We start from the raw sequence: 56,531 nt of genomic DNA on the forward strand, positions 1-56,531 counted from the left end.
CGCATGGGCATGGTGTCGGTCGAGAAGCTGCGGGACTTCCGCAGCTACTTCATCGTCATCGCCTTCGTGATCGCTGCGGTGGTCACGCCGCCCGACGTCGTGTCGCAACTGGCGCTGGCGATCCCGATGTGCCTGCTCTACGAGGTGGGCATCGTGGCCGCGGGCTTGTTCGTCAAGCACACGCAGGCACCAGACAGCGACGCCTCAAACGAAGGGCCGGCCACCTGAACGGGCCCGGCACCTGCCCTGCCCCTGCTGAGGCGCCCCGAAGTGCCCCAGGGCTGGCGGACAGCCGAAGGCTGAGCACTCGCAACAGCGCCGCGCCAACAACAAGGGCCCCGTGGGGCCCTTTGTCATTCCTCGTCGGCGGAGTCCGCCGGGTCTTCTTCCGGCTGCTCACGGCTGGCCACTTGCGGCCTGCGCGCCGTGACGATGGAGATGGTCAACGCCTGATCGCCGCGCTGCACCTTCACCTGCGCCGGCGCACCCGGTTTGAGCGCCGCAACGGCGTTGAGCAACTGCGCCGTGTTGCCCACCTTGGCGCCGCCCACCTCGGTGACGACATCGCCTGGCTTGAGCCCACCTTGCGCCGCCGGGCCGTCGCGCAGCACGCCGGTGATGAGCACACCCTCGCGGGTCTGGAGGTTGAAGGTCTCGGCGATCTCGGGCGTGAGGTCACGCGGCTCGACACCGATCCAGCCCCGCGTGACACGGCCTTCGCGGATCAGGCTGTCCATCACCTGCCTGGCGGTGGAAACGGGGATGGCAAAACCGATGCCCATGTTGCCGCCCGAGCGGGAGTAGATGGCCGTGTTGATGCCGATCAGGTGGCCATTGGCGTCGACCAGCGCTCCGCCCGAGTTGCCCGGGTTGATGGCCGCGTCGGTCTGGATGAAGTTCTCGAAGGTGTTGATGCCCAACTGGTTGCGCCCCAGAGCGCTGACGATGCCGCTGGTCACGGTCTGGCCGACACCAAAGGGGTTGCCGATGGCCAGCACCGCGTCGCCCACCTGCAGGGCCTCGGAATTGCCCAGGGTGATGGCGGGCAAGCGCTCCAGGTCGATTTTGAGCACGGCCAGGTCGGTTTCGGGGTCGGTGCCAATGACCTTGGCGCGCGCACGGCGGCCATCGGAGAGCATCACCTCGATCTCGTTCATGCGATCGACCACATGGTTGTTGGTCAGCACGTACCCTTCAGGCGAGACGATGACGCCCGAGCCGATGCCCGACTGCGGCTGCTCGTTGGGCTCGCCAAAGAAGTAGCGGAACCAGGGGTCACGTCCCCGAGCGTTGCGCTGCTGCGTGTTGGCCGTGATCACGCTGACCACCGTGGGGGCGGCCTGACGCGCGGCATCACTGAAGCCCAGCACAGGCTGGCTGGCCCGGCCAGCAGGCAATGGCGCCGTGCTGAGGGTGGCATCGGGTAGGGTTTGCCGCCAAGGCATCTCCTGGATCCATTGCGGCTTGAACGTGGCCACGACGAACAGAATGGCCACCGCGACCGTCACGGCCTGAGAAAATAAGAGCCAAGTTTTGCGCATGAACATCCACAAGCCAGAAAGGCCTGCCGTGATCGAAAGGGATACGCTGTTGTCACACCTCCACCAAATGCTGGAGGCAGACCGGTTCAAGGATTATGGGCCGAACGGCCTGCAGGTGGAGGGCAAGGCGCGCATTCACAAGGTGGTCACGGGCGTGACGACCAGCCTGGCGATGATCGAAGCCGCTGTGGCCGAAGGCGCCGACGCCCTGCTGGTGCACCACGGCCTGTTCTGGCGCGGCCAGGATGGCCGCGTCACCGGCTGGATGCGCCAGCGCCTGGCCACGCTGCTGAAGCACGACATCAACCTCATCGCTTACCACCTGCCACTCGACGCCCACGCCTCGCTGGGCAACAACGCGCAGTGGGGGCAGCGCCTGGGCTGGGTGGCCGACGCCCGCTTTGGCGACCAGAACCTGGGCTTCATGGGCTCGGCCCCTGCAGACCTGGGCTTCGATGCATTGGTGCAACAACTGCGACAGGTCATGGGGCGAGAGGTGACCGGGGTGCCGGGAGATGGGCGCCCCATCCAGCGCGTCGCCTGGTGCAGCGGTGGCGCGCAGGGGTACTTCGAGCAGGCGATCGCCGCCGGCGCAGACGTGTTCCTGACCGGTGAAATCTCGGAGCCCCAGGCCCACTACGCCAAAGAAACCGGTGTGGCCTTCATCGCCTGCGGCCACCACGCCAGCGAGCGCTGGGGCGTGCAGGCCGTGGGAGAGCACCTCGCCCAACGCATGGGCGTGGCGCACACCTTCATCGACCTGCCGAACCCGGCCTGAGCGGCCAACTCTCACCAGGCGCCTGCAACGCCCGCGGCCTCAGTGCGCCAGCACCATCTCCAGCTCGGCGAAGTTGCGCGAGTGCAGATCGGGCTCGATGGTGGTGTTGAGCGCCTGCTCCAACCTGTTGGCAGAGAACAGGCCACGCAGCACGGTCGCGCCATCCTTCTTCTGTGTGACCAGCAGGTAGCGCAGGTTGTGTTCACGCAGGGTCGCCACGATGTCGCCCACATGGGCCACGCGCACATGGGCGATGTCCACGGTGTCCCATTGGGTGATGGGCACCATGATGTCGGCCACCGTCAGCTCGTGATGAGGCACGTGGTGGGCCGAAGCTCGCTGAACAGGGCGCTCGCCTTGCAGCACCTCGGCCGTGACCATGCCGACGAGCTCGCCGTCGGCGCCAGCCACGAAGACCATGCGAACACCGGCACGACGCATCACGTGCAGGGTTTGATCCAAGCCATCGCGGTGGCTCGCGATGACGCAGGGGCTGTGGTGCAGGTCGGTGAAGAGGCTGAGCGCCGGGTCGTGCGGCTGAGCCGAGCGCTGCACCTTGGGCAGGCTGGGAGCCAATGCGAGGGCCTGGACGGACAAAGGCTTGTAGCCGTGACGTTGGGGCATGACACGCTCCTTTCGATGTCGGTCCCCGCCCTGGCGGCCCGACCGGCTTGCGCGTCGGCACGGGCACAGAGGCGGGACACGTCCCAACGTCAGGTTACGCCTGTCGCAAGGCCTTGCATCGAGGGAAAAGCATGCCCCTGCCGGCAAGGGTGTGATCAAAGGCGCACCAAGCGCCTGCACTTCACCCTTGGCTGGGGGTTGTTGCAGCTGGCAAGTCTGCGCCGCATCAGGTGCGCACGGGGATGCCGCGCGCGGCCATCACGGCCTTGGCTTCGGCGACGGTGTATTCGCCGTAGTGGAAGATGCTCGCGGCCAACACCGCATCGGCACCACCCTGCTGCACGCCGTCGGCCAGGTGGTCGAGGTTGCCCACGCCGCCCGAGGCAATGACAGGCACGCCCACGGCGTCGCTCACCGCGCGCGTGAGTTCGAGGTCAAAACCCGATTTGGTGCCATCGCGGTCCATGCTGGTCAGCAGGATTTCGCCGGCACCGAACTCGGCCATCTGCCTGGCCCACGCCACCGCGTCGAGGCCGACGTTCTTGCGGCCACCGTGGCTGTAGACATCCCAGCCTGGCCCCTTGGCGGCCAGGTCATCGCCCTGGCGCTTCTTGGCGTCGATGGCCACCACGATGCACTGCGAGCCGTATTTGTCGGAGGCGTCGCGGATGACCTGCGGGTTGGCGATCGCGGCCGAGTTGAAGCTGACCTTGTCGGCGCCCGCGTTGAGCAAGCGGCGAACGTCGTCGACCGTGCGCACGCCCCCACCCACCGTCAGCGGGATGAAGACCTGCGAGGCCACGGCCTCGATGATGTGCAGGATCACATCTCGCCCATCGCTGGTGGCGGTGATGTCGAGGAAGGTGAGCTCGTCGGCGCCTTGTTCGTTGTAGCGCGCGGCGATCTCAACCGGGTCACCGGCGTCGCGCAGTTCAACGAAATTGACACCCTTGACGACCCGCCCGCCCGTGACGTCCAGGCAGGGGATGATGCGTTTGGCCAGCATCAGGCGCCGCCGTTGAGTTCGTCGGCGCGCTTTTGCGCAGCGGCAAAGTCCAGGTCACCGCTGTAGATGGCGCGACCGCAGATCACGCCTTCGACGCCCTCGCCTTCGACGGCGCAGAGCTCTTCGATGTTCTGGATGTTGGACAGGCCGCCCGAAGCGATGACCGGGATGGTCAGGGCCTGGGCCAGCTTCACCGTGGCGTCGATGTTGATGCCGGTGAGCATGCCGTCGCGGCCGATGTCGGTGTAGATCACGCCTTCAACGCCGTAGTCCTCGAACTTCTTGGCCAGGTCGATGACTTCATGGCCGGAGAGCTTGCTCCAGCCGTCGGTGGCGACCTTGCCGTCCTTGGCGTCCAGACCGACGATGATGTGGCCACCGAAGGCGGTGCAGGCGTCACGCAGGAAGCCGGGGTTCTTGACCGCAGCGGTGCCGATGATGACGTAGCTCAGGCCATCGTCGAGGTAGCGCTCGATGGTGTCGAGGTCGCGGATGCCGCCACCCAGCTGAACGGGGATCTCGGAGCCGACTTCCTTGATGATCGCCTTGATGGCGGCCTCGTTGATGGGCTTGCCGGCGAACGCACCGTTGAGGTCGACCAGGTGCAGGCGGCGCGCGCCGGCATCGAGCCAGCGGCGGGCCATGGCCGCCGGGTCCTCACCGAAGGTGGTGGAGTCGTTCATGTCGCCTTGCTTGAGGCGAACACACTTGCCGTCTTTCAGGTCGATCGCAGGAATCAGCAGCATGGCTGGGACGCGTGTGGGTCAGTCGTCGAAGAAGCCTGGCGGGGCCAGGCGGGAAGGATGCGTGCGGCGCCGGACGCCCTCGCAGGCACCCGGCCCTGCTCAGGGCCGCCAGAGCAGGAAATTGCGGTACAGGGCCAGGCCGTGCTCGGCGCTCTTTTCCGGGTGGAACTGTGTGGCGAAAATGTTATCCCGTGCCACGACACTGGTAAAGCGGACACCGTACTCGGTTTCGCCCGCACTGTGTTGGGCATCGTCCACACGCGCATGGTAGCTGTGAACGAAGTAGAACCAGCTTTCGTCGGGGATGCCCGCCCAGCACGGATGGGGCTCACCGCCCCAGGCGCCCGCGTGGCGGGCCTGGCTGACGCGGTTCCAGCCCATCTGGGGCACCTTGTAGCGGCTGCCGTCGGGCTGGATCTGGCCTTCGAGGCGGAATTTCACAACTCGGCCCGGGATCAGGCCCAGGCCAGGGGTGTCCTGCTCTTCGGAGTGGTTCAGGAGCATCTGCATGCCCACGCACACGCCCATCAAGGGCTTGTTGGCGGCGGCGTCCAGCACCGCGCCGAACAGGTCGCCACCATGGGCTTCGCGCAGCTCGCGCATGCAGTCGCGCATGGCGCCTTGGCCGGGCAGCACGACTCGCTCGGCGGCATTGACCACCTTGGGGTCGTTGGTGACGACCACCTGCAGGTTCAGGTCCTTGGCAGCGTGCTCCACCGCCTGCGACACGGAACGCAGGTTGCCCATGCCGTAGTCAATCACGGCAACGGTCGCGGCAACGGTCGACACAGCGCTCACAGCGAACCCTTGGTCGATGGGATGACGCCAGCCATGCGGGGGTCGAGCTCCAGCGCGGCACGCAGGGCACGCGCGAAGGCCTTGAACACCGTCTCGCACTGGTGGTGGGCGTTGACGCCGCGCAAGTTGTCGATGTGCAGGGTGACGCCAGCGTGGTTGACGAAGCCCTGGAAGAACTCGAAGGTCAGCTGGGTGTCGAAGCCGCCAATGCTGCCGGACGTGAAAGGCACGTGCATGGTCAGGCCCGGACGGCCGGAGAAATCGACCACCACGCGCGAGAGGGCCTCGTCCAGCGGCACGTAGGCGTGGCCGTAGCGGCGCAGGCCTTTTTTGTCGCCCACGGCCTTGGCCACGGCCTGGCCCAGGGTGATGCCCACGTCTTCGACCGTATGGTGGCCGTCGATGTGCAGGTCGCCCACGGCGTGGATGTCGAGGTCGATCAGCCCGTGGCGGGCGATCTGGTCGAGCATGTGGTCGAAGAAGCCGATGCCGGTGTGCAGCTTGGCCGTGCCGTTGCCGTCGAGGTTGACGCGCACGGTGATCTGGGTTTCGGCGGTGTTGCGGGTGACTTCGGCCGTGCGCGGAGCACAGGCATTGCCGGCGGTGGGGGCGTTCATGCTTGGGGGTTTCGCAGGGGTTCGCGCAGGACCTCGGTGAGGGCTGCGATCAGCACGTCGTTCTCCGCTGGCGAGCCAACGGTCAGACGGACGCAGTTTGCCAGCAATTGGTGCAGGCCGGAAACGTTCTTGATCAGGATGCCCTGCGCCTTGAGGGCGGCAAAGGCGCCAGCGGCATCGTTGACGCGCACCAGGATCATGTTGGCTTCGCTTGGGAAGGCCTTGGCACCCGGCATGGCGGCCAGGGCGTCCATCAAGCGCTCGCGCTCGGATTTGATGAGCCCTGCCTGGCGGGAAAACTCGTCGGCATGCTCCAGGGCGAACAGGGCCGCCTCGGTGTTGAGCACGCTGATGTTGTAGGGCGGACGCACCTTCTCGACCTGCTCGATGAGGTCGGCGCGGCCCATCATGTAGCCCAGGCGCACGCCGGCCAGGCCGAACTTGGAAAGCGTGCGCATCAGCAGCACGTTGGGGTGAGCCTTCAAGCGAGCGATGAAACTCTGGCTGGCGAAGGGCTGGTAGGCCTCGTCGATGATCACCAGACCAGGGCGACCGCCCTCGGCGTTGGCCGACACGGCCTGGACGATCTGCTCGATGACGGCGCTGTCCCAGAGGTTAGCGGTCGGGTTGTTCGGGTAGGCGATGTAGGTCAGCGCCGGCTTGTGCTCGCGGATGGCGGCCAGCATGGCGGGGCCATCGAGCTCAAAATCGGCGGTCAGCGGAACGCCAACGAACTTCATGCCCGTCTGCTTGGCGAAAGCCTCGTACATGACGAAGCCGGGCACCGGCGCCAGGGCCACGGCGCCAGGCCTGGCGCAGGCCACGGACAGCAGCGAGATCAGCTCATCGGAGCCGTTGCCCAGCACCAGGCCCATGTCGGCAGGCACATCGGCGTGGGAACGCAAGGCCGCATGCAAATCGTTGATGCGGGTGCCCGGGTAGCGGTTGAGCGCCACCTTGCCCAGCCGCTCGCCCAGCTTGGCCTGCAGCTCGGGCGGGAGGGTGAAGGGGTTCTCCATCGCATCGAGCTTGATGAAGCCGGCCGCATCCTGCACGTGGTAGGCGTGCATGGCCAGCACATCGGGGCGGAAGACGTCGAGCAGGCTCATGGCTGTGCGTGTGGGGGAGATCACTTTTTCAGTCGGAACTCAGCGGCCATGGCGTGGGCCTGCAGGCCTTCGCCGTGAGCCAGCACGGAGGCGATTTTGCCCAGCACCTGAGCTCCCGCTTCGCTGACCTCGATCAGGCTGGAGCGCTTCTGGAAGTCGTAGACGCCCAGCGGCGACGAGAAGCGCGCCGTGCCCGAGGTGGGCAGCACGTGGTTGGGACCGGCGCAGTAGTCGCCCAGGCTTTCGCTGGTGTAGGCGCCCAGGAAGATGGCACCGGCGTGCTTGAGCAGCGGCTCCCACTTGTGGGGCTCGTTGCTCGACACCTCCAGGTGCTCGGGCGCGATGCGGTTGCTGATCTCGCAGGCCTCTTCCATGCTCCGCGTCAGGATCAACGCGCCCCGCCCTTGCAGTGAGGTGCGGATGATGTCGGCGCGCGGCATGGTCGGCAACAGGCGGTCGATCTCGGCCTGCACTTTGGCGATGTAGCCCGCGTCGGGGCAGAGCAGGATGCTTTGCGCCAGCTCGTCGTGCTCGGCCTGGCTGAACAGGTCCATCGCGACCCAGTCGGGCGGCGTGGAGCCATCGGCCAGCACAAGGATCTCGCTGGGGCCGGCGATCATGTCGATGCCGACGGTGCCGAAGACGTGCTTTTTGGCGCTGGCCACGTAGGCGTTGCCCGGGCCGGTGACCTTGTCCACCTTGGGCACGGTGGCGGTGCCATGGGCCAGTGCGGCCACGGCCTGGGCGCCACCGATGGTGAAGGCACGGGTGACGCCAGCAACGTAGGCGGCGGCCAGCACGAGCGGGTTCTTCTCGCCCTTGGGCGTGGGCACCACCATGATGATCTCGCCCACCCCGGCCACGTGGGCAGGGATGGCGTTCATCAGCACGGACGACGGGTAGGCCGCCTTGCCGCCAGGCACGTAGATGCCGACGCGGTCCAGAGGGGTGACTTTCTGGCCCAGCAAGGTGCCGTCTTCGTCGCGGTACTGCCAGCTCAGGCCGCAGGCCTCTTTCTGGCGCTCGTGGTAGCTGCGCACGCGCCGGGCGGCGTTCTCCAGGGCCTCGCGCTGCACGGCCGGCAGGCTGTCGAAGGCGGCCTTGAGCTCGACCTGGGTGAGCTCCAGTTCGGCCATGCCTTGTGCCGGCAGGTGATCGAAGCGAGCGGTGTACTCGAGCACGGCGGCATCGCCCCGGGTGCGCACATCGGCCAGGATGTCGGCCACGCGCTGCTCGATGGCCGTGTCGGTTTCAGCCGACCAGTGCAGCACCTTCTGGAAGGCGGCATCGAAGTCGGGCTGGCTGGTGGCGAGGTGGCGGATCTGAACTATCATGGCCTGAGGATCTCAGAAATCGCTTTGAGCGGGTCGTCCGGGTGATGGCTTGTCTCGATGGTGTCGATAGCGCGCCGCTGTGGCCAGCACGCCCGACCTGATTGCTCAGGCGGGGATGGCCGAGTCGAAGGCGTCGATCAGGCTGCGCAGCGCCTCGCGCTTGAGCTTGAGCGAGGCCTGGTTGACCACCAGGCGCGAGCTGATCTGCATGATCTCTTCGACCTCGACCAGCTTGTTGGCCTTGAGCGTGTTGCCGGTGGAGACCAGGTCGACGATGGCGTCGGCCAGGCCGGTCAGCGGCGCCAGCTCCATCGAGCCGTACAGCTTGATGAGGTCGACGTGCACGCCCTTGTTGGCGAAGTGCTCGCGCGCGATGCTGGTGTACTTGGTGGCCACGCGGATGCGGGCGCCTTGCTTGACGGCGGCTTCGTAGTCGAAGTCGGCTCGCACGGCCACGCTCATGCGGCACTTGGCGATGTTGAGGTCCAGCGGCTGGTACAGGCCGTCGCTGCCGTCCAGGCTGCCGGCGTGCTCGATGAGGATGTCCTTGCCAGCCACGCCGATGTCGGCGCCGCCATGCTGCACGTAGGTGGGCACGTCGGTGGCGCGCACCAGCACCACGCGCACGTCGTCGCGGTTGGTCGGCAGGATCAGCTTGCGGGACTTTTCAGGGTCTTCGAGCACCTGGATGCCGGCGGCAGCCAGCAGCGGCAGGGTCTCTTCGAAGATGCGGCCTTTGGACAGAGCGAGGGTGATCATGCTCAAGCGCTTTCCTTGACGCGTTCGATGTCGGCTCCGATGCCTCGGAGCTTTTCTTCCATGCGGTCGTAGCCACGGTCGAGGTGGTAGATGCGATCGACCAGGGTCTCGCCCTCGGCCACGAGGCCGGCGATGACCAGGCTGGCCGAGGCGCGCAGGTCGGTGGCCATGACGATGGCGCCCGACAGGCGCGGCACGCCCGTGACGATGGCGCTGTGACCGTCGACCTCGACCTTCGCGCCCAGGCGGATCAGCTCGTTGACGTGCATGAATCGGTTCTCGAAGATGGTCTCGTGGATGGCCGCGGTGCCTTCGGCGATGCAGTCAAGCGCCATGAACTGGGCCTGCATGTCGGTCGGGAAGCCAGGGTGCTCCTTGGTGCGGAAGCCCACGGCTTTGGGGCGGCCGTTGCCGACCACGCGCATCCAGCCTTCGCCGATGTCGATCTGCACACCGGCCTCACGCAGCTTCTCGATGACGGCTTCGAGCTGGTCGGCGTCGGTGCGGCGCAGCGTGACGTCGCCACCGGCGGCGCCCACGGCGCACAGGAAGGTGCCGGTCTCGATTCGGTCGGGGATGATGTGGTGGGCGTTGTCAGCCGTGAGGCCGTGCAGGCGCTCGACACCCTGGATGCGCACGCGGTGGGTGCCGGCGCCTTCGATTTTGGCGCCCATGGCGGTCAGCAGGTTGGCCAGGTCGACGATCTCGGGCTCTTGCGCGGCGTTCTCCAGCACCGTCTCGCCTTCGGCCAGGGTGGCGGCCATCATCAGGTTCTCGGTGCCGGTCACGGTGACCATGTCGGTGGTGATGCGCGCGCCCTTGAGGCGACCAGGCTGACCGTTGGCGCCCAGCGGCGTGCGGGCCTCGATGTAGCCGTGCTCGACGGTGATCTCGGCGCCCATGGCCTGCAGGCCCTTGATGTGCTGGTCGACCGGGCGCGAACCGATGGCGCAACCGCCGGGCAGCGACACGCGCGCGCGGCCGAATCGCGCCAGCAGCGGGCCCAGCACCAGGATGGAGGCGCGCATGGTCTTGACCAGTTCGTACGGCGCCTCGGGGGTGTGCACGTCGGCGGCGTTCAGCGTGATGCGGGTGGCATCGAGCTCGTCGACCACGTGGCTGACGCCCATGTTGCCCAGCAGCTTGAGCGTGGTGCCGACGTCTTTGAGGCGCGGCACGTTGTGCAGGGTCACGGGCTCGGCGGCCAGCAGGGTGGCGCAGAGGTCAGGCAGGGCTGCGTTCTTGGCACCAGAGATGGTGACCTCGCCTTGCAGGCGGCGACCGCCGCGGATCAGGAGTTTGTCCATGAAACACAATGGGCGCACGGCCACCCGACCGCGGGTGACGATGCGCCATGCAAAAAATTCGTCGAGGAAAGGATCAGGCCTGCTGACCTTGTTGCGACCACTCGGCCGGCGTCAAGGTCTTCATCGACAGGGCGTGGATCTCAGCGCGCATTCTATCGCCCAGGGCTTGGTAAACCCGCTGGTGCCGGGCGACCCGATTCTTGCCCTCGAACTCGGCCGAGACGATGGTGGCGAAGAAGTGCTGGCCATCGCCCTCGACGCTGAGGTGGGCGCAGGGCAGGCCGGCGGCGATGTACTGCTGAACTTGGTCAGGCGTGGGATTGGCCATGGCGGACTCGGTAAAAGGTGCGGGAATCGGGTTGCAGTGGGTGCGCCGAGAGGCTGATCGGGGCGCTCAATGTCGGATCTTGTAGCCGGTCTTCAGCAGGTGCAAGGCCAGCGCCGCGACCAAAGCCGTGGCCGCACCGACCACGCCCAGGCTGAGCCAGGGACTGACGTCGCTCTGGCCGAAAAAGCCGTGGCGAAAGCCGTCGATCAGGTAGAAAAAGGGGTTCAGGCGCGAAACGCCGTGCCAGAACGGCGGCAGCGAGTGCACGGAATAGAACACGCCCGACAGGAAGGTCATGGGCAAGATGATGAAGTTCTGGAAAGCCGCCATCTGGTCGAACTTGTCGGCCCACAGCCCGGCGATCAGGCCCAGCGAGCCCAGCAGGCAGCCACCCAGCAGGCCAAAAACCAGCGCCCACAGCGGCTGGGCGAACTGCGCAGGCGTGAACCACAGCGTGGCCAGCCACACCCCAGCGCCCACCAGCAGGCCCCGCACCAGCGAGGCCCCCACGTAGGCCGAAAACCACGCGCGATGCGACAGCGGACTCAGGAGCACGAACACCAGGTTGCCGGTGATCTTGCTTTGGATCAGAGACGAGGAGCTGTTGGCGAACGCGTTTTGCAACACCGACATCATCACCAGGCCAGGCACCAGGAAGGACGTGTAGCCCACGCCCTTGTAGACCTGAACATGGTCCTCGAGCACGTGCCCGAAGATCAGCAGGTAGAGCACGGCCGTGAGCACGGGGGCACCCACGGTCTGAAAGCTCACCTTCCAGAAACGCAGCACTTCCTTGGTGAACAGCGGGCGGGCGCCCTGGAACGAGGCGAGCCAGCTCATGCCACGCTCCCCGTTTGCGAGCCGGCCACCGCCGGTGGCGGTGGCGTCAGGCGGCCCTGCATGGTGGCCAGGAAAATGTCTTCCAGGTCGGCGCGGCCGATTTCTAGGTCTTCGATGGCGCAACCACTTTGACGAAGCAGCGCCAGGCTCTGCTCGATCTCGGCGGCGTCGTGCGCTGTCAGCTGAACGATGCGGCCAGTGACACGGGCGCGAGCGGCCAGCTCAGCCGGCAAGGCCGTATCGGTCTTGAACCGCAGCATGGTCGACGCGGTGCCCGCCAACAGGGCCGAGGTGCGGTCGAGCGCCACCAATTGCCCCTGCTTGAGCATGCCGATGCGGTGGCACAGGGCCTCGGCCTCTTCCAGGTAGTGGGTGGTCAGCAGCACGGTGTGACCCGCTTTGTTGAGCTGGGCGATGAACTGCCACAGCGTCTGGCGCAACTCGACGTCCACGCCGGCGGTCGGCTCGTCGAGCACGATCACGGGCGGGCGGTGCACCAGGGCCTGGGCCACCAGCACGCGCCGCTTCATGCCACCGGAGAGCTGGCGCATGTTGGCATCGGCTTTGTCCGCCAGGCCGAGGTTGGCCAGCAATTCGTCGATCCAGTCGTCGTTGCGGCGCAGGCCGAAGTAGGCGCCCTGGATGCGCAGCGTTTCACGCACCGAAAAGAAGGGGTCGAACACCAGTTCCTGCGGCACCACGCCGAGCGCGCGGCGGGCCTGGGCGTAGTCGCTCACCACGTCGTGCCCCTGCACCGTGACCCGGCCCGAGGTGGCCCGACTCAAACCGGCAAGGATGCTGATGAGGGTGGTTTTGCCGGCGCCATTGGGGCCCAACAAGCCGAAAAACTCACCTGATTGGATGTCAAAGCTGACACCCTGAAGGGCCCGCACCTCGCGTCCGGCGGACGAGAAGGTCTTGGTGACTTGTTGGAAGGAAACGGCGCTCATGGAGCGGCCGATTGTACGGAGGGGGCAGAAATGGCGCCGGACAGGGGGCATTGCGGCCCTGTTTTGAGGGGGCAGCGTCTTCGCCGGGCATGCAACGGGCGCTAACATCCGACGCACCGCCAGACCGGTGACCGCAACCGGACGCGCGCTGCCTCATTTTCACAACTAGGAGACCGACATGTCCGACCTGCAAGCTCAATTCGAGAAGGCCCTGGCCGATTCCAAGCTGCTGCCCGCCAAGCCCGACAACAACACCCTGCTGAAGATCTACTCGCTCTTCAAGCAAGGCAGCGTGGGCGACGTCCAGGGCGATCGCCCCGGCATGATGGACTTTGTCGGCCGCGCCAAATACGACGCCTGGGCCGAGCTCAAGGGCAAGAGCCAGGACGCCGCCAAGCAGGCCTACATCGATCTGATCGAATCGCTCAAGAAGTGATTCAGGCGGGGCGCCAAGCCGCGATGGCTGGCGTGCGCCCTGCGCTCGAGCCGGGCTTCAGGCCTGGCCCTTGGCCTTCTCGATGATGCGCCCCAGGCTCTTGCTGACCTCGGCTTCGATCATCGGCTTGAAGGCCGCCATCATCATGCCGAGCTTGATCTTCAGGTCGAAATCGGTGCCCGAGACCAGCATCGTGCCTTTGACGCCCATGCGTTCGAACGAGACGGTGTCTTGTTCGGCGCCCTCCTGATAGTCGCATTGCAGGCCCATCTGGCTGGCTGCGCTGGCAACCCACTCCTTGGCCAGTGTGCGGGCCTTGTCCAGGCCCAGGGTGTGCGATTGCTGGTAGTTGACGTCGCTCATGGTCGCTCCTCGGGGCGGCGCACATCGGGCGCCGATGCCAAAGCCGCCACTATAAGTAAGTTCTGACCCGGTGCAGCGAGGCGTCTGCGCTCTGCTCGCATTCGCGCACGATGCGCGTCAGGCAGGCGTCGGCCTGCACGGGCCCCAGCCATTGCGCCAGCACCACGTAGGCCGCGTTGATCAAGCGGGTGCCCGCACCCCGAGCCGGCCATTCGCCGACCAGGTTCGCGCCATGCGCATGGATCCAGCTCAGCGCCCTTTGCTGCTCAGCAGAGCTCAGGCGCGACTGGCCGACGTGGTGGGCCAGGCCCTGGCGCCAACGCACCGCCAGGAAAGCAGGGCCCAGCGCCCGCTCCACGTGGCGCTCCATCGCGTGGATGATGCCCTGCACGACGCGCGCATCGTGGCCGGGGGCAACCGGCGCCACCACTGGCGCGGCTGGCCTGCCAGACGCCACGCGCTGCAAGGAGCGGATGATCTGCAGGTGGATTTCAGCCTCGCGCCCTTGCAGGTTGAACTGCTGCGCCACCAACCGGCAATAGCGACTCAGTCCCGCCAGGCTGGGTGGCCCGGCCGGCGTGGCCGACAAGGGTTGCCACAAGGCAGCAGCCTGCCTGGCTGCTTCCGGTTCCAGGTAGGCGACCAGCACCTGCTGGACGGCTTCGATGGCCAGGTCCTGCTCAGCCATGCTGCACCCCACGGTGAACCGCTTCCTGCTGGAACTCGGGATAGCCCAGTTCGTGGTGCTCACTGAAGTCCAACCCTCTCTGCTCATCGAGGGTGGAGGCACGCAGCGGCACGAACTTGTCGAGCAACCAGTACATCAGCAAGGACCCGCCAAAACCCCACACGAACGCCGCCAGGCAGCCCAGCGCTTGCACACCCAACTGCGAAACATCGAACAGGTGCCCGCTGCGAAACAGGCCTGCCGCCAACGTGCCCCACACGCCGCCCACCACGTGAACCGAAACCGCCCCCACCACGTCATCCACGCGCAAGCGGTCCAGCAAAGGGGCCACCAGCACGCTCAACGCCCCGCCAATCAAACCAGCCAGCACGGCGAACCCCGGCTCCATGACATGGCAGCCCGCCGTCACCGACACGAGCCCGGCGATCGAGCCGTTGAGCGTCAGCGTCATCATCAGCTTGCTGCGCAGCAGCGCCATCGTGACCATGGCACCGATGGCGCCGGCCGCACCGCCCAGGTGGGTGTTCAGTGCGATGCGTCCCAAGCTGACGGAAGCCGACATGGTGCTGCCCGCGTTGAAACCGAACCAGCCCAGCCACAAGATGAAGGCGCCCATGGCGACCAGGGTGAGGTTGTGGCCCTGGATCTCGCGCGGGCGCCCGTCCGGCCCGAAGCGACCCAGCCTGGGGCCCACCACCAGCAAAGCGGCCAAGGCAGCCCAGCCTCCGATGGCGTGCACCACCGTCGAGCCAGCGAAATCGATGAAACCCATCTGCTTGAGCCAGCCCTCGCCGCCATGCGCCCCACCCCAGGCCCAGGCGCCGAACACCGGGTAGATCAGCGCGGTGATGAAGACCGAGCCGATGACATAGGCCGAAAAGCGCGTGCGCTCGGCGATGGCCCCGCTGACGATGGTGGCCGAGGTGGCCGCGAACATCATCTGGAAGAAGAGCCCACCGTATTGCGATTCCGGCACGCCCTGCAGCGCGAACGCCGAGGTGCCCAGCCAGCCTGTGTGGTTGGCCCCGAACATCAGGCCGTAGCCGACCAGCCAGAAGGCGACCGCACCAAAGCACATGTCGCAGTAGTTCTTCATGATCACGTTGATGGTGTTCTTGGCCCGGGCCATGCCCGACTCAAGGAAGGCGAAACCCGCCTGCATGAAGAACACCAATGCGCCCGCCACCACCAGCCACAACATGTTGACGGCTTCGGCCAGGCCCTTATCCAAAACAGCAGATTCAAGCATGGGCGCGGATACCGCAAGCCCCATACCTGCCACCATGCACCCGACAGGGGCGCGATGAGCGCATTAAGATCAAGGACCTCGCCATGAACGAATTCGCCCCATGACCGCGACCTCCGCTGCTGCCCACAACGTCCTGCCCGAACTGCTCGACGACGCCGAGGCGATGCGGGCCATCCGGCGCGACATCCACGCCCACCCCGAACTCTGCTTCGAAGAGGACCGCACGTCGGACCTCGTGGCGCGCACGCTGGCGAACTGGGGCATCGAGGTGCATCGGGGCCTGGGCAAGACGGGCGTGGTCGGCGTCATCCAGGGGCGTCCCGGCAAGCGGGCCATCGGCCTGCGCGCCGACATGGATGCGCTGCCGATGACCGAGCACAACACCTTCGCGCACGCCAGCCGCCACCACGGCAAGATGCACGCCTGCGGGCACGATGGTCACGTTGCCATGTTGCTGTCGGCCGCCCGTCACCTGGCCGCCACGCGCGACTTCGACGGCACCGTCTACCTCGTGTTCCAGCCGGCTGAGGAAGGCGGCGGCGGCGCGCGCGAGATGATGAAGGACGGCCTGTTCGAGCGCTTCCCGATGGACGCCATCTTCGGCATGCACAACTGGCCGGGCATGCCGGTTGGCACCTTCGCCGTTCGCAACGGCCCGTGCTTTGCTTCGAGCAACGAGTTCCACATCACCATCCGCGGCAAGGGCTGCCATGGCGCCATGCCGCACCTGGGCATCGACCCCGTGCCCATTGCCTGCCAGCTCGTGCAGGCCTTTCAGACCATCCTCACGCGCAACATGCGCCCGGTCGAGACCGGCGTCATCTCGGTGACCATGATCCAGGCGGGCGAGGCCACCAACGTCATCCCGGAGTCGGTGGTGATGCAGGGCACGGTGCGCACCTTCACCACTGAAACGCTCGACCTGATCGAGAACCGCATGCGTGAGATCACGCGCCACCTGTGCGCCGCCCATGGCGCCGAGGCCGACTTCGAGTTCAGCCGCAACTACCCGCCCACGGTCAACCACCCGGCCGAGTCTGCCTTCGTGCGACAGGTCATGGTCGAACTGGTGGGCGAGGGCAAGGTGCAGGAGTTCGAGCCCACCATGGGCGCCGAGGACTTCAGCTACTTCCTGCAGGGCAAGCCGGGTGCCTACTTCGTGATCGGCAATGGCGACGGCACCCACCGAGAGGGCGGCCATGGCCTGGGCCCCTGCACCCTGCACAACCCCAGCTACGACTTCAACGACGAATTGCTGCCCCTGGGCGCCACGCTGTGGGTGAGGCTGGTGCAGCGCTGGCTGGCACAGGCCTGAACAACACCGGTTTTTTCAGGGCATGAAGCGCCCGCCAGGGCGGGTATGCTTGGCCGCCATGTACGCGTCGCATTTCGGCCTGAAGCAGGCGCCGTTTTCCATCGCGCCCGACCCGCGCTACCTGTTCATGAGCGAACGCCATCGCGAGGCGCTGGCTCACCTGCTCTATGGCGTGGGCGGTGGCGGGGGCTTCGTGCTGCTCACGGGCGAGATCGGGGCCGGCAAGACCACGGTCTGCCGCTGCTTCCTGGAGCAGATCCCACGGCGCTGCAACGTGGCCTACATCTTCAATCCGAAACTCAGCACCGCCGAGTTGCTACAGAGCATCTGCGACGAGTTCCGCATCCCGCTGCCGGGTGGCCCCGAGGCCTCGCTCAAGGCCCACGTCGACGCTCTCAACGAGTTCCTGCTCAAGACCCACGCGGTCGGCCAGAACAACGTCCTGATCATCGACGAGGCCCAGAACCTCTCGCCTGAGGTGCTGGAGCAGCTGCGCCTGCTGACCAACCTGGAGACCAGCGAGCGCAAGCTGCTGCAGATCATCCTGATCGGTCAGCCTGAGCTGCGCCAGATGCTGGCCCAGCCCGAGCTGGAGCAACTGGCCCAGCGCGTGATCGCCCGCTACCACCTCGACGCCCTGTCCGAAGAGGAAACCGCCCAGTACATCCAGCACCGGCTGGAGACCGCCGGGCTCAAGCGCGGCAGCCTGTTCGAGCGCAAAGCGCTCAAGCGCATCCACGAACTGACCCGGGGCGTGCCCCGCCGCATCAACCTGCTGTGCGACCGGGCCTTGCTGGGCGCCTACGCCGAAGGCAAGGCGCGGGTGGACAAGGCCGTCGTGGAGAAGGCGGCAGAAGAGGTGTTCGAGTCGCTGGCCGCGCCGGAAGCCACACCCAAACCCCCTTCGCGCAAAGACCCCAAAGCCCCACGGGATGGCAGCGCTTTCTCGGCTTGGCCGAACTGGACCTGGGCCCTCTTTGGCACCGGGGTGACCTTGAGCCTGGCCGGTGCCGGCCTGAGCGCCTGGCTGCACTGGGCAGGTCCCGCCAAGGCACCTGCCAAAGCCGTGGCAGCGTCGCAGGCCGCCTCGCAAGCTCCGTCCCAACCCAAGCTGAGCGCGCCCACCGCGCCACGCCCCACGTTGGTCGATGCGGCCGCGCTCATGAAAGAGGCCGCACCCACCGAGGCCCTGGCCTGGCAAGACCTGGCCGCGCTGTGGCAGTTCGACCTCAAGGCGGGAGACCCCTGCAACCAGCTCTTTCGTGCACGCCTGGTCTGCTTTCGCAACAGTGGCGGCTTGAGCCTGCTGGCTCAACTCGACCGCCCTGCCCTGCTGGCCCTGCAAGATGCCAGCGGCGCCACGCGCCATGCGGTGCTCACGCGCCTGGTGGGCGACGAGGCCTGGCTGCAATTGGGCAGCAACAAGGTGCGAGTGCCGCTGGCGGTGCTCTCGGGCCTGTGGCGCGGAGACTTCGCCACCCTCTGGCTCGCCCCCGAAGGCTACCGAGCCAAAGTTCAGCTCGGCCAGACAGGCCCGGTGGTGGACTGGCTGGCGGAACAACTCGGTCGCATCGACAAACAGGCGGCCGGCAGCCCGGCGCGTTTCGACCGCGCCATGCAGGCCAGGCTTCAGGCCTTCCAGCTGACGCAAGGCCTCAAGCCCGACGGGGTGGCTGGTGCCACCACCTTCATGCTGATCAACCAGGTCACGGGCGTGCCCGAGCCTCGCCTCAAGCCGGCCACCGAGCCGGCCAACGCCCCCCGCTGAAGGATCGAGTCCACCATGTCCTACATCCTTGAAGCGCTGAAAAAGGCCGACGCCGCACGCGAGCGCGAACGCGAGGCCGTGCCCGGGTTGCACAGCCGGCACGACCATGCCTTGCCCGACGAGGCCGATGAACGCGGTGATGCCGCGCCTGCTGCGCGCACGCCCTGGCTGATCGGTGGCATCGCCGGTGGCGTGGTGATCGCAGGGGCCTTGTTCTGGCTGCTGGGCCGCTCGGGGCCGGATGCACCCGCCGCAGGTGAAACACGACCGATGCCCATGCATGGCCAGGTGAGTGAGGCGCCGCCGTCACCACCAGGGGCATTGCCAACCGCCCCTCTCGCCCAGGCCCACGACCCGGTCGCCCCCGCGCCTCAGGGCACGGTGAGCCCTCCCGCCATGGCTGCCGCGCCCGCCACGCCGAGTCAGCAGGTTCAGCCGGTTCAGCCGGTTCAATCGCCAGCCACCGTGCCACCCGCAACGACCCAGGTGGTCACCCCCCAGGTCACACAGCCGACCGCGCCTCAGCCGGCCGTGGTCGCCGCGCCGCCCAATGCGGCCCTTGGTCGCACGACCGCATCAAGCTCGTCGAACGCACGCGCCGCCACGGTCGCCCCGGACCCGCTGCGGGTCGACCCGTCCTTGCGCGAGACCGGGCCCAAGGTTGTGTCCATGCAGGAGCTGCCCGATGACATCCGTCGGGAGCTGCCGCAGTTGACCGTGGGGGGCGCCATGCATTCGGACGTGGCCTCCAACCGCATGCTCGTGCTCAACGGTGGGGTGTTTCGCGAGGGCGATCAACCGGCACCCGGCGTGGTGCTGGAAGAGATCCGGCTGAAGTCAGCGGTGCTGCGCTACAAGGGTCACCGCTACAGCATCAGCTACTAAGCCGACGGCGGGCTGCTCTGGCAAAAAAAGAGCGCCCCGCAGGGCGCCCCTTTCAGCCAACAAGCCGGGTGAATCAAGCCACAGTCGGCGCGTCCGCGCAGCGCTTGGCCAGGTGCGCCAAGGCTTCCTCGACCTGATCGACCAGCACCAGGCACAGGTCACCTGGCTGCAGCCGCGCCAAAGCGGTGTCGATGGCCACGAACTCGCCACGGATTTCTTCAACGTGCTGCGCACGCTGGGCCTTGCTCAGGCCCTCGCGCAACAAGCCCAGCACCTCGCCGTCTTCGCGACCTCGCTGGCAGGCATCCTGGTACAGGAAGAAATCGTCGAAAGCATCGCCCAGGATGGCCGTTTGCTCGCGGATGTCCTCGTCGCGGCGGTCACCTGCACCGCTGATGACCACCGAGCGGCGCTTGGCCGGAATGCCGTTGACCGCGCCCACCAGCGCACGCATGGCGTCCGGGTTGTGGCCGTAGTCGGCGATCACGGTGGCGCCTTTGTAGCTCATCACGTTGAAGCGGCCCGGCGCGTTGTCCGAGTCGTTGACGAAGCTGGCCAGGCCATTGCGGACCACGTCCCAGTCCAGGCCCGCGCTCCAGGCGGCGCCCACGGCCGCCATCACGTTCTCGACCTGGAAGCCGATGGTGCCGCCACGGGTGAGCGGGATGTCGCGCAGGGGCAGGAACTCGCGCCAGCTGCCCTCGGCAGCCACGATGGCATCTCCGTCGACGCAGATGGTGCGCTTGCCCTGGGCGCGGTGCGCGGTCAGCACGGGGTTGTGCGGGTCCATCGCGAAGAAGATGACGCCGCCCGGGCACTTCGGCGCCATGGCCACGACGATGGGGTCCGCGGCATTGAGCACCGCGTAACCTTCAGGCGCCACGTTCATGACGATGACGCGCTTGAGCACCGCCAGGTCTTCCACGGTGGTGATGTAGTTCAGGCCCAGGTGGTCGCCGGCGCCCAGGTTGGTGACCACGGCCGTGCCACAGCGATCGAAGCCCAAACCTTCACGCAAGATGCCACCGCGGGCGGTCTCGAACACCGCCGCGTCCACATCGGGGTGCACCAGCACGTTGCGCGCGCTGCGCGGGCCGGAGCAGTCGCCGCTGTCGATCTGGCGGCCGTTGACGTAGACGCCATCTGTGTTGGTCATGCCCACGCGCAGCCCGCTGGTGGCCAGCAGGTGCGTGACGAGTCGCGCGGTGGTGGTCTTGCCATTGGTGCCGGTCACGGCCACGATGGGGATGCGTCCGTCGTCACCCGACTTGTAGAGGTTGCTGATGACCGCCTCGCCCACGTTGCGCCCCTTGCCGTACGACGGCGACAGGTGCATGCGCAGGCCCGGCGCGGCGTTGACCTCGACGATGCCGCCGTTCTGAACTTCAAGCGGGCGGTGCACGCTCTCGGCCAGGACGTCCACGCCGCAGATTTCCAGGCCGATGCACTGAGCAGCAGCGATGGCGCGCGCCGCCACCTCGGGGTGCACGTCGTCGGTCACGTCGGTGGCGGTGCCGCCGGTGGACAGGTTGGCGTTGTTGCGAAGGATGACGCGACGACCCTGCTCGGGCACCTCGTCAGCCGTCAGGCCCTGCACCTGAAGGCGGACGATGGCGATCTCGTCGATGCGGATCTTGGTCAGTGAGGTCGCGTGGCCTTCGCCCCGACGCGGGTCCTCGTTGACCTTGTCGACCAGCTGGCGCACGGTGTGCACGCCGTCGCCGATCACGTACGGCGGATCGCGGCGAGCGGCTGCCACCAGGCGGTCGCCGACCACCAGCAGGCGGAAGTCGTTGCCCGGCAGGTAGCGCTCGACCATGACCTCACCGTACTCGGCGGCCACCTTGTGCGCGATGGCCAGGTGGTCGTGGCTGACGATGTTGACCGTCACGCCCTTGCCCTGGTTGCCGTCGCGCGGTTTGACCACCACGGGCCAGCCGATTTCTTCGACCACCTTGGCGGCATCGGCCAGGTCGGTGACCGGGCGGCCGATGGGCACGGGCACACCAGCGGCGGCCAGCAGGCGCTTGGTGAGGTCCTTGTCTTGTGCGATGGATTCGGCCACAGCGGAGGTGTTGTCCACCTCTGCGGCCCAGATGCGGCGCTGCTTGCTGCCCCAGCCGAACTGAACCAAAGAGCCCTGGGTCAGGCGGCGGTAAGGGATGCCGCGCACGATCGCCGCATCGACGATGGAGCCGGTGCTGGGGCCCAAGCGCACGTCTTCGTCCAGCTCCGTCAATTCCGCCAAGGCAGCCTGGACGTCGAATGTTTCACCCTTGAGCGCGGCCTCGACCAGCGCGATGGCCTGGTCAAACGCCTTCTTGCCAACGGCTTCTTCGCTGTACTCCACCACCACCTGGTAGGTGCCGGCCTCGACCGTCTCGGCGGTGCGGCTGAAGGTGACGGGGCAGCCGGCCTGTGCTTGCAGGGCCAGGGCCACGGTCTCAAGCACGTGGGCCACGCTGATCTGGCCGGGGCGGCCGTCCGGGCGCAGCGCACCCATGCTGGGAAAGAGTTTGCGCACGCGGGCTTCGAAGCCGTCGAGGGCTTCGATCTGCCGCTCCTGGGGCTCACAGCTCACGACCGCTTCGATGGCGGTGTGGCGACTCCAGAGGTTCGGGCCACGCAGGGCTCGGATGCGGGAAACGTCCATGTCGGTCTCTCGTGTGCGGGGCTTGCTCGCGTTTACTTCTTGGGCGAGGGGTCGAAAGTTTCCAGGCCAGCGGCGATCAGCTCGGGCGAAATGCCCAGCGACCAGGCCACGGCGGCAGCGGCGAGCAAGGCCCGAACGCTGCTGCCAGCCACGGGCTGCTCGCCCATGCCAGCCGTGATGCGGCGAGCAGCGGCGCTGTCGAGGTCGGCGCAGCGGATCGGGGCGTGACCGTCGTGGGTCAGCAGCACGTGGTGACCTTGTACCGACACCGTGCGACCGCCCTTGGCACGGTGGGCCACCAGCGCGGGGTTGTCGTGGTCGGTGTCGTAGAGGATCACATCGCCATCGCACAGATCGGCCATCTCGAGCAGGCGAGCGTCGGCGGCGTTGAGCACGGCCACGCCATCGGGCAGGACCACGTCCACCTGGGTGCGCAGCACCTTGAACATCTGCTCGGGCTCGTGGATGTCGTGGCGGGCCAGCCCCGGGGCCACAGGCGCTTCGGCGCCACGCAGGTCGGTCACCACGCCCACGGCGCAACGGTCGTAGGCCAAGCCGTCTTCGAGGATGGTCTCGGCGCCGTTTTCCAGCACGATGGCGTTGACCTCGCGGTTCATCAGCAAGCGCTGACCGGACGCGAAGTTGGCGCGGTTGCCGGCTTCGACCTGGCGACTGCCCAGGAACAGGCCGTCGCGGCAGGCCAGGCCCACGTGCCGACCACTCAGGTGCAGCAGCCAGGCCACCAGGCGAGCGATGGACGTGGTGCCCAGCGAGCCCGCCACACCGATGATGGGCACCCGGCCCGTCTCGTCTTCATGGAAGAGGTGATCGGCGATCGCCTTGCCCACCGGGCGGGGCAGGCCTTCGGCGGGCTTGAGGTGCATCAGCAGGCCAGGGCCGGCGTTGACCTCGACGATGGCACCACGCTGAGGCGCCATCGGCTTGGAGACGTCGGTGATCACCAGGTCGATGCCGGCGATGTCCAGGCCCACCACGCGGGCGGCCAGTGAGGCGGCGTGCGCCACATCTGGGTGGACGTCGTCGGTGCAGTCGATGGCGACGTTGCCGTTGCGCTGCACCAGCACGCGCTGGCCGTCGGCGGGCACCGAATCACCGGTCAGGCCCTGGCGCTCGAGCAACAAGCGCATGGCCGGCTCGCGGTCCAGGATGATGGTCTCCAGGGGGAACTCCTCGGCTTCGCCGCGGCGCGGGTCGCTGTTGAGCTGCTCGTCGATCAGCTTGACGACGCTGTCACGGCCATTGCCCACGATCCAGATGCTCTCACCACGGGCTGCGGCCACCACCTTGCCACCGACCACCAGCACGCGGTGCTCGTCGCCGGGGATGAAGCGCTCGACGATGACGTCGCTGCCCTCGGCCTCGGCCACCTTGAAAGCGGCCTCCACGTCGGCGCGCGTGCTGAGTTCGAGCGACACGCCTCGGCCATGGTTGCCGTCCAACGGCTTGACCACCACCGGCAGGCCCAGGTCTTCGGCGGCCTCCCAGGCGGCTTCGGGGCTGTCGACCACCTCGCCCTCGGGCACGGGCACGCCGCAGGCCTTGAGCAAGGTCTTGGTCAGGTCCTTGTTGCCGGCGATGCCTTCGGCGATGGCGCTGGTCTTGTCGGTCTCGGCCGTCCAGATGCGGCGCTGCGCGGCGCCGTAGCCCAGCTGGACCAGGTTGCCGTCGTTCAGGCGGATGTGCGGGATGCCCCGGTCGGTGGCCGCGCCCACGATGGCTGCCGTGGAGGGGCCGAGGTAGCAGTCATCGATTTGTGCCCGAATGGCCTCGACGGCGGCGGGCACGTCAAAAGCCTCGTCGTTGATGGCGGCCATCAGCAGGCGGTGGCCTTGCTCCAGGGCGGCACGGGCGACCTGCTCGTCACGGGCGCGGAACACCATGCGGTAGACACCGTGCTGCGAGGTGCTGCGGGTCTGACCGAAGCCGGTGGGCATGCCCGACAAATTGAGCAGCTCGATGACGATGTGCTCGAGCACATGCCCGGCCCAGGTGCCCTCTTCCAGGCGCTGAACGAACCCGCCGCGCTCGCCCACCCCACAGTGGTGTTCGATCAGGGCCGGCAGCCAGGCGGTCAGGCGCTGGTTGAAGCCAGGCAGCAGGTTGGAGGGGCAATCCTCCAGCTCGCCCAGGTCGAGCCAGACCTCCATGACGGGGCGGTAGGTCCAGATGTTGGGGCCGCGCAGGTAGTTGATGCGCAGCAGTTTCAGGTCGTTCTTTTTGCTCATGTCACCAGCCGGTGTTGCGTCCTGCTCATGCTCGACAGTGCCGGCCGCCAAGGACCAAACCCCACATTGTGCGCCGGGCTTGGGCGAGAATGCGGGCTTGCGCGTTGGGAGATCTTCATTTTTCCCACGCGAACCGACATCGCCATGCACCCACACCATGCATCCGGGGCCGCCGGGCACCCGGCTGAACCAGCACACGTCAGCGCCGATCTGCCGCTGACTGCCGATGAAAACGTCCTGAGTCGCCTGGAGGTTGACCTCGACGGTCAATTGCGCTTTCACACCAGCCCCCTGGTGCTGACCGACCGCCGCCTGCTGACCCGCCCAGAGGGCACGACGGACTGGCAGAGCTGGGCCATCCAGCCCGGCCTGCAGTTGCGCCACCACGACCACGCCGGCGTCGGCACGCTGTCGTTGCACGATGCGAACGGCCGGCTCGCCCAGTGGCGCTTCACCCTGGCTCTTCACGCCCCCGTGCTGCGCCTGGTCGAGCAGTTCGAGCGCCGCCAGCAAGCCCTGCAGACCGGCATCGCCGAAGAAGAAGACGACAGCGCCCGCTGCCCCGCTTGCAAGGCCCAGATGCCGCCCGACGCCGAAGAGTGCCCGGTCTGCCACCGCGAAAACCAGGCGCCGCCGTCCACCTGGGTGCTGCTGCGCCTGTGGCGCTTTGCCCGCCCCTACCAGGGCAAGCTGCTGGCCGGCTTCCTGCTGACCCTGGCCGCCACCGCCGCCACCCTGGTGCCGCCTTACCTCACCATGCCGCTGATGGACGAGGTGCTGATCCCCTTCCAGAACGGCCAGGCCATCGACACCGAGAAGGTTTACCTGCTGCTGGCCGGCCTGCTGGCCTCTGCCTTGCTCGCCTGGGCCCTGGGCTGGGCCCGCACCTACCTGCTGGCACTCGTATCGGAACGCATCGGCGCCGACCTTCGCACCACCACCTTCGAGCACCTGATGCGCCTGTCGCTGGACTACTTCGGCTCCAAGCGCACCGGCGACCTGATGAACCGCGTAGGCTCGGAAACCGACCGCATCAACGTCTTCCTGTCGCTGCACGCGCTCGACTTCGCCACCGACGTGCTGATGATCGCCATGACGGCCGTCATCCTGGTCTCGATCAACCCCTGGCTGGCGTTGGTCACCCTGGTGCCCCTGCCCTTCATCGCCTGGCTGATCCACCTGGTGCGAGACCGCCTGCGCACCGGCTTCGAGAAGATCGACCGCGTCTGGGGCGAGGTCACCAACGTGCTGGCCGACACCATCCCGGGCATCCGCGTGGTCAAGGCCTTCGCCCAGGAAAAGCGCGAGGCCGACCGCTTTCGCGCCGCCAACCAGTACAACCTCGAGGTCAACGACAAGCTCAACAAGACCTGGTCGCTGTTCACACCCACCGTCTCGCTGCTGACCGAAATCGGCCTGCTGGTGGTCTGGGCCTTCGGCATCTGGCTGGTCTCGCACCACGACATCACCGTCGGTGTGCTGACGGCCTTCATCGCCTACATCGGGCGCTTTTACGGCCGGCTCGATTCGATGAGCCGCATCGTCTCGGTCACGCAGAAGGCCGCGGCCGGCGCCAAGCGCATCTTCGACATCCTCGACCACGTCTCCAACGTGCCCGACCCGGTCAACCCGGTGGCCGTGAAGTCGCTCGAGGGTCGCATCGAGATGGACGGCATTGGCTTTCGCTACGGCAGCCGCTCGGTGATCCGCAGCCTGAACCTGGACATCCGCCCCGGCGAGATGATCGGCCTGGTGGGCCACTCGGGCTCGGGCAAGTCGACCCTGGTCAACCTGATCTGCCGCTTCTACGACGTGACCGACGGCGCCATCCGCGTCGACGGGGTCGACATCCGCCGCATCGCCGTGGCGGACTTCCGCCGCCACATCGGCCTGGTGCTGCAAGAGCCCTTCCTGTTCTTCGGCACCATCGCCGAGAACATCGCCTACGGCAAGCCCGAGGCCACGCGCGAAGAGATCGTCGCAGCCGCCCGCGCCGCCCACGCGCACGACTTCATCCTGCGCCTGCCACACGGCTACGACTCGCTGGTCGGCGAGCGCGGCCAGGGCCTCTCGGGCGGCGAGCGCCAGCGCATCAGCATCGCGCGCGCCTTGCTCATCAACCCGCGCATCCTGATCATGGACGAGGCCACCTCCGCCGTGGACACCGAGACCGAGAAGGAGATCCAGAAGGCGCTGGACAACCTGGTCAAGGGCCGCACCACCATCGCCATCGCCCACCGCCTGTCCACCCTGCGCAAGGCCGACCGCCTGGTGGTGATGGACAAGGGCCAGGTCGTCGAGGTCGGCCCGCACGACGAGCTGATGGAACGACGCGGCGCCTACTGGCGCCTCTATGAAGCCCAGGCCCGCAAGGCCGAGCAGGACGCCCTGCTGGATGGCTGAAACGGGATTCACACATGAACACGCTTGACTTCACCCTCGCCCGCGACGGCCACGGTCGCCTGAAACTGACCCTGGCCGACGGCACCGTGCACGAAGGTGTTGTACCCGTGCGCGCCTTCCCCATCAGCGCGCCAGATGGCGGGCTGTCGTTGGTCAGCGCCGAAGGCCACGAGCTGCAGTGGATCGACCGTGTGGCCGACCTGCCCGGTCACGCCCGCGACCTGATCCAGGCCGAGCTGGCCATCCGCGAGTTCACGCCCAAGATTCGCCGCATCACCGAGGTCTCGACGTTTTCGACGCCCAGCACCTGGACCGTGGAGACGGACAGAGGCCCCACGCAACTCATCCTCAAAAGCGAGGACGACATCCGTCGCCTGGGCCAGGGTCGGCTGCTGATTTCGACGGCGCAAGGGCTGCAGTTCGGCATCGCCCAGACGGCAGAACTGGACAAGCACTCGCGCAAGCTGCTGGAACGGTTCCTCTGACTTCCCAAAACATCAGTTGCGTCAATTGCCTGCAAAATCAGCAAACTGCGTTCCTGGAATCACCTTTTGATGCCAAAAGTCGTCATCCTGCATGACGATTGACTCGATGGGTCAAGGCCTCGGGGCAACCCTGTTTGATTGACCCACGTCAAGCCTCAGTGCTTCCCCTTGGAAGCCCCTGATTGCCGGCCTGGAGCGGGCGTTTCTCCCTTTCACCCCGTCGGTTTCGGACTCCTACGCTGAGCTGACCTACCCATTCGGGTGGGGTCACTCAACCTGACAGGAGACCCGAGATGAACAAAAACCGACTGCTTCCCTCGCTCCGTTCTCTGATCCTGCCGCTGACGCTCGCGGCGACACCCCTGACGGCGCTGGCCTGGCCCACCCTCACCATCCCCACCAACGCACTGCAGGCCGATGCGGTGCAGGCCTTTTCCGGCGATGCGCTCGGCGCGTTCGAGCTGGCCGAGATCAGCATCAAACCCGTGGGCCAGGCCAGCGCGACAGCAGGCCTGACAGGCGCCTACACCCTGCCCGTGACCAGCATCACCATCGACGGACTCAAGGTGATCGGCGGCAAAGCCACTGGCGCAGGTTTGCGATTCGAGCGCCTCAACGAGGAGACCGGTGTCACCGAGGTGGTGACATTGGCCAACTTCCGCATCGACTTCAAGTCGCACGTCATTCACGCGGACGCCTTCCCGCGCAGCGGCCCACCCCAAACCGACGCCCCCATCTTCAAGTTCCGCGAGCAGACCGCACTGGCCATCAAATACCAGTTCCCCCTGAGCATCCGGGCCCACCAGACACTGGATCAACTGTTCCTGACCCTGCCCGCCCGAGCCATCTTCACCGATGGCCTTCAGCTCAATGAGGTGATGTCCGCACCGCTAGAGATCATCGACTTTGGCGAAATCCGCATCGCGGTGGACGTCAAGCTGCGCAAAAAGGCCGTCTCGACCAAGCCTTACAAGCCCTGACCTTGATCAACGGACAGGCCGGGATGTGGCCAGGCCCTTGATGTGGCGCAAGCCCTTGCCCTGGCGGGCGCCCAGAATCGGATGCAGTCCCCACAAAGGAAATCCGAGAAAGAAGCCCGCCATGTCCGCCATCCTCCAAAGCCATGACACCACCACCCCCCGGGGCCGTGCTGTGCAACCCTTTGACGTCCTGGACAGCTGCCATCGGCAAGTCGTGACCGCACTGCAGCAGATGGACCAGCTGATCGAGCACTTGGCCGACAAGGGTGTGGATGGGCACGCACAGGAGGTTGCCAGGTCGATCTTCATGTTCTTCATGAACACCGCTCGCGAGCACCACCTGGACGAGGAGCGGCACGTCTTTCCTGCCCTGCTGCGCAGCGGCCGAGCAGACCTGATCGACGCGACCCTTCGCCTGCAGCAAGACCACGGATGGATCGAGGAAGACTGGCTGGAGCTGGCGCCTCAGTTCGAGTCGATCGCAGCGGGCTACCACTGGTTCAACCTGGAGCAACTGCGATTGGCCGTGCCGGTTTTTCAGGCGCTCTACCAGGACCACATTGCGCTGGAGGAGTCCTTGATCTACCCCGAGGCCCGCACACGCATCAACGAGTGGGACCTCAAAGGCATGGGCCGCGAAATGGCGCAGCGGCGCAAGCAGCGCGGCCAGTCCACACCGATGGCAGTGGCCGAAAGCTCACCAAGCTGAGCCGGCGTGAGTCGAACCGTTCAGCAAGCGTCGACTCGACTCACCCTATCCAAAAAACAAAACGCGCCGCCTCCCGTGAGGGAGCGCGGCGCGTTGCTGTGACGAACAGACCCCGGCCAGAGCCCGGGGCCTTCACATCACTTCTTGGCCTTCTTGGCAGCGGCCTTCTTGGCAGCCGGCTTGGCAGCGGCGCCAGCCTTGCGAGCGGCAGCCTTGGGGTCAACGGCGGCCTTGAAGGTGGCGCCAGGGGTGAACTTGGGCAGCTTGGCTGCGGCGATCTTGATCTTCTCGCCGGTGCTGGGGTTCACGCCATTGCGGGCGGCACGTGCGTGCTGCTTGAACGTACCGAAGCCCGGCACCGTGACAGAGTCACCCTTCTTCACGGCGGTGACGATGGTGTCGAGCAGCGTGTCCAGAACGCGGCCTGCTTCGGCCTTGGACAGGGCGTGCTGGTCAGCCAGACGCTGGATGAGGTCAGTCTTGTTCATGAATGAGTTTCTGGAAGGCTCCCGCAAATGACGGGCAAAGGTATTGTGCAACCAAGAAGGCCATTTGGCACGGCCTCAGATCAATCGATTGCCCTGAAAGCCACTGTTCATCGGGCATCCAAGGCCATGCCCGACCGAAACTCCGATGAACACGGGCCCCGAGGCGGGGTCAGATCGCGTCAAAGTGCCGAAATCGCAGACGCACCTTGATCCGGACGGGCCATGCCACCTGCTCAACGAGCAGGGCAAAAGAAAAAGCCACCTCAGGCATGCCTGGGTGGCTTTCGAACCATGTGCAAGTTGCACCTGGAAAATGTTGGTGGGCCCTGAGTGACTCGAACACTCGACCAACGGATTAAGAGTCCGTCCACCCCTAGCCGGCCAGCGCCTGACCGAAGACACAAGGTTGAGAGGTCTTTAAGCCATGCTTAAAGCCCCTGCGGCGAACCCTTCGCTGCAAAGCCCTCTCAAGTACCTAGTTTATACGGGAAAAATCATGTGTCAAACATTTGCATGGTGATGTGTTACAGAAGGTCGACCGCCGCGCGCATGTCCTCAAGATCCGGATGGACGTACTGCAGCGTGGTGTAGGGCGTCGTATGGCCAAGAAGCTCTTGCACCACCTTGAGGCTCGACCTGTTGCCCCGTAGCAACTGCGTTGCTGTGGTGTGCCGGATCTTGTGCGCAGTCATGCGAACAGAATCCTCGTCCTGCTTGCTATGAAAGCGTGCAAAGAACCTGATGACACGCTCACCAGTCATCACGTCGTGCTTGAACGGTCTCGTGGAGAACAGCGGCAAGCAGAACACCTGTCGATCGGCCAGGTCGTATCCCACAATCTCCCTGGTCCGCCTGCGAAGGTCCTCTAGCGTAGGCAAGAGTGCGTCCGAAATGGGCACATCCCACTCACGCTTCGTCTTGCTCGTCTCGGCTCGCAAGCGGATGGAGCGCGCGCCCCAGTCAATGTCCTTCCACTTCAACCCCACCAGCTGACGCAGGCGCATGCCGGTCGTGTAGAGCGTCTTCACTACTGCGAGCCAGAAGAACTGGGGCGGGAACATGTCGACCTCGGTGCCGTCGCGCAGTTCACGCCTGGCTGACGACAGGACCTGGACGTAGCGGGCCAGGACCTCGCGAGGGATCGCTTTCGGCTTCCTGGGCACCGGCGCGGGCCTCACCAAGCGGAAGATGTTCTCTTCGATGTACTTTCGCGAGACCGCATGCTTCCACAGCACACAAAAGTGCCTGCGACGAGAGTTGAACGTCACAGGACTGAGCCTGGCAAGACACCGGGCCCGGTAGCCGGTCAACCAGCCAACGGTGATCTCTTCCAAGTCAGGGTTCCCATGCTCAAACTCTGCGCACAGCACATCCACGCAATACTTGTAGGTCTTGTAGGTGGCCGGCGTCCAAACACTCAGCTGGCGAACCTCTTCCATCAACTCACGCACTTTCATCGGCTTCCTCTTCTCTCACTTGTCATCGTTTCCACGTGCCGGTCAGGCACGTCAAATCATTCTGAGAGAGAGGACTTAGGGTTAGCACCCCCACAAGATGGGGGCCGGAGAATTCAGGCTGGTGTTCAGGCGTATTTCTTGTAGTAGGTCAGTTGCATCCGCGCACAAATTGCGCACAGCAGCACCATCGCGACGATGACCCATTCAACGCGGACACCTGCCGTGGGCCAAGCAAGATAGGCCATGAACGTGACTGCGATGATCTGGAGCTGCGCGATCTTGAAACGGTGGTACAGATTCGCCGATTCGCGCCCTGCGTCGGCACGTCGAATCGCCCGAGCGGATGCCCCATCCGTGAGGCCCACGGCATACGCCAGGGCAAGCATCGGAATGGCGCCCGTCAGAAGGGCCAATGCCCGGATCGCCAGCACGTAGTTCGCCCACAGACATGTTTCGACGATGTCGCCGTTGTTGGCCCACCATCGATCAAAGAACGTCTTGCCCGGGTCTGGATCATCCTCAGGACTCGCTGTACGGCCGGGCAAATGCGACGGCAGGTTGAGCAGGCTGCGCATCCCCTTGGTCATCAATCCGATGACGCCGCTACGGACAGCATCGCCGAACTCGATGGACAAGCTCGTGGGATCCAAGACCGGCGTGCTCAGTTGAGCCGAGTGCACGATCTCTTGCTGCGCGAGCTCCTGCATTGCCCAGACGGGATCGTGCTGACGCCACAGGGCTACGCCGGCAAGAGCCACGACGCCATATACCCAGAACACGGCCAGCAGAAGTGCTGTCCACGCCGCGGCACGAATAGGCCAGATCAGGGCGGAGAACGCCTGACCATCGGTCATTGAAGCGTTCTTAGAAGCCAATCCCCGCCCCCTCCACCGTCAGCTCCTCCATCGCATCTTCGTGCGATGAGAGCTCTGCAGCTTGGCGCCTCATGTGTTGAAGCATCTCTTCCCACTTGCTCGGCACCACGAGGTCCTTCTCTGCCAGCGCAAGCGGTATCCGGACATGGACCAGGCGCCCTCCCTCCAGCAACGCGAAGGCCTGCCCCTTTGGCTGGGACATCAGCATGGCGGGGGTCACCAACGGAACCTTCTCAGAGCTGAGCTTGTCGCCCGACCGACTGCTGAAGTCTGCGAAGTCGCCGGGATCGTTGGTGTCTGTGACCCCACTGTCCGGTGTAACAGACCAGACGGGGACCTCCTCGAGCTGGGAGGTCAGCAGCTTCGCCGTGTCTTCGTTTTTGACCCGCAGCATGATCATCGTGTTCAGGTTGCCCCCGATTTGACCAGCTGCTGCAGGAGAGCCCGTCTTGACCTCGATGTCTTGGCCGGTTTGCGTGTAAGCCGTGATCTGCATGCCGGCGCCGCCAGCTTTGTTGGCAAGCTGCTTGAAGTACGGGCCGATGAGCTCGTTGACTTCGTCCAGGTGTAGCCGAATGCGCCTCACCTTCTCGGAAACGGACTGACCGTATCCCAGGCCATGCTTGTAGATGGCGCCAGCCACCGACGTCAGGTCGGAGAGCATCGACGCCGAGACGGCCTCGGCCACGTCTGGAATCGACAGCGCGTCGAAACCACAGTAGACGATCGCGTTCCGCGAAATCAGCGACTGCCACTCCATGAGCGGGCGCGGGTCCATCGAATCCATGTAGTCGGGAGAGATGAGGGCAGCGAGCTTGCCCGTGGTCATCTTCTCCAGCAACGGATAAAGGCTGTTGACCAGCTTTTCAAAGTAGGTCCGGTCGTTCGACAGGATACCTGTCAACGAGTCTGCAACAGGATCCTTGTGTCCGAGCTCGCGGAAGTGTTTGGCCAAGAGCACGACCGTGATGTCGCGCCCATTGCGCTCGGTCTTCGCGACGAGATCCTTCATGTCCTTCGTCGGGTTTGGATCGAAGGTGGCCCGCCAATTCGGGCTGCGCTTGTCGAGCCAGTATTCCAGGTAGTCACGCGCCAGCTTGTCGACGTTCACGCCGTACGCGTAGATCTTGGCCATGTCGGGCTTCTCCCCGGTAGCGGCCATTGCACGCGCGATGGTGTTGACGTAGCGCCAAGCGAATGCTTTGAACGCCGCCGACTGGCCCTCGTCGGGAAGCTGGCCTGTCGTGCGGCTCGCCACCTCGGACTCTTGCTCGAACGAGCCGATGGGGTTGTACCTTGCCGAGATCTCAGGGAAGCCGAGGTGGAACACGACGAAGTCCTTCTCACGCCCAGCTCGGACAGCCTCGGCGTACATGGACAGGAGCAACTCGACGTCACCCTTTGGGTCGAAGACAAAGGTGGGATCTCCCCGCCGGATGTCCTGCGTGACGAGCAGTTGGGCCAGGCGGGTCTTCCCCACCCGGGTCGTGCCATAAACGATGACGTGGTTTGTCAGCTCGGCCAGGGCCGTCCAGATCTCCTCCTCATCCGGCTCAACGCCATGGATTTCGGGCTTGCCCCCGAGAGGCGCCAGGGGCTCGACGGGATTCCACCAGGCACTGCGTTGGGTGACACTGGTCAGCCAGTCGCCCTGTGGGTGCTTTCGCTCGTAGTCGCGTGCGAACTTGTAGAGACGCCCCAACTTGAGAAGATGGGCGTTGTAGGGCATGCGCGCCTGGTGCAGGCGCTGGGCATGCACCTGCGTCCACTCGAACCCTCGGCCGAAGAACAGGCCATCACCAGCGTGAGGAATGTCCTTCGGCTCCAATGCATAGGCGGGAAGACGCCGCAGGCTGCGCCGATAGCGCACGATTCTGCGTGCCTGCATGCCGCGCACAGCGGCCAGGCCTGCCAGGCCTGCTGAGCAGGCCATGGCCGCTTGTGTCGGGATGACGAACAGTTCTGGCCATGTCTTCAACGCGATGGCAGCAGCCAACGCGCCTGCTGCCGGAAGGATCTCATAAGGACGTCGATAGACGTTCTCGATCTTGACCTGCATGGGCCACCTCGCTCAGTGATCAACGCAGCGCGTCATAGTCGGGCCTGGGCTGGTGTCGCTCGAAGCGTCGACGCAGTTCATCATGCGAAGGTGATGTCCCCTCTGGCCATGCAGCGTCACGCAATTCACACAAGAAGTCGTCCGTTGCGCTCAGCCAGTGAGTGAGGCCAAATTCGTCCTTGAAGAGTTCAGGGTGCCGAAGCCGTATGACCTCGGTGACCTCCCGTACCTCCGATATCCGCTTATGAACGCCCCCTTGGCTTCTTTCGAGCAGTTGAAGCAGACCAAGGTCCACAAGACTGCCTTGGGCTGCCATCACCACGTTGTTAGATGGCGGCGCCAGCGCTGCAGGTTCTTCAGATCGCAAGAATTTCGGCGGGCATACCAAAGCAAAGCCCAGCCAGGCAACGACTGCCAACAACAGCGAGATTGCATATGCGTCTGCGTAATCAAACATCCGGATTCTCCTGTTTCAGGTCTTCGATTGAGCTCCAACAGGCTTGAGCTTGCGAGCTGGTCGACCGGTTTTGACAATGCGCGAATTCAATGCAGGAACTGGATTGAAGAAGAGCTGTGGCTGTGGGACCAGAAAAAAGCTCGACGTGGCCGAGATGCCGCCGTCGTGCTTTGTGAACGCGTAGTAGTGCAGGTTCTCATCCCCGTTGCGCAAGGTGTAAGGGGACTTGGCAACCTCGTTCTGCAGGCGATGCATGACCTTCTCGCCATAGGTCTGCTTCAACGCCGCCACAGGGCCACTTTCAACGCCATCGTGGTCCTCCAGGAAGCGCCTGAACACCCCAGGGGAAAGCAGCAGCATGCCTTCTGGCACAAAGTGCACCAAAGCCTGTGGCTCGTTGTACTTGAGGTGCCCAGTTGCGACAGACGTTTGGAGCCACACGAAGAAGGCAGTTGCAGCAGGCGTCGCATCCTTGGCAGGCCTGGGGCTCTTCTTGAGCTTCTGGTGAGGTTGCTGCGGAGCCGCGATGGCCTCATCACGCATGACCACCGGCATCGCAAGAGGCACGCTGTTGACGGCCTTGGCCGTCTGTCGCGGGGCGCCGGCCATCGCTGACAGATCAGCCTGGTCCTCTTCGCGCAGGAACGGCGCCCCCTCACCATCCTTCGGTTGATCGGACTGCTCCTGGGCAGTCGATGGCTGAGGTGACGAGACAGGACCTTTGCCGGGTTCGGCTACATCGGTATCGCCCCCCTCAGGCTGTGGCAGGCCACCATGTCGAACAGTTTCAGCAGGGGCGTCTTCCTCGTCGGGAGGCATCGCCATCATGTCCAATGACGATGAAGACTGGGCCAGGTCATGCGGCAGCTCCTGCGGAGAAGTTGGCGCAGCCTTTGCCTTGGGCTGCGGCGCCTCAACCTTGACAGCACTCTCCCCTGCAGAGGGAACTGTGGTGATGGCTGGCCCAGGCTGAACAGGGACGGGCTTTATCGCTGCTCCAGCTGTCGTCAAGGGTTGAGCCAGAGGCTTGACGGCTGGCCCAGGCGAGGCATTCGACACTGCGGCAGGCTGGGTCAATTGAGGCACTGCTCCAGTCCCCTGCTCGCTGGTTTGCGCGGGAGCTACAACCACATTGGCTGCGGCAGCTTTGGAGGCTGACCCCAACACCTTGAGGCTGCCGACTATCGGGCTTGGCCAGGTCGATTGATCAGCACCAAACAGCTTGACCAGTGGAAATTTCAGCACCGTCAGAGGCGGGGACTTCCAGCCCACGTCAAGTTCCACCTCAATCTTCCACACTGCGCCAGAGCCATCAGGATTGGACTCGCATGCACCGTAGTCCTGGAACTCATCGAAGATGCGATCATTCTTCGCAGCACTGGGAATGCCTTCGGCCGATTCATGCTGCGCCAGGTAGTCCCTGATTTCGTCAGCCAGGCGAGCACAGACGAACCACACTGCCCCGTCGTAGACCCAACCTACTGCACCAGGCTTGTTCAAGGGCAGCAGCCCACCTTGCGCCAGCATTCGACGCAACCCCTGCATCAGGCGCTCGATCAAGGGAACCACCTTGGCTGTGGCAAACCTTGTTCTTGGACCAGAAGCCAGATTACGCTTCACAGACGCAGCGTCAGCTTGTCTGACGATGTCGGGCAGAAACGACTGCGGTGCATCCTCACTGCTGAGGTACTTGAACAGCTCGCCGAGCAGCTGCGGCTCATCGCCCAGCCACTTGATGGTGTGCTCAGGCACAAATCGCTGCGCCAGGATGGCTGGCAGACGCTGGTGCAGTTGATACTCGCGCTCGTCCTTTGGGGCGAACTCCACCCGGTAATACTGCCCCACCTCCATGGGCCCTGCCAGAGCGGCCCATGGCTTGCCAAGCCTAGGATCGTCCGGGAAAACGGTAACGCGAAGATCTGCGACAGGCTTGCCCACGTCGTGCAGCAACGCGCCGATGAAGACCATGTAGGTGCAGCGATGTTCCAGCCGCTTGCGATCCTCTGTGCCTACCCCGCGCGGCAACTCAAGCCCAGCCCGGAAAGCCAGCGCCGCATCGGCAACCTCCAACATGTGGATCCACAGGCCACCCGGTTGAGCGTGGTGATGGCTCTCGCTCGCGGGCAGCATCTGCACGAACTCGGCCAGCAACCGAAGCACCGGCAGGCAATCCGAGTTGTACGCCTTCTGCGAAAGGCGCGTGCGCCGCTCGATGGAGTCGAGCAACGAGCTGGTGCTCGTCGCGGCCACGATCTCCTCGAATGACTGGACGCGAATGTGCGACGCAGGCCTGCTGATCACGGGCACCGTGCCGCCGGCGGGCTTCTTGCTGATCGCTCGAACGTCTGATCGCCTTTGCAAGGCCCACACCACACTGAGACCGCCGATGAATGCAGCGGACAGCAGCAACATGTGTTCGGCAGTCGGGCTCATGGCCATGGCTCAGACCTCCGACACGGCAAAGCCCAGCTCGTGCTCTTTCACGCGACCGAGCAACCAGGTCCGAAGCACCGTACGAGGCCAGAGAGTCTTCACATCCTCCCAGGTGAGCAACCTGCCTCGCGCCTGCCGAAAGCTCAGGAACGGCTGCTCCAGGGGATTCCATGGTTGTGGCACCTGCTGGTCAACCATCGCCTGCCAGGCAGTCATGTCGACACAGGCCAACGCTTCGGCGCAAGCCAGCTCCCGATCCTGTATTTCCCGGCGACGACCTTGACCAGGCGGACCATCCAGCACCGGCACGGTTCTGACGGCTTCCATGACCTGCTGCAGGGGCTCATGGTCTGGTGACATCGCGTCATCTGCGTAATAGTGCGCTTGCCAACCATCCCACCTGCAGGCAAAGTCAACCACCACGTCATGCCAATGTGCCAGGCCTCGCTCTTCGAGCAGGCAACGCAGGGGCTGGAGTTGGACAGACGTCATAGAGGGCAGATGGCTTCTGGGATGGGAGCCGCCGCAGACTATTGATGTGCATCGCCGCAGTCCAGCGAAAAGGCAAACGTAACGGGCAGGTGTTTAAGCTTCCGTAGGAAAAGCCTTTCCCGATATACTGGTCGGTTTGCGCGACGTTTCGATTGCATCGCACACGCACAGAATGACCTGCGGCAGCCTCCATCGCGACAGCCCTTCTGCCATTTGCGCGAAGCCGCTAACCATTTGAATTGATTAGCCTTTAAGGCAATTCCCATTGCCCATTAATGCCATTTAGGCAGCCGCGGAGCGGCTTAGCGGCAGCGGCTGCCGGCCCTTTGGGTAGGGCCGTTATCTGTTACAGAAGGCCCTCGCAGGCATTTCCTCATGCGCCCGAAGCACGAGCCTATTTGCGTCTATTCGTAACCCAGGGTTACGCACAAATATGCGGCAAGTGCTTGATTCTCCGTCGCAACTGGCCCTTTCCGCCAGCTTTTGGCAAAGCGAAAAACCTTTCATCTTCTGTGACTTGCTTTGATTCGTCAAGGCAAAAGGACATCCCGTTACATCTGCTTTGAAACGCGACTTTTCTGCATCGATTTCCTAGAGTCGCCCCCGTGTTGGCCAACTTCCTCGGCCACACACCCTTGTCAAGCGTTCACCCGGGGCCAGCCGCCCCGGGTTCTTTTCCGCTTGAGGACACGAAGAGATGCAGAAGCACAGGTGGATCAATCGGCGGATCGTTGGGGCGACAGTCGCATGCACTGTCGCCCTCGCGTGCGCGCTCATCGCCCCATCAGTTCATGCCTCCTCCAAGCGTGCACAACAGAAGAAGGCTCCTGCGACGTGGGCCAGGTGCTTCTCGATCAGCGGTGCGCGCTACAACATCAACCCATACCTGTTGGCCGGGATCTCCGTTGTTGAATCCCGAGGCAACCCTGCGGCCGTCTCCCCCTCCCCCGCATATGGCCTGCTGCAGGTAGACCACAGCTGGCTTCCCAAGCTCAAACAACGGTTCGGCTTCACCAAGAGCGACCTCTTGGAGCCCTGCACCAACATCGATGTCGCGGCCTGGATCTTGGCTCATGAGCTCAAAGCCAAGGGCGACACCTGGGAAGCCGTAGGCGCTCTCAACGCCGCTTGCACGACGCTCAAAGGAGCGCGATGCCGCTCACAACGCGCCTGGTACAGCTGGAAGGTTTACCAGGCCATGGCCAACCTCACACCAGAAGACGTGGGCCATACAGCACCCACGCAGGCTCCGCAATGATCAGCAAGCTCAAGTTCATGGCCATGGGTGTCGCAGTTGCTTTGTGCGGCTGCTCATCCGTTCAACAAGAAACCCCGCCGCAAGCTCCGCCTGTCCCAGTCGGCTTCCAGCAACTCGACAAGGGGCTGTCCCAGACCTTCGTGACATGCCAGCCTTGCGCCCAACCAACGCAGAAGACGCTTTGGACTGCCCCAGCGCCTTCACGGCAGCCCGCAGCAAGCACCAACGCTGCCCCAGCCCAAGAAGCCTCCCCAGCAAAGCCCCAGGTCGACAAGGAAACGATCGTCGCCACGAGCGTGCACTTTGCCTCCGACTCGGCTGCGCTTGATGCCACTGCCAAGTCTCGCCTCAAGGCCTTCTGCCAAGGCCGCATGCAGCTCGACGGCCTGACCGTCACCGGCCACACGGACAGCACTGGTGCCCCAGTTCGCAATCATCGACTTGCCCAGCAGCGGGCAAGGACCACATCGCAGTTCCTACGCGCATGCGCTGAACAGCAAGGCACAGCACTGCATGTCGACGAGCAAGCCAAGGGCGCTTGCTGTTATGTCGCACCCAACAACTCACCCGAAGGCCGTGCGATGAATCGAAGAGTTGATGTTGAGCAAGCGGCCAATGCCCTGCCCACCAGGCAGGCCGATCAGTAACTGGGGAACCGACAAATGAATTCAGGCAATGAAGGCACCGAAGAAGGACGTAAGCACAGCGGAGCCAAAGGCGTCCATATGGTCGAAGGGTGCAGGCGAATCCTGCTCTCCAACGACCTATTGGACGACCTGGGTGAGCTCCAGCGCAAGACCCAGCCCCGACTGGACATGCGGTATCTCGTCGAGGGCGCCATCTCGGCGCTCTTGGCAAGCCCCGGTGGTCTGGAGAAGGTGGCTGAACACGCTCGCCAGCGCCTGCGTCAGCAGCTGGACAAGCACAACACATGACCTTTCTTCTACGGAGCTTCAAGCAATGACTTCCCTGACCATCAACGCTGCTGTCGCCGCGAACCAAACGAAGGCACAGGCCTTCCTGCAGACCTTCTTCAAGTACCTGCCCTACGCCCTGATCGCCATGCTCGCGGTCATCGGCCTGATGGAGGCCGCACACGCTGTCGGCACCCTGGATGCCACCGCCAAGGGCCAGGCCCTGAAAGCTGCCTACACCGCCGTCGATGACCTGACTGGTGGCTACGGCAAGGCCTTGGTGCTGTCGATCGGCTTCATCGTCACGGTCTTCGGCATCCTGGCCTCGCAAGCCACCGGCCCGGTCCTCAAGTACATCGGTATCGCGATCTACGCGTCGATGGCTCTGGGCGCCGCTTTCGCCCTGGGCGGCGCGCTGATCTGAAGAAGCGCCACTGAGCAACACCACTGCATGACCAGCCCATGACTCAACAAACAGAAGATCCGGACACGATCATCATCAACAGCATCAAGGATCCCTGGAAGCTGCTGGTCCTCGATCTTGACATCGCCATGGGTGTAGCGCCCACGGCATTCATGGGCTTCATGCTCAAGCACGAGCTCATCGGGCTGGCCATCGCAGTGGCCGTTGCATACAAGTGGCAGACCTCTCGCAATAACAACCCGAAGGGGTTCGCATTCCGCTGGCTGTGGTGGCACACCCCCGCCTCCTTGTGGACGCTGTTCAAGCATGTCTGCCCACCTTCTCACAAGCGAGAGTTCATCGGATGACTTCGCCCATAGCAGCCAAAAACACCATCGCCGACACCAAGTCCTGGCTCTCGGTGTCCCTGCTCGTCAACGCCGCCCAGGCCTTGGCGATCATCGTCCTCCTATTCATGTTCATGTCGGCCAGGAAGGCCGAGAAGATCGTCCAGCAAACCCCTGATGGCGACCGCAGCCGTTGGATCAGCGAAAGCTCGGGCCCATCACGACAGAAGATCATCGACACGGGCTTCTTCATGAGCTCGTTGACGCTCGACGTGTCACCTGGATCCGTGAAAACCAAGGGCGAACTTCTCAAGACATGGATCCCTGCCTCCGGCTGGGACGTCATGAACCGCAAGATCCAGAAGGCCTCACTCGCACTGGAGCGGATCGGCGGCGTTCAAAGCTTCAACCCCCTCTTCGCCACGCCAGACCCTGAGCGTCTGCGCATCGCGCTGACAGGCGAGTTCCGCCAATGGGTCAACGGGGTCCCCATTCCCACCGAGACCCGCACCTACGCCTACATCTTCACGCAGGACGGCTCGCGGCTGTATCTGGCTGACTGGTTCGAATCGAGCAAGGACAAGCCCTTCGAGAAGTTGAAGACCGAAAACGACGAGACGGCCGGAAAGTAAACGGACACAGCCATGACGACACCCTTGAACACCTTGCGCGCCCTGCTGCTCGCCGGCCTGATCAGCACATCCGCTCTCAGCGTCGTGCAAGCCGCACAGTTCATCACTGTGCGAGACGGCGACAGCTCCATCGCCAGCATGTCACTGCGCGACCCGACGAGGATCACCCTGCAGGGCGGCAAGATCGTTGACGTGGTTGGCGATGTCTACGACCAAACGCGCAATCCGAATGGCCGTATCACCGTGATGACGGACGCCGAATCGGGTGAGATCTTCGTGCAGCCGGTACTGGTTGGCGGTGCCGGCTACCAGGCCGTGACGCTGACGCTCAAAACGGACTTGGGCACCTACTCGCTTCTGCTCAAGCCTCTCGATATGCCCGCCGATGCGATCGTCATGCAGTCGAGGGGCAAGGCCCAGCCCCCGGGGGCCGCGCGCGCTGCGAGCAGCTACTCGCAGGAACCAGCCCGTGGGCAGACGCCGGAGTTCACCAGCTCATCCTATGTTCGAAGCATCAAAGGATGGATGCTGGCAATGGCATCGAATCGCGCGCCCGAGGCCGTCGATGTTCGTCGGGTTGACAAGCGGATCGCGCTGTGGAGCGAGGTGACTTTCACTCTGGACGACAGCTGGGTCGGCAAGGCCATGGTCGGCGACCGATTCACGCTGACCAATGTCTCCGATCGCACGCTGATTCTGGACGAGCGTGAGTTCTATCGAAACGGCGTCCTTGCAGTCACGGTTTTCAAGCACCAAGTCGAACCCGGCACCAGCACGCCCGTGTGGGTTCTGCGCACACGCTCTGAGCAGGACTGAGAGCCATCATGAGCCTGAAACAGATCAAACTCCCCGGCCTGTCTCTATACCGGAACCTTTCGACCAAGCAGAAGAAGACGGCGAACATGGTGCTGGGTGGCCTGGCCAGCGTCATCCTCGTGTCGTTCGTGTCCTGGGTGCTGAGCAGCAGCGCCCCGCCTCCCCCACCTCCGGAGCTCGAGAACGTCACGCCGGCCGAGCTCAGCGCCCCCGGATCGAACAAGGTTGACCCTCAGCAGTATTGGATGGCGACCGAGCGCAAGCGCCTGGACCACCTGGAGGAATTCGTCAACAAGATCAAGCAAGAGCGCGATGGCCGAGGTGCCCCCACACCGGCCGCCACCTCTGCTGCGTCCCAAGCCGAGACGGCTGCCCCAGCGGCATCCAGCGCATCTGCACCTGCTCCAGGTGAAGCCAAGACACCTGCGACAGGAAAGCCAGCAGTCGTCGTGGTCGAGAGCAATGATCGTGCGGGTGGCAAACCGACGCCATACCCCAAGCAAAGCCAGATTGCTGGCACAGGTACAAACGGCATTCCTGATCCTCAACGGGTCAATCCGAATGCACCTGGTGCACACCTCGGCCTCACGCAGTACCCACCAGGCTCTCCCAACTCCAACGCTGGCAGCGGCCCCCAGTTGGACGCCAGCGCCGCTCGTGCTCCGGTGATCATCTCTGTGAAAGCCGGCGCCAGCGGCGCCCAGGGCGACAAACCCGCAGGTGATGGCCAGAAGGCAGCAGGGCCAAAGTGGAACGTGACCCGCAACTTCCTGCCCGTGGGATTTGTCCGAGCAAAGCTGCTTGGCGGCATCGACGCGGCAACAGGGGGGCAATCGCAAAGCGATCCCCAGCCCGTTCTCTTCCTACTCCAAGACGATGCCATCCTGCCCAACGGCTGGCGCTCCAAAGTGCGCAACTGCTTCATCGTGGGCGGCGGTGTGGGGGACATCTCGTCCGAACGTGCATACATCCGCCTGCTCACCCTGAGCTGCGTCAAGCACAACGGCGATGTCCTGGAAGCCTCCGTCAAAGGGTCCGTGTTCGGCGAAGACGGCAAGAACGGCATGAGAGGCCGCTTGGTCACCAAGCAAGGCCAGATCCTCGCAAATGCCGCCATGGCTGGCATTGCGTCAGGTATTGGCAAGGGCTTCGGGAACCAGGGCACGACAGTTTCGCAATCACCCTTGGGCGTTACGACCCAGCAGTCCCAAGACGCCAAGACCATCCTCAACAACTCGATGGCGCAAGGCTTCGGCAGCGCGATGGACCGACTTGCCCAGTATTGGATCGAACGTGCCGACCGCATGTACCCCGTCATCGAGATCGATGCAGGACGCATGGTTGATCTGGCATTCACCAAGGGCATCGAGATCGACATCGTGCCCGGCGACGACGACGTTGAAGCCCTCCAGGCTGCCTCCGGTCGAAACCTGGACCGCAGCGCCGAGATCTCCGCTCTATTCAAGGACATGTGACCTCATGAGACACGCCACCATCCTCACAACGATCAAAGCCGTGACCATCGGCCTGGCGCTGAGCCTTGCCACGGGGGCGCACGCCCAGGACGATGAGGCCACAAAGGTGTTGTCCAAGTTGCGTCAACTGCAGCCTGCAACCAAGTTCGACAGCGTGAAGACCTCGCCGCTGCCGGGCCTGTTCGAGGTGGCCATGGGACGCAATCTGGCGTATGTGGACGCCAGCGGTCGTTACTGGGTCTTTGGCCACGTCTGGGACATGCAAAGTCAAACCGACATGACCCAAGAACGCATGGCCGATCTCGACCGAGTGGACTTCAACCAGTTGCCCACCGAGCTGGCCATTCGCTTCATCAACGGCAAGCCACTGCGCACCCTGGCCATCTTTGCCGATCCCAACTGCGGTTACTGCAAGGTGCTGGAAAAGGAGCTTCCCCAGCTCAAGGACACGCAGATCTACGTGTTCCCAGTCGGGATCCTCGGCCAGGACTCCATGAGCAAGGTACAGGCCATCTGGTGCAGCGCTGATCGAGCTGCTGCGTGGAAAGCCTGGATGACCAAGGCCGTCCAACCTCCAGCAGCTTCGGCGGCTTGCATCGCAGCTGCCCCCGTCGAACGCTTGAGCCAACTGGCGAAGTCACTTCGAGTCGAAGGCACCCCGACGTTCATCGCAACTGATGGCCGCAAGCGCGCAGGTGCTCGTTCCGCGGCAGAGCTATCCGCCTGGTTGGGCAATCAGCCCACGAACGCAGGACAGGCTGTTTCTCTCAAGTCCACGAAGGAATAAGCATGATGACCTCATCGCTCATGCGCCCCATTCTCAATCCTCTGCTCCGCGGCATCACTGTGGCCGTGATCGCTGGGGGTGCTCTTTCGGGTTGCGCTGGATTCTTCAACGGCTACGACGCCGAGAACCAGTTCAAGTGCAAGGCCCCTCCCGGTGTGCAGTGCCAGTCGATCAGCGGTGTCTATGCCAACTCCCAGGGGGGCACCTCTGCATCGAACCAGGCAGCCCCCCAGGAAGGCCGCCGTGCAACCGATTCGACCTCGGGCGCCCTGCCCTTGCCCGCTGCCCGAAACATGGGGGCAGGCCTGCCTCCTACCTATTCGGGCGCGATCCGCTCCGAGCCGACCACCATTCGCACGTGGGTTATGTCGTACAAGGACGCCGATGGTGACATCGTCGACCAGTTCTACGTGTACATGGCGCTGGACTCCGGCCATTGGATGATCGAGCACGCGCAGCAGCTCGTCCGAGACAGCTATGCCCCTTCCCGCCCTGTCAGGGCCATGGGAACGGGCCTGCCCACCGCAGGCAGTGGGTCCAGCGCAAATCGCCCGACATCTGTGCTCCCTTCCGACGCAGCCGACAAAGGCCAGGACACGGCAGCAGGCAGCACGCCAGCTGAACAAAACAACACCCAGGACCCCGCCTCCATGATCCAGAGGATCCAGGAGGCCATGCGCCGCGCCAGTCAACCTGGTTCGAATCCGCCAGCAGACGCGGATGAGACAAGCCCCAAGCCCACGCGTTGATCAGGAAGCCCAAATGTTGGACCAGTTGAAGCGCCTGATGGCTGCCAAGCCCATCGAGTTGTTCGATGTCTCCCAGCACTTTGCCAGCGGCGAAGTGGAGGTGGACCCTTCCGACCCATCCGACCGGCTGGCCCATTGGTTGCCGTATCGAGCGTACGACAAGGCAAACGAGGTCTTTGTGAACGAAGACTCCATCGGTTGCGTGATCGGCTTCACCCCACAGACGGGTGCTGATCAGTCCATGGTCGACAGCCTGAAGGGCATCTACTCCATCCTGCCAGACAACACCGGCCAGCAGTTCACCCTCTTCGCATCGCCACACATCGATGACCTGCTGAAGCGCTACGCTTCCATGCGAAGAAACGATCTGAACCATTCGGGTGTCATGGCCCAGTTCGGTCGACCAGGCCGCCACGAGAACATCTCACGGTCCATGGCACGGAGCCGCTTCGCGTTCATGAAGTCCGGTGTCATGGAGTCGCTGGTGCCCTCGGTTCCCCTCATGATTCGAGATTACAAGGGCTTCTTCTGCTTCACATTGCCTGGCGGGGTTGACGACACGAGCCGCGTGAGCGAGCTCTCCGAACTGCGCGATCAGATCATGTCCACGTTCCGCACGGCTGGGTTCCACGTGCGCAACTGGAATGCCACAGAGCTCATCAACTGGACTGCTGACTTCTGCAACGCGCAGCGCTTCTATGGCGAGCGCGCGCACCTCACCTACGACGAGAGCCGCCTCATCAACGAACAATGCGTGGGCCCTGACGCCTACTCGAACTGGCGAGATCCGCGCCGGGCCATCCTGGCCCAGGGCGGAGCCGAGGAGAAGCACACCATTGATCTGCGCATGATGGTGGTCGACAAGTACCCCGAGCGAAACGCGCTCTGGAACATGGGCATGCTGATCGGAGATCTGTTCCAACCCGCCCTGCAGGTCCCCTGCCCCTACAGCATCACGCTTGGCACCTGGATCGGCGACCAGAACAAGGAGAAGGCCGGCGCGACTGTCAACTCGATCAAGGCCGAGAAGGATGCCCAGTCTGAGATGGCCCAGATCGACCCCGGCATGACCAAAAAGGCCAAGGAGTGGGCTGCGACGCGCAAGGCACTCAACGATGGTCGCAAGATGCTGGATGCCTACATGTGCGTGGGCCTCTATGCCAATCCGAAGCTGGCAAACCGCGCTCAAAACGCGATGCGCAACATCTTCTACAGCCGCGGCTTCGAGCTGAAGGTGGCCCTGCGTCGCCAGGAGCAATACTGGTATGGCAGCTTGCCAATGACCATGTCAAAGGGCTTCGCCGACGAGATGCGCTTCAACAAGCAGCTCACGCCCAAGCACAGCGGCAACGCCATTCACCTGGCTCCGCTCATTGCTGAAGGCCGTGGCACTGGCACGCCCGTCCTTCTCGGCGTAGGCCGACGCGGGCAGATTGCGCCCATCGACCTTTTCGACAATGAGTTTGGCGGCAAGAACGCATCCGTCGTCGGAGCCACCGGCTCGGGCAAGTCCACGCTCCTGCAGGAGATCGCCGAGTCGTATTACAGCTGCGGCGCCAAGGTCCGTGTTTCCGAGAAAGGCCGCTCGTTCCAGAAAATCGCCGAACGCCTGAACGGCCAGTTCATTCGCTTCGTCAGCCAATCCCGCATTTGCGTCAACCCGTTCTCCATGGTCAGTGAGCCCATGGAGATCGATGGCGAGATGTGCGGCGGCATTGACGACGACGTGGCGCTGCTGCAGCCCATGGTGGCCAAGATGGCATCCCCGAGCCAGGACCTCGATCCCGCCGTCTACGCAACGATCGCGACCGTCATCAAGGAAGAGTTCATCAAAAAGGGTCGCGAGATGACCATCACGGACGTGCGCGAGCGATACCGCACGGGCCGCATCTACGAGGACCGCCCCGTCGATCAGCGCTACCTGGACCTCTACGACATGCTCGCGCCCTGGTGTGTTGGCGGCGTCTACGAGAAGTGGTTCAACGGCGTTTGCAACATCGACTTCAGCAACGATTTCATCGTCTACGAAACACAGGATCTGGAGGCCAACCAGCACCTCCACGGGGTGATTCGCCAGATCCTCATGTACAAGACGACACAGGAGTTCCTGGTCGAGCGCAAGCGCCGCAAGATCTTCATCCTGGACGAGGCCAAGGACGACCTGGCCGGCCACGGCCCCGACGACCAGGCCTCTGGCGAGTTCCTGGAAAACATGTACCTGCGCGTGCGCAAGTACGGTGGCTCGGCCATCACCGCATCTCAGGACGTTGCGCACTGGATGGTGTCTGCGGCAGGACGCAGCATCTTCAACCAGTCGGACTTCATCTTCATGGGGTCGCAGTCAGAGACCTCCATCGCCGCAGCTGCAAAGTCCGAGTCTTTCATCATGGACGACCAGCTCAAGCGCCTCATCGGCACGCTCTCCGGCGAATCCGGCTACTACAAGGAGTGGTACTTGCACTCCAAGATCTACAAGGGCGTGATCCGCCTGCTGCTCAACCCCTCGAAGGTGCTGCTGTTCAGCAATCGTGCCGAAGACAACAACCCGCTTGACGAGCGCATGGCGGCGGGCATGAGCACAGCCCAGGCCATCGACGATCTGCTCGCCGCCCGAGGCATCACGGAGCCCGCATGAGTGACACGACCACCAAATCCCCCCAAGGAGGCGATGCCCATTCCGCCTCTGTTCCTGACGACAGCGCGATGACCAGCCAGGATCAACCCTCGACCGGCATCCGCATCGTCCTGATCGCTGCGATGACCTCCATCGTTCTGACAGCCTGTGCGCTTCTGGTCTACGACCGATTTGTTCGTGATCCACGTACCCCCCGGCTCGGAACCGTAGATATCGGGCAGATCTTTGCAGCGAACCAGGCGGTTGCCATCAAGAAGCTGCTCTCAGGCTCCTCGAACATGCCAGCCGATGCCCTGGGAGCACAGGCTGGCCAGGACATGTCCAAGCAGTTGCAAGACTTCTCACGTCGCTGCGGTTGCCTGCTGATCGCCAGCCCGGCAGTTTTCGGAAGCACCCTGGCCGTGCCCGACTACACCGTTGCGATCAAGGCCGCCTACGGGCTGACGGTGGATCCGGCCGAGTTCCGCGTGCCCGTTCCCCAGCAAGGGCTGGGGGCCGGCCAGCTCGCTCCCCAGACCTCCCCCGGAAACGCACCATGACCACGGCACCAAGCCCACAGGGCCCGCACCAGCCGATCGCTCTCACCACCCTTCTGGTGGATCTCGTGACCCGCCGCCCTGGCTGGGATGAGCGCTGGAGCAGGTACAAAGCCACCCAGCCCGCCATCGCGCGCCGCCGGCTGCCGTGGGTCATCGCTCTCTTTCTGGCTGTTTGGGTGACTTCACAGCACCTTGCGATCGGGTTCGTGACAACACAGAGCATCGATGCCCACCTGGTCCTGGTCCTCAAAGGCACCACGCCGAAGAAGGGGGAACTTGTGGCGTTCATCTACACCGGACAAGACATCGGCGGACACAGTCCGGGCGATGGCATCGTCAAGGTGTTGGCCGGTATCCCTGGCGATCGGATCGAACGCTCGGGCCGCGACTTCTTCCTTGATGGTCACCCCCTGGGGCACGCCAAGGAACGATCGGGAGTAGCCAAGAAGAGCTGGACCACCCGCAAGCTGGAAGAGCTGGGCTGGGCCAAGCCTCTGAAGAGCGTGCCGCTGCAGGCATCTGAAGGTGGCGTGATTCCTCCTGGCCATGTTTGGGTTCAGGGCACTGACCGCGATGCCCTGGACTCGCGGTACGCAGCCATGGGGCTGGTGCCGGTGAACACGTTCCTCGGCCGGGCCATCAAGATCTTCTGAGGCGTCCATGGCACACCTTCCTTTGCGCCAATCCAACGCCGTCGCGCACCTCACGAAGCTGGTCCTGGCGCTGTCGCTCGCCTCGATCGCTTCCACCGGCGGGGCCAAGACTTATTCGAGCGACCTTGGAACACTGGGCCCGACCTACGAGATCAAGGAACCCGATCTGCTTGAAGACATCACTGCCACGCTCCGAAAGAAGGAAGCCAGCGGTGAGCTCGCTCGAATCCAGGCTGAGGGACGGCAGCGCGCCATTGCTTCCATCCGCGAACCGAAGCCGGTCCAAGGGCTCAATCGCACGATGGTGGCGCGCACCCGCTACTGGAACCCCTCCATCTCCATCGAAGAGAACATCATCGATGACAAGGGCCGTGTCGTTGTGCCCAGAGGCACTGTCACGAACCCCCTGGACCACGTCCAGCTCAAGCGCAGCATGTTGTTCTTCGACGCCAGGGATCCTGCGCAGCTGGCCTATGCGAAACAGGCCATCGCCAAGCTCGGATCGGGTGTCACGCCCATCCTCGTCGGCGGCGCGGTGTACGACCTCATGGATCGGTGGAAGGTCCGGCTGTTCTTTGACCAGCAAGGGCTGCTGGTCAAACGCTTCGGCATCCAGCAAGTGCCTGCCTGGGTTTACCAGGAAGGCAAGGTCATGCGGATCGACGAAGTGATCGCGCCAGCTGCAGAGAAAGACGGAAAGTCATGATGCACCGCCTCCACAGCTGGCTGCGCAGCCTTGGCGCGGTCGTCCTGCTTCTACTGGCCACCCATGCAAATGCGGTGGCTCCAGGCACCTGCTTTGGCCGGATGGCCAACCCGATCACGGACATCTGCTGGTCCTGCATGCTGCCCATCACCATCGGCGCAGCCAACCTCACGCCCACACCCAAGCAAGACGACCGCCCCAACCCGGGCAGCCCCATTTGCATCTGCCCAACATCAATGTTTCCTTGGGTCAAGATCGGTCTGGAGATCGGCTTCTGGGAGCCAGCACGGATGGTCGAGGTCGTTCGCACACCCAACTGCTTCCCGGGCCTTGGCGGTGTCTCCATCGGCATGACCAGCACGGCCCCAGAGGCGGGCCAGGACTCGCGCACGGTCATCGGAGGCGGTGCCAATGCATCTTTCTATCAGGCTCACGTCTACGTCAACCCCCTGCTCTACATCCTTGGCCTGTTGTCCGGCCTGGATTGCCTCGAGGACGGCGCTTTCGACGTCGCCTACGTGACCGAGCTGGACCCGATGTGGAACAGCGATGAAACGACCCTGCTGCTCAACCCAGAGGCCGTGCTTTTCGCGAGCCTTCCGGCTGCCATGACATGCGTGGCGGACTGCGTGGCTTCGATGGTCGGTATGCCGATCGATTTGATGATGTGGTGCGCCGGCTGCAACGGGATCATGTACCCCGCCAACGGCCACGTTCAGGAACATATCGGTGGTATCGAAGCGTCAGCATTGATCGTCACCCGCATGCTCTTCAAGATGCACCGCGAGTTCCTCGCCCGCCAGTATTGGGGCGAGGAGGCCGTCTGCGGCCCCAAGGTCGCCCCCTTGATGACGAAGTCGGCCTACAAGAAGAGCCTCGTCTACCCCCTCAACCAGACCACGATTGCAGGCCAATGCTGCTCGCCCCTTGGGCGTTCATCCGTCCTGTGGGGTGCAGGCATGGAATTCCCGGTTCGGGGCGAGGACTACGTCTACCAGATCTTCCGCAAACGCAACTGCTGCGCCTCCTATGTCCAAAAGTGATCGATACCGCTTGAGCCTGGTTCTGATCCTGGGTGTGCTGTGCGTTGCAGCTCGGGCCCAGACCATCCCGCGCGTCCCGGCTGCACCCGCCGGCGTTCCGGGCCAGGTCCAACTTCCCAGCGCAGCAACTCGTCCGGGTGCGCAGCCGCCGATCGATCTCGAAGGCCTGGCCAGGCGCTTCGAGGCGACCAAAGGTGCTGCACAGCAGTCAGGCACGGCCGACAACCGCATCCCTGACGGGCTCTTCGTCTTCGTGAGCCTGGGCATGCCGAAGGACGCGTTGGCACGGATCGTCCAGCAGGCCGAACGCGCTGGCGCAACGCTCGTTCTTCGGGGTCTGGTGGACAAGTCCTTGACCGCTACAGCCATGGCCGTGAAAGACGTCATCGGTGAACGCAAGGTGTCTTGGATGATCGACCCTCGCCTGTTCAAGCTCTATGGGATCACTGCAGTTCCTGTGACCGTGATGGTTGAACCTGGTGCATCCATGCAATCGTGTCAGGATCAACGCTGCAACGGCCAGGCCAACTTCGCCAAGGTCGCCGGAGATGTCTCACTGCGCTACGCACTGGAGGAGATCGAGCGTTCAGCCCATCCATACCTGGCGGCCCAGGCCACCACTTCGCTCAAGCAGTTGAGCGACCGGGAGGGCTTTGCAAAATGAGGCAGCAAGCCCACGCCCCGACCGAGGGCCGCTCCCGCGGCATCAGAGCGACCTGGGCCACGCCCAAGTCGCTCGCCGGCTTGCCGTGGGTGGTGCTCGTACTCGTCTCCTTCCTGGTCCTGACAAGTCCGCCCCCAGTTCGAGCAGCTGACAACGATCCCCAGCAGATCTTCAACGATGCGAAGGCGCTGGGCAAGGCTCGCAACAGCGATCTGGCCGGCACCATCAACAACGACACGGCGAAACAGAATCTGCCGACCTACAAGGGCCAGACATCCACCCCAGAGACGGAGGCCTACGCACAGAACCCCACTGCAGCGACCGCAGCCTTGCGAGCCAAGTGCACCGCGAACCCGAACGACGCAACCTGCGCAGGCGTGAATTCAGGCACCCAGAACCGCCAGAAGGTCTACATCCGTCTGGACGACAAGGCCCTTGCGGGCCGTACCGCTGTCACGAACCCTCAAGCAATCCTGGGTGACTTCTCTACCACCTACAACGCTTGCACCACCACCACCCCGGAAGTGCAATCGGCCGCCCAGTTCGCTGAGAAGACCTGCAGCCTGGATTTCACCAACACCAGCACTGCAAGCTGCCAGAAGAGCTTCAACATACTCGGCTCGGATCGGTACTCATGCACGCCGGGAACCTGGTTCTCAGCAACCACAGTTTTCCGCAACGGCGCCGACAAGATGGAGATTCAGGCGTTGTGCGAACCAACCCGCCTGGACGGACGCAGGACGTATCGCGTCTGGGCCTATGGTGGCAAGGGTGCATGCATGGGCTGGCAACAGTTCGAGGTCGACATGAACACCCCGACCTCGGACCCATGGGCCCACAAGGTCGCAGACCTGTCGCCCCATTGGGGCGGCGGCTGCAAGGGCGTCCAAGTCTACGAATACGGTCCCGGGTGCCAAGGTGGTACGTGCACGAAATCGTTCCACTTTGTGTGGCCTGGTCGTGAGGAGCATTGGGGCACCCTGTCTTTCGAAGAGCCCCACATGACCCAGAAGGCTCAGGAAATGACCATCAATGAGTGCGAGCCCTATGAAAAGATGGTCCCCGCCGGAGCGCTGCCACCTGATGGCGACAACACAGCACACACCAGCTACTCGCTACCACTGAATGCGCTCAATATGCCTCATCAGTGCGCGCGTACGAACAGCGTCTGCCTTGAGGGTCCAGAGACGCGAGTGTTCGACGGCAAGGCCGTCTACAAGAGCTGCTGGCGCTACCAGAACACCTTCTCATGCTCTGACCTTGCGACGAGCTCGACGTGCTCGGCGTCCGACGCAACCCAGTGCAACCAGGTCAACCCTTCCGTGTGCAGCGTGGCAGGACCTGGCGGCTCATGTTCCAGCGTCAGCTTCCCTCTTCAGTGCCCCACCGCCGAAGCCAAGTACAACGCTGCCGTCAACTGCGGCCCCAGCACGTTCTGCTCTGGCGGCTCCTGCTACGACAGCACCAACCAGGCCAGCCAGCCGCCCACTCAGTTTGTGACCTCTGTGAGCCAGCTCGCCGCAGCAGCCGAGGCATCCGAAGACCTGGACACAGCAACCATGACCATCTTCAAGGGCAAGGCCTTGAAGTGCAAGAACTACGTCCTGGGCTTCGTCGATTGCTGCGACAGCCGAACGATCCTCGACTCGGTGGGCGGCGGCGGCACTTTGCTGCTGGCCTGCAAGTCCGACTGGGACCAGGTCATGGAACTGTCTCAGAAGCGCGAACAAGGACTGTGCCACTGGAACTGGAAGTGGACCTCCAAGAAAGGGCCACTGGGTATCACGATCGAGGAGTCCGAGTCCTACTGCTGCTTCAACTCGAAGCTGGGGCGAATCATCAACGAGCAAGGCCGGGCTCAGATCGGTAAGGGCTGGGGCAGCAAGAGCAATCCGGACAACCCGGACTGCACGGGCTTCACCGTGGAGCAGCTGCAGAGCCTCGATTTCTCCCAGATCGATTTCAGCGACTTCTATGCGGACATCAAGCCCGTGATTCCCTCTACCGACAGCCTGATCGACAAGGCAGGCAGCAGCGCCCCAGAGTGCTACTACGGAGCAGGCAAATGCCAACAGTGACCCAGCTCATCGCCGCGCGCATCAAAGCGATGCTCGTCGTTTTCCTGGCGGTGGCCAGCGCAACGCCCGCGTTTGCCCAGGCCACCTCGTCAGAGCAACTTCCCTTCTACGAGCGTCGGGGCGAAGGCTGGTTCTGGTACGAGGACAAGGCTCCAGAGCCCAAGGACAAGAAGCCGGAGCAGGCAAAGAACCCGCCGGCAGCCTCACCGGCTCCGAATGAGGATGAGCTGGACCTGGCCAAGTTCTCCTCATTCCAGAAGCAGTTGGACGATGCAATGAAGATCGCCACCATCAACCCGAGCGACAAGAACATCGTTCGAGTGTTGACGCTCATGGCTGAGACCAGGCGCAAGGCCGCCGTCTTCACTGACGCCGGCATGCGCGTGGCTGCGCTCAATCCCATGGTCGATGACCGCTACAACGGCCAGAACGTACGTCCCCCGAATCCGGCGGCGACGGCCGCATGGGACGCGGCCTCTCGCCAATCCCAAGAAGCCAACATCAAGGCCCTGGCGAAAACGCACGGCATCTTTTTCTTCTTCAAGAGCGACTGTCCCTACTGCCACGCCTACGCCCCTCTGCTCAAGCGCTTCGCGCTCCGCCATGGTCTGACCATCTTCCCGGTGACGATGGATGGCGCCACCATCCCCGACTTCCCGGACGCTGTCCCAAACAACGGCATCGCCGGGCGCTTCGTCGACCAGTTGGGCATTCCACGCGAACAGTTCGTCGTGCCCTTCACCGTTCTGGCCAAGCCCACAGCACCCCAGGAAATCGTTCCAGTCGGCTTTGGTGTGATGAACGAGGACGAGCTGAGCGAACGCCTCGACCTCTTCGCCCGGGAGGCAACCCGCGCTCGATCCGATGCCCGATCGCCGGGCTGGCAAGCTCCTGCAGGCACGGCGGCAGCCCTGGGACGCACGGCCGCCGCCGCCGGCGTCACGCCTGTCCGCCCCTGATCAACAGCCCCAACAAGACCACGGAGGCCCCATGCGCCATCTCACCCGGAAACTGCCCTCTCGCCGATCCGTCGCCGTCGCCTGCTCTCTCACCCTGCTGCTGGCCGCACCGGCCGGCTTGACGCCCGCGCAGGCAAGTCTGCAGACCGAAATGGCGGACATGTTCAAGGCCTCGGGAATGATGGCCAATGACACGCCCCCCAACGTCTACCACTCCCAGAGCAGCAACATCGCCGCCCTGGGTGGCCTGCAGGTCCGCACGCCTGTCCAGAACTACCAGATGATGAGCTACGACCTGCCGTCCATGAAGGCGGGCTGTGGCGGCGTCGACCTGCGCTTGGGCTCTTTCTCGTGGATCAACACCGAGAAGTTCAAGCAGATGCTTCAGCAGATCGGCAACAACTCCGTGGGCCTGCTCTTCTCTGCCGCGATCAGCACGATCACACCGCTGATCGGCGGCAAGATCGAAATGCTGCTCAAGCAGGTGCAAGACGCGTCCAACTTCTTCTCGAACACCTGCCGCAGTGCAGAGATGGCACTCGATGGCCTCATGGGAAAGAAGACGGCCGATACCTACAGCGCGTGCATGAAGGTTCAGCGGCTGTTTGCCAAGGACGAGGAAGAGGCCCGCACGAAGTGCCAGGACCAGGCTCCCGACGTGAACCAGGCAGCGGCCAGTGACAGCAACCCCGCCGTCCGTGCCGTTGCCCAACGCGATGTGAACCTGATCTGGGACGCGCTCAAGAAGACCAAGCTCACGCATGAGCAGCGCGAGCTCTACATGAACGTCACGGGCACCGTGATCGTGCGCGCCAAGCGCGACAGCAGCGGCGACACCAATCAGACCATTCCCCCGGTCTTGGACAGCTTGAACGTTCTGGAGAAGGGCAACACCACTCCTCCCTCCAGCGCTCAGCCAGGTGACGTGGCCATCGCGGGCTGGTGGAGCTGCGATGAGGACGCCGACCCCGAATGCCTCAACCCCAAGAACACCACCACCAAAGTGTTCACCCCCTTCGCCCAACAGGCGTTCAACCGCATGACCGCGCTGCTGAACGCCCTGTGGAACAACAAGGAGCCGTCCCTCTCCGACCAGAACTTCGTGAACTACTCGTCCTTGCCGATAGGCATGATGCTCCGCGTGGGCTACATGTCTCGGCGCGACGATCTGGCTCGCTCGCTGACGAATCGTTATGCCGACGTGATCGGCTACGACTTCGCCTACAACTTCCTCTCCCGGTCGATCCTCGACGCCAAGGTCTACCTCGCCAACGGCGCGCATCGCCGCGGCGTAGAGGACATCGAGGTCGACAACATGATCTCGCGCATGGATGCCCTCATCAACCAGCTCGAGGGCCAGCGCCACATCAAGGCCACCGACAACATCGGCATGTCGGCCATGGTCACCAACATCGTTGACACCGAGCGGCAGATGTACGCGACCTTGCCACAAGGACTGCAGAACATGATGACCTTCTCCAATCACATGAGCGCAATGCGCGGTCGCTGAGCCAGGCCATGGACTTTACGATCTACACCTACGGCGATGTGAGCGCCCTCTACGGGATGCTCAACGGCGTCGTGATGATCATGGGCGACGACGTCTACAAGACGATGATTCGCATGATGCTGGGTTTCGGCGCCATGACGATGATCCTCTACATGATGCACGCCGGCGTTCATGCTCACCGCGGCTGGAAGTGGCTGGTCACGGTCGCGCTGATGTCGTCCATCCTTTTCACGCCGAAGGCAAACGTCATCATCGAAGATGCGACGGGGCACAGCTCGCCGGCCGTGGTCGCCAATGTCCCCTACGCCCTCGCCTTCCTGTTTGGCACGAAATCAGGCTTTGGCCACGACCTCACGGTCATGGGTGAGGCCGGTTTTCAGACCATCCCCTCCGGCGTCAGTGGTGCTCCCGACTTCGTCCTTCCGTCGGAGCTGAGCTACCTGCAAAACGGGATGATGTTCGGCGCCCGCCTGGTCGACGCCTCGCGAAGCGCGAACATCCCGGATGCAGTGCTGCGCACCGACCTGACCAACTACGTCAAGGACTGCGTCATCCCCTCTGTGGGCCATCTCATCAGCATGGACGACCTGATGAAGTCCACCAACCTCTGGGGTTTGTTCGCCAACACCAACAACGCACTGTTCGCCTCCTACTGGGACAGCGGCGAGTACAAGTACGCCACCTGCCCCACCGTTTATGCGATCCTGGACTTGAAGATTGCGGCAGCCACCAACGACGTGCTCACGCGCATCGGCACCATGGTCTTCCCTCAGGCCAAGGACGCAGCAGCTGCCAATGCCTTGCTCCAGCCCGGCCTGGTCGCGGCCTACTCCAAGGCCAACATCGCGGCCGCGAGCGCTGATGCCAACGCGATCATCCTCCAGAACGCCCTCATCAACGTCATGAGCGACGCCTCTGCGGCCATGGCCACCCAGATGGGCGACTCGGCGGCCGTGCTGCAGGCCTTCGCGCGCCAGCAAGGCACCGTGCAGGTCAATTCCTCGCTGATCGCCGAGGGCGAGTCTGTGAGCGCCTCGCTGGCCATCCTCAAGAACATCCTCGATGTCATCCTCATTGCTGCATTTCCCATCGTGGCACTGCTGCTGATTGCTACCGAAGGTGAAGGGCTGAGGTCCCTGGGCATCAAGTACATCCTTGCCCTGGTATGCATCGAAGCATGGCCGT

55 protein-coding genes and 1 tRNA gene (2 of these 56 only partly in view) are annotated in these 56,531 nt (G+C 64.1%); 30 read left to right on the forward strand and 26 right to left on the reverse strand.

Features of this window, described 5'->3' with window-relative positions:
• On the forward strand, positions 1-228 hold the final stretch of the coding sequence (gene tatC, locus ABG80_RS20400) for a twin-arginine translocase subunit TatC (protein WP_058089383.1). 570 nt of this gene lie to the left of the window's left edge; only the last 228 of its 798 coding nucleotides appear in the window; its start codon lies off the left edge, out of view; its stop codon occupies positions 226-228.
• 125 nt (positions 229-353) lie between these two features.
• On the opposite strand, the gene ABG80_RS20405 is transcribed toward tatC, so the two are convergent.
• Positions 354-1,541, reverse strand: coding sequence for a S1C family serine protease (locus ABG80_RS20405; RefSeq protein WP_058089443.1), 1,188 nt, complete (start codon positions 1,539-1,541; stop codon positions 354-356).
• A gap of 67 nt (positions 1,542-1,608) precedes the next feature.
• Between ABG80_RS20405 and ABG80_RS20410 the strand changes: the two genes are divergently transcribed.
• Positions 1,609-2,319 carry a Nif3-like dinuclear metal center hexameric protein gene (locus ABG80_RS20410; RefSeq protein WP_235513982.1) on the forward strand — a complete coding sequence of 237 codons (711 nt, stop codon included), beginning with the start codon at positions 1,609-1,611 and terminating at the stop codon, positions 2,317-2,319.
• Positions 2,320-2,358: 39 nt separating this feature from the next.
• On the opposite strand, the gene ABG80_RS20415 is transcribed toward ABG80_RS20410, so the two are convergent.
• The 12 genes from ABG80_RS20415 to ABG80_RS20470 all read right to left on the reverse strand — a co-directional run bounded on the left by ABG80_RS20415 (position 2,359) and on the right by ABG80_RS20470 (position 12,737).
• The gene (locus ABG80_RS20415) at positions 2,359-2,943 is read right to left on the reverse strand and encodes a CBS domain-containing protein (RefSeq protein WP_058089384.1); all 585 of its coding nucleotides are present in this window, start codon (positions 2,941-2,943) and stop codon (positions 2,359-2,361) included.
• A gap of 226 nt (positions 2,944-3,169) precedes the next feature.
• On the reverse strand, positions 3,170-3,949 hold the full coding sequence (hisF, locus tag ABG80_RS20420; protein WP_058089385.1) for an imidazole glycerol phosphate synthase subunit HisF: 780 nt from the start codon (positions 3,947-3,949) through the stop codon (positions 3,170-3,172).
• Entirely contained in the window at positions 3,949-4,695 is a 747-nt protein-coding gene (gene hisA, locus ABG80_RS20425) for a 1-(5-phosphoribosyl)-5-[(5-phosphoribosylamino)methylideneamino]imidazole-4-carboxamide isomerase (RefSeq protein WP_058089386.1), read from the reverse strand. The genes hisF and hisA overlap by 1 nt, the downstream gene beginning before the upstream one ends.
• A 99-nt stretch (positions 4,696-4,794) precedes the next feature.
• Positions 4,795-5,484: an imidazole glycerol phosphate synthase subunit HisH gene (hisH, locus tag ABG80_RS20430; RefSeq protein ID WP_058089445.1), complete on the reverse strand. Its 690-nt coding sequence runs from the start codon at positions 5,482-5,484 to the stop codon at positions 4,795-4,797.
• Positions 5,485-5,489: 5 nt separating this feature from the next.
• Positions 5,490-6,110 carry an imidazoleglycerol-phosphate dehydratase HisB gene (hisB, locus tag ABG80_RS20435; RefSeq protein ID WP_058089387.1) on the reverse strand — a complete coding sequence of 207 codons (621 nt, stop codon included), beginning with the start codon at positions 6,108-6,110 and terminating at the stop codon, positions 5,490-5,492.
• Complete coding sequence (hisC, locus tag ABG80_RS20440; protein ID WP_152987770.1) at positions 6,107-7,219, reverse strand: histidinol-phosphate transaminase; 1,113 nt, start codon at positions 7,217-7,219, stop codon at positions 6,107-6,109. The genes hisB and hisC overlap by 4 nt, the downstream gene beginning before the upstream one ends.
• 20 nt (positions 7,220-7,239) lie before the next feature.
• Complete coding sequence (hisD, locus tag ABG80_RS20445) at positions 7,240-8,553, reverse strand: histidinol dehydrogenase (protein WP_058089388.1); 1,314 nt, start codon at positions 8,551-8,553, stop codon at positions 7,240-7,242.
• 105 nt (positions 8,554-8,658) lie between these two features.
• The gene (gene hisG, locus ABG80_RS20450; RefSeq protein ID WP_058089389.1) at positions 8,659-9,312 is read right to left on the reverse strand and encodes an ATP phosphoribosyltransferase; all 654 of its coding nucleotides are present in this window, start codon (positions 9,310-9,312) and stop codon (positions 8,659-8,661) included.
• 2 nt (positions 9,313-9,314) lie between these two features.
• Positions 9,315-10,619 (reverse strand): UDP-N-acetylglucosamine 1-carboxyvinyltransferase, encoded by a 1,305-nt coding sequence (gene murA, locus ABG80_RS20455; protein WP_058089390.1) that lies wholly within the window; start codon positions 10,617-10,619, stop codon positions 9,315-9,317.
• A 73-nt stretch (positions 10,620-10,692) separates the two neighbouring features.
• A complete protein-coding gene (locus tag ABG80_RS20460; RefSeq protein ID WP_058089391.1) occupies positions 10,693-10,947 on the reverse strand; it encodes a BolA family protein in 255 nt (84 codons plus the stop codon).
• A 66-nt stretch (positions 10,948-11,013) separates the two neighbouring features.
• A complete protein-coding gene (locus tag ABG80_RS20465; RefSeq protein WP_058089392.1) occupies positions 11,014-11,787 on the reverse strand; it encodes an ABC transporter permease in 774 nt (257 codons plus the stop codon).
• Positions 11,784-12,737, reverse strand: a complete 954-nt coding sequence (locus tag ABG80_RS20470; protein ID WP_058089393.1) for an ABC transporter ATP-binding protein — start codon at positions 12,735-12,737, stop codon at positions 11,784-11,786. Before ABG80_RS20470 ends, ABG80_RS20465 begins: the two co-directional genes overlap by 4 nt.
• 178 nt (positions 12,738-12,915) lie before the next feature.
• Between ABG80_RS20470 and ABG80_RS20475 the strand changes: the two genes are divergently transcribed.
• Positions 12,916-13,173, forward strand: a complete 258-nt coding sequence (locus tag ABG80_RS20475) for an acyl-CoA-binding protein (RefSeq protein ID WP_058089394.1) — start codon at positions 12,916-12,918, stop codon at positions 13,171-13,173.
• A 57-nt stretch (positions 13,174-13,230) separates the two neighbouring features.
• On the opposite strand, the gene ABG80_RS20480 is transcribed toward ABG80_RS20475, so the two are convergent.
• From ABG80_RS20480 to ABG80_RS20490, 3 genes are read right to left on the reverse strand one after another with little or no spacing between them, the layout of a single operon-like run.
• The gene (locus ABG80_RS20480) at positions 13,231-13,536 is read right to left on the reverse strand and encodes a polyhydroxyalkanoic acid system family protein (protein WP_058089395.1); all 306 of its coding nucleotides are present in this window, start codon (positions 13,534-13,536) and stop codon (positions 13,231-13,233) included.
• A gap of 49 nt (positions 13,537-13,585) precedes the next feature.
• The gene (locus tag ABG80_RS20485; RefSeq protein ID WP_058089396.1) at positions 13,586-14,224 is read right to left on the reverse strand and encodes a hypothetical protein; all 639 of its coding nucleotides are present in this window, start codon (positions 14,222-14,224) and stop codon (positions 13,586-13,588) included.
• Positions 14,217-15,473, reverse strand: a complete 1,257-nt coding sequence (locus tag ABG80_RS20490) for an ammonium transporter (RefSeq protein ID WP_235513978.1) — start codon at positions 15,471-15,473, stop codon at positions 14,217-14,219. The genes ABG80_RS20485 and ABG80_RS20490 overlap by 8 nt, the downstream gene beginning before the upstream one ends.
• A 163-nt stretch (positions 15,474-15,636) precedes the next feature.
• Here ABG80_RS20490 and ABG80_RS20495 point away from each other — a divergent pair, with 163 nt between their 5' ends.
• The 3 genes from ABG80_RS20495 to ABG80_RS20505 are packed head-to-tail and all read left to right on the forward strand — an operon-like array spanning position 15,637 to position 19,441.
• Positions 15,637-16,788 (forward strand): M20 aminoacylase family protein, encoded by a 1,152-nt coding sequence (locus ABG80_RS20495; RefSeq protein ID WP_407638782.1) that lies wholly within the window; start codon positions 15,637-15,639, stop codon positions 16,786-16,788.
• Positions 16,789-16,846: 58 nt separating this feature from the next.
• Entirely contained in the window at positions 16,847-18,556 is a 1,710-nt protein-coding gene (locus ABG80_RS20500) for an ExeA family protein (RefSeq protein WP_058089399.1), read from the forward strand.
• A 15-nt stretch (positions 18,557-18,571) separates the two neighbouring features.
• A complete protein-coding gene (locus ABG80_RS20505; RefSeq protein ID WP_058089400.1) occupies positions 18,572-19,441 on the forward strand; it encodes a general secretion pathway protein GspB in 870 nt (289 codons plus the stop codon).
• Positions 19,442-19,514: 73 nt separating this feature from the next.
• Here the strand turns inward: ABG80_RS20505 and cphA are convergent, their stop codons facing one another.
• The gene (gene cphA, locus ABG80_RS20510; RefSeq protein WP_058089401.1) at positions 19,515-22,094 is read right to left on the reverse strand and encodes a cyanophycin synthetase; all 2,580 of its coding nucleotides are present in this window, start codon (positions 22,092-22,094) and stop codon (positions 19,515-19,517) included.
• Between the two features lie 32 nt (positions 22,095-22,126).
• Complete coding sequence (locus ABG80_RS20515) at positions 22,127-24,340, reverse strand: cyanophycin synthetase (RefSeq protein WP_058089402.1); 2,214 nt, start codon at positions 24,338-24,340, stop codon at positions 22,127-22,129.
• 144 nt (positions 24,341-24,484) lie between these two features.
• Between ABG80_RS20515 and ABG80_RS20520 the strand changes: the two genes are divergently transcribed.
• The 4 genes from ABG80_RS20520 (at position 24,485) to ABG80_RS20535 (ending at position 28,917) form a co-directional block, all read left to right on the forward strand.
• Positions 24,485-26,743, forward strand: coding sequence for a cyanophycin metabolism-associated ABC transporter (locus ABG80_RS20520; RefSeq protein WP_058089403.1), 2,259 nt, complete (start codon positions 24,485-24,487; stop codon positions 26,741-26,743).
• 14 nt (positions 26,744-26,757) lie between these two features.
• Positions 26,758-27,228 carry a cyanophycin metabolism-associated DUF1854 family protein gene (locus ABG80_RS20525; RefSeq protein ID WP_058089404.1) on the forward strand — a complete coding sequence of 157 codons (471 nt, stop codon included), beginning with the start codon at positions 26,758-26,760 and terminating at the stop codon, positions 27,226-27,228.
• Between the two features lie 293 nt (positions 27,229-27,521).
• Positions 27,522-28,208, forward strand: a complete 687-nt coding sequence (locus tag ABG80_RS20530) for a hypothetical protein (protein ID WP_058089405.1) — start codon at positions 27,522-27,524, stop codon at positions 28,206-28,208.
• Positions 28,209-28,329: 121 nt separating this feature from the next.
• Positions 28,330-28,917 (forward strand): hemerythrin domain-containing protein, encoded by a 588-nt coding sequence (locus tag ABG80_RS20535; RefSeq protein ID WP_083506328.1) that lies wholly within the window; start codon positions 28,330-28,332, stop codon positions 28,915-28,917.
• A gap of 137 nt (positions 28,918-29,054) precedes the next feature.
• Here ABG80_RS20535 and ABG80_RS20540 read toward each other — a convergent pair whose 3' ends face one another.
• The 8 genes from ABG80_RS20540 to ABG80_RS20570 form a co-directional block, all read right to left on the reverse strand.
• Positions 29,055-29,405 (reverse strand): HU family DNA-binding protein, encoded by a 351-nt coding sequence (locus ABG80_RS20540; protein WP_058089406.1) that lies wholly within the window; start codon positions 29,403-29,405, stop codon positions 29,055-29,057.
• Positions 29,406-29,722: 317 nt separating this feature from the next.
• Positions 29,723-29,842: transfer RNA gene (locus tag ABG80_RS22200), tRNA-Ser, on the reverse strand.
• 87 nt (positions 29,843-29,929) lie between these two features.
• On the reverse strand, positions 29,930-30,862 hold the full coding sequence (locus ABG80_RS20550; RefSeq protein WP_058089407.1) for a tyrosine-type recombinase/integrase: 933 nt from the start codon (positions 30,860-30,862) through the stop codon (positions 29,930-29,932).
• Between the two features lie 125 nt (positions 30,863-30,987).
• The gene (locus ABG80_RS20555; RefSeq protein WP_058089408.1) at positions 30,988-31,716 is read right to left on the reverse strand and encodes a DUF4400 domain-containing protein; all 729 of its coding nucleotides are present in this window, start codon (positions 31,714-31,716) and stop codon (positions 30,988-30,990) included.
• 10 nt (positions 31,717-31,726) lie between these two features.
• Positions 31,727-33,796 (reverse strand): type IV conjugative transfer system coupling protein TraD, encoded by a 2,070-nt coding sequence (gene traD / locus ABG80_RS20560; RefSeq protein WP_058089409.1) that lies wholly within the window; start codon positions 33,794-33,796, stop codon positions 31,727-31,729.
• 19 nt (positions 33,797-33,815) lie between these two features.
• Entirely contained in the window at positions 33,816-34,253 is a 438-nt protein-coding gene (locus ABG80_RS22205; protein WP_133611052.1) for a hypothetical protein, read from the reverse strand.
• A 15-nt stretch (positions 34,254-34,268) separates the two neighbouring features.
• Positions 34,269-36,692, reverse strand: a complete 2,424-nt coding sequence (gene mobH / locus ABG80_RS20565) for a MobH family relaxase (RefSeq protein ID WP_058089410.1) — start codon at positions 36,690-36,692, stop codon at positions 34,269-34,271.
• A gap of 3 nt (positions 36,693-36,695) precedes the next feature.
• Positions 36,696-37,013, reverse strand: a complete 318-nt coding sequence (locus tag ABG80_RS20570) for a hypothetical protein (protein WP_152987772.1) — start codon at positions 37,011-37,013, stop codon at positions 36,696-36,698.
• A gap of 862 nt (positions 37,014-37,875) precedes the next feature.
• On the opposite strand from ABG80_RS20570, the gene ABG80_RS20575 reads away from it, so the two are divergent.
• The 20 genes from ABG80_RS20575 to ABG80_RS20670 form a co-directional block, all read left to right on the forward strand.
• A complete protein-coding gene (locus ABG80_RS20575; protein WP_058089412.1) occupies positions 37,876-38,436 on the forward strand; it encodes a lytic transglycosylase domain-containing protein in 561 nt (186 codons plus the stop codon).
• Between the two features lie 23 nt (positions 38,437-38,459).
• Positions 38,460-39,083 carry an OmpA family protein gene (locus ABG80_RS23660; protein WP_235513983.1) on the forward strand — a complete coding sequence of 208 codons (624 nt, stop codon included), beginning with the start codon at positions 38,460-38,462 and terminating at the stop codon, positions 39,081-39,083.
• 15 nt (positions 39,084-39,098) lie between these two features.
• Positions 39,099-39,371 carry a hypothetical protein gene (locus ABG80_RS20585; RefSeq protein ID WP_133611053.1) on the forward strand — a complete coding sequence of 91 codons (273 nt, stop codon included), beginning with the start codon at positions 39,099-39,101 and terminating at the stop codon, positions 39,369-39,371.
• Positions 39,372-39,396: 25 nt separating this feature from the next.
• Complete coding sequence (locus tag ABG80_RS20590; protein WP_058089415.1) at positions 39,397-39,774, forward strand: hypothetical protein; 378 nt, start codon at positions 39,397-39,399, stop codon at positions 39,772-39,774.
• Positions 39,775-39,812: 38 nt separating this feature from the next.
• Entirely contained in the window at positions 39,813-40,121 is a 309-nt protein-coding gene (gene traL / locus ABG80_RS20595; protein WP_058089416.1) for a type IV conjugative transfer system protein TraL, read from the forward strand.
• Positions 40,122-40,174: 53 nt separating this feature from the next.
• Positions 40,175-40,732: a TraE/TraK family type IV conjugative transfer system protein gene (locus ABG80_RS20600; protein WP_160322625.1), complete on the forward strand. Its 558-nt coding sequence runs from the start codon at positions 40,175-40,177 to the stop codon at positions 40,730-40,732.
• Between the two features lie 12 nt (positions 40,733-40,744).
• Positions 40,745-41,548, forward strand: a complete 804-nt coding sequence (locus ABG80_RS20605; RefSeq protein WP_083506330.1) for a TraK domain-containing protein — start codon at positions 40,745-40,747, stop codon at positions 41,546-41,548.
• Between the two features lie 8 nt (positions 41,549-41,556).
• Positions 41,557-43,023, forward strand: coding sequence for a TraB/VirB10 family protein (locus ABG80_RS20610; protein WP_083506331.1), 1,467 nt, complete (start codon positions 41,557-41,559; stop codon positions 43,021-43,023).
• A 4-nt stretch (positions 43,024-43,027) separates the two neighbouring features.
• On the forward strand, positions 43,028-43,810 hold the full coding sequence (locus tag ABG80_RS22210; RefSeq protein ID WP_058089420.1) for a DsbC family protein: 783 nt from the start codon (positions 43,028-43,030) through the stop codon (positions 43,808-43,810).
• Positions 43,811-43,812: 2 nt separating this feature from the next.
• Positions 43,813-44,559 (forward strand): TraV family lipoprotein, encoded by a 747-nt coding sequence (locus tag ABG80_RS20620; protein WP_058089421.1) that lies wholly within the window; start codon positions 43,813-43,815, stop codon positions 44,557-44,559.
• A 13-nt stretch (positions 44,560-44,572) separates the two neighbouring features.
• Positions 44,573-47,194 (forward strand): type IV secretion system protein TraC, encoded by a 2,622-nt coding sequence (traC, locus tag ABG80_RS20625; protein ID WP_058089422.1) that lies wholly within the window; start codon positions 44,573-44,575, stop codon positions 47,192-47,194.
• Positions 47,191-47,733 carry a hypothetical protein gene (locus ABG80_RS20630; protein WP_058089423.1) on the forward strand — a complete coding sequence of 181 codons (543 nt, stop codon included), beginning with the start codon at positions 47,191-47,193 and terminating at the stop codon, positions 47,731-47,733. The genes traC and ABG80_RS20630 overlap by 4 nt, the downstream gene beginning before the upstream one ends.
• A complete protein-coding gene (locus ABG80_RS20635) occupies positions 47,730-48,386 on the forward strand; it encodes a S26 family signal peptidase (protein WP_058089424.1) in 657 nt (218 codons plus the stop codon). Before ABG80_RS20630 ends, ABG80_RS20635 begins: the two co-directional genes overlap by 4 nt.
• Positions 48,387-48,408: 22 nt before the next feature.
• Positions 48,409-49,092: a type-F conjugative transfer system protein TraW gene (traW, locus tag ABG80_RS20640; RefSeq protein WP_235513979.1), complete on the forward strand. Its 684-nt coding sequence runs from the start codon at positions 48,409-48,411 to the stop codon at positions 49,090-49,092.
• A gap of 101 nt (positions 49,093-49,193) precedes the next feature.
• Entirely contained in the window at positions 49,194-50,135 is a 942-nt protein-coding gene (locus ABG80_RS20645) for a TraU family protein (protein WP_235513980.1), read from the forward strand.
• Entirely contained in the window at positions 50,122-50,799 is a 678-nt protein-coding gene (trbC, locus tag ABG80_RS23900; protein WP_058089427.1) for a type-F conjugative transfer system pilin assembly protein TrbC, read from the forward strand. The genes ABG80_RS20645 and trbC overlap by 14 nt, the downstream gene beginning before the upstream one ends.
• Positions 50,796-52,877, forward strand: a complete 2,082-nt coding sequence (locus ABG80_RS20655; protein ID WP_058089428.1) for a conjugal transfer protein TraN — start codon at positions 50,796-50,798, stop codon at positions 52,875-52,877. Before trbC ends, ABG80_RS20655 begins: the two co-directional genes overlap by 4 nt.
• Positions 52,874-53,836, forward strand: coding sequence for a conjugal transfer protein TraF (traF, locus tag ABG80_RS20660; protein ID WP_058089429.1), 963 nt, complete (start codon positions 52,874-52,876; stop codon positions 53,834-53,836). The genes ABG80_RS20655 and traF overlap by 4 nt, the downstream gene beginning before the upstream one ends.
• Positions 53,837-53,867: 31 nt before the next feature.
• Positions 53,868-55,346 (forward strand): conjugal transfer protein TraH, encoded by a 1,479-nt coding sequence (locus ABG80_RS20665; RefSeq protein WP_058089430.1) that lies wholly within the window; start codon positions 53,868-53,870, stop codon positions 55,344-55,346.
• 8 nt (positions 55,347-55,354) lie between these two features.
• Positions 55,355-56,531: the beginning of a conjugal transfer protein TraG N-terminal domain-containing protein gene (locus tag ABG80_RS20670; protein ID WP_058089431.1), read on the forward strand. It continues 1,856 nt past the right edge of the window; the window shows 1,177 of its 3,033 coding nt (coding positions 1-1,177); its start codon is at positions 55,355-55,357; its stop codon lies off the right edge, out of view.

Source organism: Aquabacterium parvum (genome assembly GCF_001447195.1).
In the GTDB taxonomy this organism is placed as follows: domain Bacteria; phylum Pseudomonadota; class Gammaproteobacteria; order Burkholderiales; family Burkholderiaceae_C; genus Aquabacterium; species Aquabacterium parvum.

Excerpts from the sequence above, each read along its gene's own strand:
- ABG80_RS20460 (WP_058089391.1), bottom strand. The coding sequence starts at position 10,947 with ATGGCCAATCCCACGCCTGACCAAGTTCAGCAGTACATCGCCGCCGGC.
- ABG80_RS20635 (WP_058089424.1), top strand. The coding sequence starts at position 47,730 with ATGACCACGGCACCAAGCCCACAGGGCCCGCACCAGCCGATCGCTCTC.
- ABG80_RS20620 (WP_058089421.1), top strand. The coding sequence starts at position 43,813 with ATGATGACCTCATCGCTCATGCGCCCCATTCTCAATCCTCTGCTCCGC.
- ABG80_RS20525 (WP_058089404.1), top strand. The coding sequence starts at position 26,758 with ATGAACACGCTTGACTTCACCCTCGCCCGCGACGGCCACGGTCGCCTG.
- ABG80_RS20495 (WP_407638782.1), top strand. The coding sequence starts at position 15,637 with ATGCGGGCCATCCGGCGCGACATCCACGCCCACCCCGAACTCTGCTTC.
- mobH (WP_058089410.1), bottom strand. The coding sequence starts at position 36,692 with ATGGCCATGAGCCCGACTGCCGAACACATGTTGCTGCTGTCCGCTGCA.
- ABG80_RS20515 (WP_058089402.1), bottom strand. The coding sequence starts at position 24,340 with ATGAGCAAAAAGAACGACCTGAAACTGCTGCGCATCAACTACCTGCGC.
- ABG80_RS20585 (WP_133611053.1), top strand. The coding sequence starts at position 39,099 with ATGAATTCAGGCAATGAAGGCACCGAAGAAGGACGTAAGCACAGCGGA.
- hisB (WP_058089387.1), bottom strand. The coding sequence starts at position 6,110 with ATGAACGCCCCCACCGCCGGCAATGCCTGTGCTCCGCGCACGGCCGAA.
- ABG80_RS20645 (WP_235513980.1), top strand. The coding sequence starts at position 49,194 with ATGGCCAACCCGATCACGGACATCTGCTGGTCCTGCATGCTGCCCATC.
- ABG80_RS20405 (WP_058089443.1), bottom strand. The coding sequence starts at position 1,541 with ATGCGCAAAACTTGGCTCTTATTTTCTCAGGCCGTGACGGTCGCGGTG.
- ABG80_RS20475 (WP_058089394.1), top strand. The coding sequence starts at position 12,916 with ATGTCCGACCTGCAAGCTCAATTCGAGAAGGCCCTGGCCGATTCCAAG.
- hisD (WP_058089388.1), bottom strand. The coding sequence starts at position 8,553 with ATGATAGTTCAGATCCGCCACCTCGCCACCAGCCAGCCCGACTTCGAT.
- ABG80_RS20540 (WP_058089406.1), bottom strand. The coding sequence starts at position 29,405 with ATGAACAAGACTGACCTCATCCAGCGTCTGGCTGACCAGCACGCCCTG.
- ABG80_RS20500 (WP_058089399.1), top strand. The coding sequence starts at position 16,847 with ATGTACGCGTCGCATTTCGGCCTGAAGCAGGCGCCGTTTTCCATCGCG.
- ABG80_RS20415 (WP_058089384.1), bottom strand. The coding sequence starts at position 2,943 with ATGCCCCAACGTCACGGCTACAAGCCTTTGTCCGTCCAGGCCCTCGCA.
- ABG80_RS20555 (WP_058089408.1), bottom strand. The coding sequence starts at position 31,716 with ATGACCGATGGTCAGGCGTTCTCCGCCCTGATCTGGCCTATTCGTGCC.
- ABG80_RS20610 (WP_083506331.1), top strand. The coding sequence starts at position 41,557 with ATGAGCCTGAAACAGATCAAACTCCCCGGCCTGTCTCTATACCGGAAC.
- ABG80_RS22210 (WP_058089420.1), top strand. The coding sequence starts at position 43,028 with ATGAGACACGCCACCATCCTCACAACGATCAAAGCCGTGACCATCGGC.
- ABG80_RS20490 (WP_235513978.1), bottom strand. The coding sequence starts at position 15,473 with ATGCTTGAATCTGCTGTTTTGGATAAGGGCCTGGCCGAAGCCGTCAAC.
- ABG80_RS22205 (WP_133611052.1), bottom strand. The coding sequence starts at position 34,253 with ATGTTTGATTACGCAGACGCATATGCAATCTCGCTGTTGTTGGCAGTC.
- ABG80_RS20465 (WP_058089392.1), bottom strand. The coding sequence starts at position 11,787 with ATGAGCTGGCTCGCCTCGTTCCAGGGCGCCCGCCCGCTGTTCACCAAG.
- ABG80_RS20520 (WP_058089403.1), top strand. The coding sequence starts at position 24,485 with ATGCACCCACACCATGCATCCGGGGCCGCCGGGCACCCGGCTGAACCA.
- cphA (WP_058089401.1), bottom strand. The coding sequence starts at position 22,094 with ATGGACGTTTCCCGCATCCGAGCCCTGCGTGGCCCGAACCTCTGGAGT.
- ABG80_RS20655 (WP_058089428.1), top strand. The coding sequence starts at position 50,796 with ATGAGGCAGCAAGCCCACGCCCCGACCGAGGGCCGCTCCCGCGGCATC.
- traC (WP_058089422.1), top strand. The coding sequence starts at position 44,573 with ATGTTGGACCAGTTGAAGCGCCTGATGGCTGCCAAGCCCATCGAGTTG.
- ABG80_RS20505 (WP_058089400.1), top strand. The coding sequence starts at position 18,572 with ATGTCCTACATCCTTGAAGCGCTGAAAAAGGCCGACGCCGCACGCGAG.
- hisC (WP_152987770.1), bottom strand. The coding sequence starts at position 7,219 with ATGAGCCTGCTCGACGTCTTCCGCCCCGATGTGCTGGCCATGCACGCC.
- ABG80_RS20410 (WP_235513982.1), top strand. The coding sequence starts at position 1,609 with ATGCTGGAGGCAGACCGGTTCAAGGATTATGGGCCGAACGGCCTGCAG.
- ABG80_RS23660 (WP_235513983.1), top strand. The coding sequence starts at position 38,460 with ATGGGTGTCGCAGTTGCTTTGTGCGGCTGCTCATCCGTTCAACAAGAA.
- ABG80_RS20530 (WP_058089405.1), top strand. The coding sequence starts at position 27,522 with ATGAACAAAAACCGACTGCTTCCCTCGCTCCGTTCTCTGATCCTGCCG.
- ABG80_RS20480 (WP_058089395.1), bottom strand. The coding sequence starts at position 13,536 with ATGAGCGACGTCAACTACCAGCAATCGCACACCCTGGGCCTGGACAAG.
- ABG80_RS20470 (WP_058089393.1), bottom strand. The coding sequence starts at position 12,737 with ATGAGCGCCGTTTCCTTCCAACAAGTCACCAAGACCTTCTCGTCCGCC.
- ABG80_RS20550 (WP_058089407.1), bottom strand. The coding sequence starts at position 30,862 with ATGAAAGTGCGTGAGTTGATGGAAGAGGTTCGCCAGCTGAGTGTTTGG.
- ABG80_RS20535 (WP_083506328.1), top strand. The coding sequence starts at position 28,330 with ATGTCCGCCATCCTCCAAAGCCATGACACCACCACCCCCCGGGGCCGT.
- ABG80_RS20630 (WP_058089423.1), top strand. The coding sequence starts at position 47,191 with ATGAGTGACACGACCACCAAATCCCCCCAAGGAGGCGATGCCCATTCC.
- ABG80_RS20485 (WP_058089396.1), bottom strand. The coding sequence starts at position 14,224 with ATGGCTGAGCAGGACCTGGCCATCGAAGCCGTCCAGCAGGTGCTGGTC.
- hisA (WP_058089386.1), bottom strand. The coding sequence starts at position 4,695 with ATGCTGCTGATTCCTGCGATCGACCTGAAAGACGGCAAGTGTGTTCGC.
- hisF (WP_058089385.1), bottom strand. The coding sequence starts at position 3,949 with ATGCTGGCCAAACGCATCATCCCCTGCCTGGACGTCACGGGCGGGCGG.
- hisG (WP_058089389.1), bottom strand. The coding sequence starts at position 9,312 with ATGATCACCCTCGCTCTGTCCAAAGGCCGCATCTTCGAAGAGACCCTG.
- ABG80_RS20570 (WP_152987772.1), bottom strand. The coding sequence starts at position 37,013 with ATGGAAGCCGTCAGAACCGTGCCGGTGCTGGATGGTCCGCCTGGTCAA.
- traD (WP_058089409.1), bottom strand. The coding sequence starts at position 33,796 with ATGCAGGTCAAGATCGAGAACGTCTATCGACGTCCTTATGAGATCCTT.
- murA (WP_058089390.1), bottom strand. The coding sequence starts at position 10,619 with ATGGACAAACTCCTGATCCGCGGCGGTCGCCGCCTGCAAGGCGAGGTC.
- ABG80_RS20590 (WP_058089415.1), top strand. The coding sequence starts at position 39,397 with ATGACTTCCCTGACCATCAACGCTGCTGTCGCCGCGAACCAAACGAAG.
- trbC (WP_058089427.1), top strand. The coding sequence starts at position 50,122 with ATGTCCAAAAGTGATCGATACCGCTTGAGCCTGGTTCTGATCCTGGGT.
- ABG80_RS20605 (WP_083506330.1), top strand. The coding sequence starts at position 40,745 with ATGACGACACCCTTGAACACCTTGCGCGCCCTGCTGCTCGCCGGCCTG.
- ABG80_RS20575 (WP_058089412.1), top strand. The coding sequence starts at position 37,876 with ATGCAGAAGCACAGGTGGATCAATCGGCGGATCGTTGGGGCGACAGTC.
- traL (WP_058089416.1), top strand. The coding sequence starts at position 39,813 with ATGACTCAACAAACAGAAGATCCGGACACGATCATCATCAACAGCATC.
- ABG80_RS20665 (WP_058089430.1), top strand. The coding sequence starts at position 53,868 with ATGCGCCATCTCACCCGGAAACTGCCCTCTCGCCGATCCGTCGCCGTC.